The following is a 57,671-nucleotide window of genomic DNA, read 5'->3' on the forward strand; positions in this document are numbered from 1 at the left end:
CCGGTGCCGGGGGGGGGGGGGCCCCCGCCCCCCCCCCACCGCCGTTTCGCCGTATTGGGAGCGATTCGTGCCGGTCCCCGTGCCCCGGGCGGCCGCCCGGGGCCGCGCCGGCCGCCGCGGTCCCGGGAAAAGGGGCAGGGTCCTCCTCGTACGCGCGGGCGGGGTGCGGCAGGATGTCCGCCATGACGTCCAGCACTCGTGAGGAAGAGGTCCGGGCCGCGCCGGCGGCCGGTCCACAGGCCAACACCGTGGTGGTGCCGGCGGACGAGGACCCGGTCGCGGCCGCCGGCAGCGAGGTGATCGGCGGCCCGCCCGGGCGGCGCGCCCTGCTCGGCGTCTCCTGGTGGATCCCGGCCCGCTTCCTGGCGCTGGTGGTGATCGTGGTCTCGGTGCTGGGCATGGCGCAGAAACTGCCCTGCTACAACGCCGCCTGGTTCCAGCCCGGCTCGCCGCAGTACGTGCACGCCTGCTACAGCGACATCCCGCACCTGTTCTCCGGACGCGGCTTCGCGGCCGGACTGCACCCCTACGTGGACCGGATCCCGGGCACCTCCGGGGATCTGCAGTTCCTGGAGTACCCGGTGCTGACCGGCCTGTTCATGCAGGTCTCGGCCTGGCTGACGCCCGGCGGCGGCGCCCTCCAGGACCAGGAGCGCTGGTTCTGGACCATCAACGCGGGCCTGCTGATGGCCTGCGCCGTGGTCGCCGTGGTCGCGCTCTCCCGCACCCACCGGCGCCGCCCCTGGGACGCCCTGATGTTCGCCCTGGCGCCGGTGCTGCTACTCAACGCCACCGTCAACTGGGACCTGCTGGCGGTCGCGCTGGCCGCCGTCGCGCTCGCCTGGTGGTCCGGTTCGCGACCGCTCTGGGCCGGCGTGTTCATCGGACTCGCCACCGCGGCCAAGCTCTACCCGCTGCTGCTGCTCGGCCCCCTGGTGGTGCTCTGCTGGCGGGCCGGGCGCGGGCGCGACCTACGGGCACTGCTCGGCGGCGCGGCCGGCGCCTGGCTGCTGGTCAACCTGCCGATCATGATGGCGAACCGGCAGGGCTGGTCGACCTTCTACGTCTTCAGCAAGCACCGCACCGAGGACTACGGCTCGCTGTGGCTGATCCTGATGCAGAACCGCGGCGTCGGACTGGCGAACCTCGACACCTTCATCGCCGTCCTGATGGTGCTGAGCTGCGCGGGGATAGCGTGGCTCGGGTTCGCGGCGCCCCGCCGGCCGAGGGTGGTCCAGCTGGCCTTCCTGGTGGTGGCCGCGTTCGTGCTCCTCAACAAGGTGTACTCGCCGCAGTACGTGCTCTGGCTGCTGCCGCTGGCCGTGCTGGCCCGGCCGCGCTGGCGGGACATCCTGGTCTGGCAGGCCTGCGAGGTGCTCTACACCCTGGGCATCTGGTCCCACCTGGGCTTCGTCACCGGCGCCAAGCAGCACGGGATCGGCGAGTCCTGGTACCACTTCGCGATCGTGCTGCACCTGCTCGGCACGCTCTACCTGGTGGGCCTGGTGATCCGGGACATCCTGCTGCCGGACCGCGACCCGGTCCGCTGGGACGGCAGTGACGACCCGTCCGGCGGGGTGCTCGACGGGGCCCCGGACGTGTTCGTGCTCGGCAGCGCCCGCCGGCTGCGCGAGGAGGAGAGCTACGCCGGGTACGCGCCGGCCGGCCCCGAGGCGTGGCTGGAGGAGCCGCCCGCCGCGGAACCGGCCGAGAGGGTCTGACCGGAGCGGCCCCCGCGGGGGCCGCTCCCTATCGGTCGACCACGCGGTCGAAGTGCGTGGTGGTGTGCCGGACCTGGAGGCCCAGCTCGTCGCCGATCGCCGGCGGCCCGCTCTCGCCGTCCAGGAGGAGCAGCGACACCTGCATGTGCGGCGGCTCGGCGAACCAGAGCTGCTTGCCCGCCCAGTGGTACGGCGACTTGGTCTTGTTGACGGTGGCCAGACCGGCCCGGGCGATGCCCTTGGCCCGCGAGGACATGCCCTGGACGTACTTGGGCGCCTCCAGGCCGATGCCGTGCGCGGTGCCGCCGGCGACCACCAGCAGGTGGCCGTCGGCCGGTGCCGGGTGCTGGCGGTAGCCGTAGCGGTCGCCCTTCTTGACCGGGGTCACGTCCAGCACCGTGGCCCTGACCTCCAGCGCGCCGTGGTCGCCCAGCCAGAGCCGGGTGCCGATCCGGGCCCGGAAGACGGTGCCGGGGAAGCGCTGGGTCAGCTGCTCCATGCCCGCCGCGCCGAGGTGGCTGACGAAGACGGTGTGCACCGGGAGCCCGGCGGCCCGGGCGGTCTCCACCCAGTACGCGACCTCGTCGACGGGGCTGGAGCCGTCCGGCCGGTCCATCGGCAGGTGCAGCGCCAGGCCCTCGAAGGCGACCCCGTCCAGCTCGGCGGCGACCGCCGTGAGGTCGGCCGCCGAGACGCCGTGCCGGCGCATGGTGGTCATGCACTCCAGCACGACCCGGGCGCCGCGCAGCGCCCGCAGGGCGTCCAGGTTCGCCACCGTCCGGATCACCCGGGCGTGCGGCAGTGGGAGCGCCTCCTCGCCCACCCGGTAGGGGGTGAGCACCAGCAGCTCGCCGCCGTACCAGTCGGCCGCGTCGGCGGCCTCGTAGGCGGTGCCGACGGCCAGCACGCCGGTGCCGAGGAGGGTCGCCTCCTCGGCCAGGCGGTGGTTGCCCAGTCCGTAGCCGTTGCCCTTCGCCACCGGCACCAGGCCGGGGAACTCGGCCAGGACGGATCGCTGGTGGGTACGCCAGCGTTCGGTGTCGAGATAGAGCGACAGCGTCATCGGGTCATCTCCCAGGGGGTGTTGGGCACGGCGGCCCGGGGGCTCGGCGGGGTGCTGCTCAGCGGCGCGACATGTAGAGGTCGAGGGCCTTGTGCAGCAGCTTGTTGAGCGGGAAGTCCCACTCGCCGAGGTACTCGGCGGCCTGGCCGCCGGTGCCGACCTTGAACTGGATCAGGCCGAACAGGTGGTCGTTCTCGTCCAGGGTGTCGGAGATGCCGCGGAGGTCGTACACGCCGCCGCCCAGCGCGTAGGAGTCGCGCATCATCCGCCACTGGATCGCGTTGGACGGCTTGACCTCGCGCTTGTGGTTGGCCGAGGCGCCGTAGGAGTACCAGACGTGCTCGCCGACGACCAGCATCGTGGTCGCCGCCAGCGGCTCGCCCTCGTGGTAGGCGATGTACAGCCGCATCCGGTTCGGGTCCTCGGCGGTGAGGGCGTTCCACATGCGCTGGAAGTACGACAGCGGGCGCGGGGTGAACTTGTCGCGCTCGGCGGTCACCAGGTAGAGCTGGTGGAAGATCGGCAGCTCGTCGTAGCCGCCCTGGACCACCTCGACGCCGCTCTTCTCGGCCTTCTTGATGTTGCGGCGCCAGAGCTGGTTGAAGCCCTTCTGGATGTCGTCCAGCGAGCGGTTGGCCAGCGGCACCTGGAAGACGTAGCGCGGCTGGACGTCGCCGAAGCCGGCGCCGCCGTCCTCGCCCTGGAGCCAGCCGGCCTTGCGCAGCCGGTCGGCGACCTCGAAGGCGCGCGGCTCGTACCAGTCGGCCTCGATGTCGCGCAGGCGCTTCGCCGTCTTGCCGGCGATGGCCTCCTTGATGGTCGGGGCGTTCCAGCGGCGGATGACCACCGGCGGGCCCATCTTCACCGAGAAGGCGCCCTGGGACTTCAGGTGGGCGAGCATCGGCTGCAGCCAGCGGTCGAGGTCCCGGTCGAACCAGTCGATCACCGGGCCCTCGGGCAGGTAGGCGAGGTAGCGCTTGACCTTGGGCAGCTGGCGGTACAGCACCAGGCCGGCGCCGACGAGCTGGTTGTTCTGGTCGAACCAGCCGATCGACTCGGTGCGCCACTCGGCCTTCACATCGCCCCAGGACGGCACCTGCATGTGGCTGGCCGAGGCGCGGCTCCTGATGAAGGCGAGGTGCTCCTCGCGGGTGATCGTCCTCAGGCGCAGGCTCATGCTCGGTGCTCCTCGTCGGTCGGGCTGCGGTGGGCCCCGTGTTCTCGGGCTGACCCTATCGTCCGGGCTTCCGTCGGCTGTGGGTCCCGTCGGCCGCGGGTCCTGTCCGCGGTGGATCCCGGCTGCTGCGGGCACGGCGACGCCCCCGCGGCGTACCGGTCCGTCGAAGACAGATACGCCGCAGGGGCGCCGGGGGTTCCTCGCGGGGTGGGCCCTAGCCCCACAGGCCGCCGCGGGCGATACCGAGGTAGAAGCCGATGGCCGAGGCGCCGAGCGTGACCATCAGGACGAAGCGTTCGGCCGTGGTGACGGAGATGTACATCCCCACCAGGCCGGTGATGATCCCGAACAGGCCGGTCCACGAGGTCAGCAGATGGAGGTTGTGGAAGAACGAGGTGATGAAGGCGATCGCGCCCAGCACGGCGGTGAGGCCGACCAGGGAGTTCTCGCGCGGGTGCGGGTGGCCGTCGGTGTTCAGGGTGAGGGCCGGCATGCGGTGGACGGTCTGGGCCATGAGTCCCACCTCCTGGCGTGGAGACGAACGAGCAGGAAACCCGTTCCGTCCAGATTGCGGCGGTTGGGTCGGTCTCACAACCCCTATGCGTTTTGTTCGTCCGTCCGGGTGCGGGTAGGGTGGGCCGTCTGCACTGGTGTAGCTGTGCCCTCCGCTGCCCTCTTCCGGGTGAACGGGGACGGGCTGTCCGACCCGGCCGCTACGGTGGCCGAAGTCGTCACTGCACCGGTGTCGACGCTGCACAACCCTCCTGCCACGGAGAGACCGTGGCCGTTGAGTCCAAAGGAGGTGGGTTACTCATGCGTCACTACGAGGTGATGGTCATCCTCGACCCCTCGGTCGAGGAGCGCGCCGTTTCCCCCCTGATCGAGAGCTTCCTGGCTGTCGTCCGCAACGCGGGCGGCAAGGTCGAGAAGGTCGACACCTGGGGTCGCCGCCGTCTGGCCTACGAGATCAACAAGCAGTCCGAGGGCATCTACTCGGTCATCGACCTCCAGGCCACGCCTGAGGTCGTCAAGGAGCTCGACCGCCAGATGGGCCTGAGCGAGTCGGTTCTGCGGACCAAGGTCCTGCGCCCGGACACCCACTGAGCCACCTCTGAGGCCTTCGGGTCTCGGGTAGCTCGCGTCCGCTGTTTCACGTGAAACAGCGGTGAACGGACATCTTCCCGAGAGGTCATCACCACATGGCAGGCGAGACCGTCATCACCCTCGTCGGCAATCTCGTCGACGACCCCGAGCTGCGCTTCACCCCGTCGGGTGCGGCGGTCGCGAAGTTCCGCATCGCGTCCACCCCCCGCACCTTCGACCGTCAGACGAACGAGTGGAAGGACGGCGAGAGCCTCTTCCTCACGTGCAACGTCTGGCGGCAGCCGGCGGAGAACGTGGCCGAGTCGCTGCAGCGCGGCATGCGCGTCATCGTGCAGGGCCGACTGCGCCAGCGGTCTTACGAGACCAAGGAAGGCGAGAAGCGGACGGTCTTCGAGGTCGAGGTCGACGAGGTCGGTCCGAGCCTGCGCTCGGCGACCGCGAAGGTCACCCGGGCCAACCGGTCCGGTGGCCCCGGCGGCGCTCCCGGTGGCAGCGGCTTCGGCGGCGGCCCCCAGGGCGGCGGCCAGTCCGGCGGCAACTGGGGCGGCGGTGGCGGCCAGCAGGGTGGCAGCTGGGGTGGAAACTCCGGCGGCCAGTCCGGCCCCGCCGACGACCCGTGGGCGTCCGGCACTCCCTCTGGTGGAAACCAGAGCGGCGGCAGCTGGGGCGCTCCGTCCGGTGGCGGCTTCTCGGAAGAGCCCCCGTTCTAAGAGCTGACAGATTTCGTGCGGCCAGGGTGCCGGCGTCGTGAGACGCCGGCCCGGTCGTGAACCCAATGGAGCACACAATGGCGAAGCCGCCTGCTCGCAAGCCGAAGAAGAAGGTTTGCGTCTTCTGCAAGGACAAGGTCAACTACGTTGACTACAAGGACACGAACCTGCTGCGGAAGTTCATCTCCGACCGTGGCAAGATCCGTGCCCGCCGGGTCACCGGCAACTGCACCCAGCACCAGCGTGACGTCGCCACGGCCGTGAAGAACAGCCGTGAGATGGCGCTGCTGCCCTACACCAGCACCGCGCGCTAAGAGAGGGTGACCGAATAATGAAGATCATCCTCACTCACGAGGTGCCGGGTCTCGGCTCCGCCGGCGAGGTCGTCGAGGTCAAGGACGGCTACGCCCGCAACTACCTGGTCCCGCGTGGCTACGCCATCCGCTGGACCAAGGGTGGTCAGAAGGACGTCGACGCCATCCGTCGCGCCCGCAAGATCCACCAGATCCAGACCCTCGAGGCCGCCAACGAGGTCAAGGGCAAGCTCGAGGGCGTCCAGGTCAAGCTGGCCGTCCGCTCGGGCGAGGCCGGCCGTCTGTTCGGCTCGGTGACCCAGGCCGACGTCGTCGAGGCCATCAAGGCCGCCGGCGGCCCGGCGGTCGACAAGCGCGCCATCGCGATCGGCTCGCCGATCAAGACCGTGGGCACCCACAAGGTCTCGGTCAAGCTGCACTCGGACGTCCAGGCCAACCTGGACATCGCCGTCGTCGCCGCCTGATCAGCGACAACGCCGTAGCAGTGGCCGCAGGGCCGGTCTTCCCCTCGGGGGAGGCCGGCCCTCGGTCGTTCCCGGGGGCGGGCCCGGCCCGGTGCGGCGCCGGGCCCCCGGCCCTGCGGGGAGCCGGGGGCTCAGCTCCGGACGGCGCCGGTGACCAGCCACTTGCCGCCCCGGGCCCGCTTGGCCAGGAAGCCGGCGCGGACCAGCATGAAGAGGTTGAGCGCCCACCAGAGCCCGGCCAGCCCGGTGCCGCTGGCCGGCACCGCGAGCGCGGCCGGGGCGAACACGACGAGCGTGGCGAGCATCGCCCAGGCCAGGAACCTGCCGTCCCCCGCGCCCATCAGCACCCCGTCCAGGACGTAGACCAGCCCGGAGACCGGCTGGCAGAGCGCGAGCAGCAGCAGGACGGTGTTCAGCTCCTGCTGCACCGCGGGGTCCGGGGTGAACAGCGGGACGTAGAGCGGCCGGGCGACCACGATCAGCACACCCAGCACCGCCCCGGCGCCGATGCCCCACTCGATCATCCGCCGGGTGGCCGCCCGGGCGCCCGGGACGTCCGAGGCACCCAGGTAGCGGCCGATGATGGCCTGGCCGGCTATCGCGATGGAGTCCAGGGCGAAGGCGATGAACAGGAGCACCGTCATCGCGATCTGGTGGGCGGCGATCCGGTCGTCACCGAGCCCGGCGGCCACCGCGGTGGCGATCATCAGGATCGCGCGCAGGCTCAGGGTGCGGACCATCAGCGGCCCGCCGGCCCTGGCGCTCGCGCGTATCCCGGCGGCGTCCGGCCGGAGCGGGGCCCGCTCCCGGCGCGCCCCGCGCACCACCACGAACACATAGGCGGCGGCCATGCCGGTCTGGGCGACCACCGTGCCCCAGGCCGAGCCGGCCACCCCGAGCCCGGCGCCGTAGACCAGGCCGGCGTTCAGCCCGAGGTTGGCGGCGAACCCGGCGACGGCCACGTACAGCGGCGTCCGGGTGTCCTGGAGGCCGCGCAGTACGCCGGTGGCGGCCATCACCATGAGGACGGCCGGGACGCCGAGCGCGCTGATCCGCAGATAGGTCACCGCGTACGGGGCGGCGGTCGCCGAGGCGCCGAGGGCGTCGGCCACCCTGGGGGCGAGCAGCAGGATCAGCGCGACCACGGCGGCGGAGAGCCCCAGTGCCAGCCAGATGCCGTCGATGCCCTGCCGGATCGCGGCCCGGCGGTCCCCGGCGCCGATCCGGCGGGCGACCGAGGCGGTGGTGGCGTAGGCGAGGAAGACGAACACCCCGGTCGCGGTGGTGAGGGCGGCCGAGGCGACGCCGACACCGGCCAGCTGGGCCGTGCCGAGGTGGCCCACGATGGCGGAGTCGGCCATCAGGAAGAGCGGCTCGGCGACCAGGGCGCCGAAGGCGGGGACGGCGAGGGCGAGGATCTCCCGGTCCTGGCGGCGGCGGTCGGCGGTGAGGGTCATGGGGTCCAGGCTACCCATCCACAGGTAAGTGGCGCCAGGGGGATTGGCAACTTACTCGCACGCCTGGGCGACTGGGCCGTCCGCGTCTGTGTCCACCGCCACCCGACTGTGTGTGAAGAATTTCTCATGCACAGGCCCTGGAGGGGGGAATCGCAGGTCAGCGAGTTGACGGTGGATCGATGGTCTGGTTATCCACAGGGCTTTCCACAGGGGCGTCCACAGGTTTGCGGTACTTCTCCACAGCCATCGGGCACTCGTCCACACCCCCTGTGGATAACCGCCTTGGCCGAAAGGCTCCCGGCGCCTTAGCGTGGGCTCTCCGGCCGACACTCCTACCCGCCCCGGCGTCCGATTTGTCGGTGCGGTGGCGTAGAAATGCGATGGCGGGAGTCGGGTTCCGCTCCCTCCCGGCCGCCACCGGCAAGGCCCGCTCCAACTCGCACCACTCGCTGATCGGGGAACACGCGTGACCGGCCCCCAGTACGACGACCACGACGCCCCGCCCCCGCCGGAGGACGACTGGCAGGGTGCCGACGACCCCTTCCCGGTCGGCGCCTTCGCCGACGCCCCCTTCCCGGACGGTCCCGGCGACCGGCTGCCGGTCTCGCGCGCCCGCGCCAACGGCCAGGGCCAGGGCCAGGGACAGAGCCAGGGCGGCGGCTTCCAGAAGGGCGGCAAGGGCGGCTCCGGCGGATCGGGCGGCTTCCAGCGGGACGGCAAGCGGCGCCAGGGCGGCGACGACGAGCGCTCCGGGGACGGCGGCCTGGACGGCTTCGAGCGGGTCCCCCCGCAGGACCTCGCGGCCGAGCAGTCCGTCCTCGGCGGCATGCTGCTGTCCAAGGACGCCATCGCCGACGTGGTCGAGGTGCTCAAGCCCGCCGACTACTACCGCCCCGCGCACGAGCTGGTGCACGGCGCGATCCTCGACCTCTACGCGCGCGGCGAGCCGGCCGACCCCATCACCGTGGCCGGTGAGCTGACCAAGCGCGGCGAGCTCCAGCGGGTCGGCGGCCCCGGCTACCTGCACACCCTGGTCAACTCCGTCCCGACCGCCGCCAACGCCGAGTACTACGCCCAGATCGTGCACGAGCGGGCGGTGCTGCGCCGGCTGGTCGAGGCGGGCACCCGGATCGCGGGCATGGGCTACGCCGCCGAGGGCGACGTCGACGAGATCGTCAACGCGGCCCAGGCGGAGATCTACGCCGTCACCGAGCAGCGCACCAACGAGGACTACGCCCCGCTCGCCGACATCATGGAGGGCGCCCTCGACGAGATCGAGTCGATCGGCTCCCGGAACGGCCAGATGTCCGGCGTCCCGACCGGCTTCGCCGACTTCGACGCGCTCACCAACGGGCTCCACCCCGGCCAGATGATCGTCATCGCGGCCCGTCCCGCGATGGGCAAGTCCACCCTGGCGCTGGACTTCGCCCGGGCCTGCTCGATCCAGCACAAGCTGCCGAGCGTGATCTTCTCGCTCGAAATGGGTCGCAACGAGATCGCCATGCGCCTGCTCTCCGCCGAGGCGCGGGTCGCGCTGCACCACATGCGATCCGGCTCCATGACGGACGACGACTGGACCCGGGTCGCCCGCCGGATGCCGGACGTCAGTGAGGCACCGCTGTTCATCGACGACTCGCCGAACCTGTCGATGATGGAGATCCGCGCCAAGTGCCGCCGGCTCAAGCAGCGCAACGACATCAAGCTGGTCGTCATCGACTACCTCCAGCTGATGCAGTCCGGCGGTTCCCGCCGGGCCGAGAACCGCCAGCAGGAGGTCTCCGACATGTCGCGGAACCTGAAGCTGCTGGCCAAGGAGCTGGAGGTGCCGGTGATCGCGCTGTCCCAGCTGAACCGTGGTCCCGAACAGCGCACCGACAAGCGGCCGATGGTCTCCGACCTGCGTGAGTCCGGCTCGATCGAGCAGGACGCGGACATGGTCATCCTGCTGCACCGCGAGGACGCCTACGAGAAGGAGTCCCCCCGCGCGGGCGAGGCCGACCTCATCGTCGCCAAGCACCGTAACGGCCCGACCGCCACCATCACCGTGGCCTTCCAGGGCCACTACTCGCGCTTCGTCGACATGACCCGCGACTGACCCGCGACCGGCCCGCGGCCGACGCCGACGACCGGCCCGCGAGTGACTGTGAGTGACCGCGGGACCGTTTCGTGGGCGGTCCCGCGACCGGTCCGGACCGTTCTGTCCGGTACGCCCCCGCCCAGGGTTCAGGACCGTCGGAAAACCGTTGCTCCGTACGCGGTCCTTCAGTAGCCTGCGCGAGCACCTGTTCGGTGCTTCGTTCGACAACACCCTTGGGGGGTACGGTGCTCAGTCACCGTCACATCATCGTCGCCGCCGCCGTGGTGACGAGCCTGGCCGTCGGTCCCGGCCTGGCCGTCGCCGCCGGAACCGGTACCGAAGGGGCCCCGGCCCGCCCGGCCGCGGGCGCCGTGCCGGCCAAGCCGGCCAAGTCGCTCGACGACATCGCCTCCGCCGCCTTCGGCACTGTCCGTAGCCCCGCCGAGGCCTCGGTGCGGCAGCAGAGCAAGGCTGCCAAGGCCCAGGGCGCCGCCGCCGCGACGGCCAACGACAGCCTGGCCGTGGACGTGTCCGTCTTCGGCACCAGCGCCTACGGCGTTCAGGCGGTCACCTTGATCAACAGCGACACCGCGCCACTCGACCTGGTGGTCGACTGGGGCGACGGCACCTCGGACCGCTTCAACGGGGTCGGCACCGGTGTGAGCGCGCACGACCACGTCTACGCCAGCCTCGGCCAGTACACGGTCACGGTCACGGTCTCGGACGGCAACGGCGAGGCCACGACCAACGGCGTCACCATGGCCACCGCCGGCACGGAGTTCACCCCCTACGGTCCGACCCGGCTGCTCGACACCCGCGACGGCACCGGCGCCCCGGCGGGCCGGGTCCAGCCCTGGGCCGAGACCCGGGTGAGGGTCGCCGGCAACGCCGGGATCCCGGCGGGGGTGACCGCGGTGGCGCTCAACCTCACCGTCGTCGACCCGACCGGCGGCGCGGGCCACATCATCGCCTACCCCGGTGACGAGACCCGTCCGGAGACCTCGAACGTCAACTACACCCCGGGCCAGACCGTCCCCAACCTGGCGATCGTCCCGGTCGGCGCCGACGGCTACGTCAACCTCTACAACCGCGGCGGCGCGGCCGTCGACCTGCTCGCCGACATCGCGGGCTACTTCACCAGCTCGGAGGCCGCCGGCTACACCGCGGTCGGCCCCACCCGGCTGGTCGACACCCGCGAGGGGCTGGGCGCGAACCGCGGCCAGGTGCCCGGATGGACCTCGTTCCCGGTCCAGACGGCGGGCCGGGCGGACATTCCTTCCGGGGTCCGCGCGGTGGCGCTCAACGTCACGGTGACCGACCCGCAGAGCGACGGCCACCTGACCGTCTACCCCGGCGACCGCCAGGCGCCGAGCGTGTCCAACCTCAACTTCCGCCGCGGGCAGACCATCGCCAACTCGGTGATCGTGCCGGTGGACGCGTCCGGCCGAATCCAGGTGCTCAACGGCGCCCAGGGCGCCTCGGACGTGATCGTGGACGTCGTCGGGTACTACGGGGACGGCGGGAGCGCGTACGTCCCGAGCTCCCCGGCGCGCCTCGCGGACACCCGGAACGTGGCGGGCGGTTCGGTCTCCAGCCAGGGCTACCTCTACATGGGTCTGGGCTTGGAGGCCCCGGAGTTCACCGGTTTCGTGCTCAACAGCACGGTGACCAACACCCGGACCGACGGCCACCTGACGGTCTTCCCGGACCCGAACAGCATCGACCGGTACCGGGACGGCACCTATGTCTGGCCCACCAAGCCGAACGCCTCCACGCTGAACTGGAAGGCCGGCGACACGGTGCCGAACCTGGTCCAGGCGGACCCCGGCGCCAACGGGATCATCGACTTCTGGAACGCCAGCGGCGGCGACACCGATCTGGTCGTCGACCTGTTCGGCTTCTACATGAACCGCTGACCCCCGGCAGACGACCGCACCCCGGGAGCGGCCTCGCGAGGCCGCTCCCGGGCACTTCCCCGCGTATTCCCCCCCCGCCGGACCGGACCGGGTGGGCCCGGGGAGGACGGGTTCCGCGGATGGGCTACTGTCCTCGCCGTGACTCCGCTCCCGTTGTCGCCCACCACTCCGTAGGAATGCCCCCACATGTCCCGAATATCGCGTCTCCGATCCACTGCGTTCGGCAGCCGGCCACTGTCGGAAGCGCTGGGCCGGAAGAACGGGTTCGGTCTGCTGCGGCTCCTGCTCGCGCTCTCGGTGATCTTCGCCCACGCCATGCCGCTCGCGTGCGCCGGGGAAGCATCGGGGCGATCTGGTCGCGCGGGCAGGTGGAGCTGGGAGGTCTGGCGGTGGCCGGCTTCTTCGTGCTCTCCGGTTTCCTGATCACGGGCAGCGGCGTCCGGCTCAGCACGGCACGCTTCGTGTGGAACAGGGCCATCCGGATCCTGCCGGGCCTGTGGGTCTGCCTGCTGGTCACGGCCTTCGTCATCGCGCCGCTCGTGGCCCGTCGGGAACACCTGCTGGACGGCTTCTGGTCGCACCCCCAGGGCCCCTGGCAGTACGTCCTGGCGAACTGGTCGATAGGTACCGCTCAGCCGGGGATCTCCGGACTGCTGACGCACAACGCCGACCAGGGATTCAACGGTTCGCTCTGGTCGCTCGCCTACGAGGTCGTCTGCTACCTGGCGGTCGCGTCCCTCGCCGCCCTGGGCATCCTCCGCCGGGCGCGTTGGGCCGTGCCCGCACTGGTCGTCGCGCTGTACTGCTACATGGTCTACCAGGCGATCGACGGTCCCGGTCTGCGGGGGCCCATCTACATCCACACGTCGCTGCCGGAGTGGCGACTCCCCTTCCTCGGTTCGATCGGCATGGAGAAGCTCGTGCCGCTGGGCCTGCTGTTCGGTCTCGGCGCGGTCGCCGAGCTGTACAAGAAGAAGCTGCCGATGAACGGGGTCGCGGCGCTGCTGTCGTTCGCCCTCCTGGTGGGGAGCGCCCGGTACGGCGGGTTCTACCTGATCGGACTGCCGGCCCTCGCCTACCTGCTGATCTGGCTCGCCTGCTGCATGCCCGGCCCGCTGACGAGGGTCGGCGCCAAGGCCGACCTCTCCTACGGCGTCTACATCTACGCGTTCCCGATCCAGCAGGGCCTGGCCCTCTGGCAGGTGCAGAAGCACGGGTACGCCGTCTACACCGGCGCCTCCGTCGCCCTGGCCCTCGTCGCCGCGGCCCTGTCCTGGTACCTGGTGGAGAAGCCCGCGCTGAAACTCAAGAGCATCGGCCTGCCCCGGAAGGGCGTCGTCGGAGCGGCCGGGCCGCCGCAGCCGGCCCGGGAGCCCGCGACCGCCTTGTCGGCCTGACCCGCCGGTGTGTCGCTCCGTCCGGGCTCCGGAGCGGGGGTGCGGCCGCCCGGACCCCGGGCCGTTGACCGGTGTTCCGGGAACGATGATTTTTAAACGGATGGGCTACTGTCCTTGCCGTGAATCTCATACGACTGCGGGCCCCCGGGCGATCCGGGAAGGCCGAACGCGCTGCGGCGGCCGCCGGCGCCGGTTCCCGCCTCGGCTGGCTGGATGCCCTGCGCGGCATCGCGGCCCTGGTCGTGGCGCTGCACCACTTCGGGATCCTGGAACTGCTGCCCTTCGGCGGGGCGGTCTGGGACCACTTCGACCTGGGACTGTACGGCGTGATGCTGTTCTTCCTGGTGAGCGGCTACATCATCCCCGCCTCGCTGGAACGCCGGGGCGACGTACGGGCGTTCTGGGTGGGCCGGCTGTTCCGGATCTACCCGGCGCTGATCGCCGCCTTCGCGGTGGCGATCCTGATGCTGCCCGAGGGCGACGGGTCGGTGGCGCTCTTCCGCACCGGCCACAACCTCATCTCGCTGGCCGCGAACGCGACGATGCTGCAGGACATGCTGAACGTCGTCAACGGCATGGGCGTGACCTGGACCCTCACCTACGAGATGGTCTTCTACTTCCTGGTCACCGGCCTGTTCACGCTCGGCTGGCACCGGCGCAGCGGCACCATCGCGGTCACCTTCGCCGCGATCGCCCTGGTGTTCGGCGGATCGCTCGCCAGCGCCACGCTCGCCCAGTCCCTGGACGCCACCCGGCACCTGGTGCTGGCGGCGGTGCTGATCGTGGTGATGGGCTTCCTCTGCATGCTCAGCGGCAACCCGGCGCTGGCCCGGATCGGCGGCCTGCTGGTGGCCGGCCTCGCGCTGGTACTGCTGTTCCTCAACAGCCGCGCCCCCGTCTTCGAGACCCTGCTGATCTTCGCCACGATGTTCGCCGGCACCGTGCTGTACCGCGCCGAGCACGGCCAGATCGAACGCTCCCAGGCCTGGCTGTGCTGCGGGTTCGTGGTGGTCTCCGGAGTCGCGATCGGCTGGATGTACAACCGCAACGGTGTCGAGCTGAACACCTGGAACTCGGGCTGGGTCGCCTGGTCGCTGTCCTTCACCGGCGCCTGGGCCACCTTCCTGGCGGCGATGCTGCTGCGCAAGAAGCGGTTCCCGAAGCCGCTGACCTGGCTCGGCTCGGTCAGCTTCTCGCTGTACCTGCTGCACGTGCCGCTGCTGCACACCATCCGCCCGCACCTGGCGAACCCGATGCCAGAGACCGCCGGCGCCAAGACGCTCTGGGCGGTCGAGTACCTGGCGATCTCGCTGGCCGCCGCCTACCTGCTGTACCGGCTGGTGGAGCTGCCGTTCCAGAAGCTGGGGCGCAAGGCGCTGAAGGCGCTGGAGCGGAGGTTCCCCGGTGGCCCTGCGGACGGACCCGCGGATGGGCCGCCGGACGGATCCGCCCGCCCGGCCGCCGTGCCGGCACCGGCGGAGCCGGCGGCCGCCCGGGTGCCCGTCGAGGCGGGTGCCGCCGCGGGCTGACGCGCGTTCCGGACCGCCGTTCCCGCCTGCCGTCCCCGGTGCTTCGCCGGGGACGGGGCGGACCGACGGTTCAGAGCGTGACGGTGGCCCGGAACACGGTGGCACCGGTGCCGGTCAGCCGGATCGCGGTGCCGGTGGCCGGGAGGAAGGCGGACTCGCCGCGGGCCAGCTCCAGCGTGCCGCCGTCGGCCGAGGTCAGCCGGGCCGTGCCCGCCGTGCAGAGCAGGATCTGCGGCGCGTCGCCGAGCAGCGTCCGCTCCCGGCCGTCGAGGGCGAACCGGGAGAGCCGGAACTCGTCGATCGGTACGGGGTACAGCTCCTCGCCCGGCGTCGCGTCCACCGGGACCGGCAGCAGCGGCTCCGGCGTGGTGGCGGCGAACTCGACCACCTTGAGCAGCTCGGGCACGTCGATGTGCTTGGGGGTGAGGCCGGCCCGCAGCACGTTGTCCGAGTTGGCCTGGAGCTCGACGCAGACGCCGTGCAGATACGCGTGCGGGACGCCGGCGCCCAGGTAGAGCGCCTCTCCGGCGCGCAGCAGGACGTGGTTGAGCAGCAGCCCGGCGATCAGCCCCCGGTCGCCGGGGAAGTCCCGGGCGATCCGGACGTACGGCGCGTACGGGCCGGCCGGGTCCTCGGCGGCGGCCTTGCCGACCGCCTCGGCGGTGTCCCGGACCACGGCCCCGGCGGCCGGGCCGTCCAGGCCGAGGGCGGCGGCCAGGGCGCCGCTGAGCGCCTCGGACTCGTCGTCGGCCCGGAGCGCGGCGATCACCGGCTCCAGTGCGGGGACATGGAGACCGGCCAGCAGCGCGGCCGCGTCGGCGGGCCGGCGGAAGCCGCACAGTCCTTCGAAGTCGCCCAGGGCGCAGATGAGTTCGGGCTTGTGGTTGGCGTCCCGGTAGTTCCGGTGCGGGGCGTCCAGCGGAATCCCCAGGGCGTTCTCGGCGGCGAAACCGGCCCGGGCCTGGTCGAGCGAGGGGTGGGCCTGGATGGAGATCGGGATGCCCGGGGTGAGGACCTTGAGCAGGAACGGCAGGGTGGGCCCGAACCGGGCCACCGAGGCGGCCCCCAACTCGCCCTCGGGATCCGCGGCGATCAGCTCGTCCAGCCGGCGCGGCCCCTCGCCCCGGTCGGCCCGGGAGGGGTCGCCGGGGTGGGCGCCCATCCAGAGCTCGGCCTGCGGTTCGCCGGTCGGCTCCTGCCCGAGCAGCTCGGGGAGCGCGGTGACGGATCCCCAGGCGTACGGGCGGACGGTGTTGACGAGCTTGTCCATGGGCGCGGTCCTGCTCCTTTGCTGCGGTGGGCTGGCGGGCCTCGCCGCCGGGCGGCGCCCCGCGGGCGGTGCCGACGGTGGGCATCCGGGCAAAGGCCGGGCATCGACCCTAGCCGACCGGTGCCTCCGCAGGGGAAACGCCGGAGGCCGGTGGGGAGTGCCTCGGGCGGCGGGTCGGTTCGGGAACGCGGTAGTAGGATGCCAGGACCCAGTGTTTTCCACAGTGTCCCCCAGACGGCGGGTGCCGGCCGGGGCTGTGTGTCCTGATGAGTGCGGGCAACGGTGACTGGCACTTCCCGCCACCGGCCGAGAGGTTAGTACGTGACCGTCAACCAGCAGAGTTTTGCTGATCTCGGCCGGGTGCTGGTGATCATCCCCACCTACAACGAGGTGGAGAACGTCGAGCGCATCGTCGGCCGGGTCCGCGCCGCCGTCCCCGAGGTGCACATCCTCGTCGCCGACGACAACAGCCCGGACGGCACCGGTGAGCTCGCCGACAAGCTGGCGGCCGAGGACTCCCACGTGCGCGTGCTGCACCGCAAGGGCAAGGAGGGCCTGGGCGCCGCCTACCTGGCCGGCTTCCGCTGGGGCATCGACGAGGGCTACGACGTGCTCGTCGAGATGGACGCCGACGGGTCCCACCGGCCCGAGGAGCTGGAGCGGCTGCTGACCGCGCTGCGCGGCGCCGACCTGGTGCTCGGCTCGCGCTGGGTGCCCGGCGGCCGGGTGGTGAACTGGCCGAAGTCCCGGCTGCTGCTCTCGCGGGCCGGCTCGACCTACTCGCGGCTGATGCTCGGCGTGCCGATCCGGGACGTCACCGGCGGCTACCGGGCGTTCCGCAAGGAGACCCTGCTGGGCCTGGGCATGGACGAGGTCGCCTCGGCCGGCTACTGCTTCCAGGTCGACCTGGCCTGGCGCACCGTGAAGGCCGGCTTCAAGGTGGCCGAGGTGCCGATCACCTTCGTCGAGCGGGAGCTGGGCGCGTCCAAAATGAGCCGGAACATCGTGGTCGAGGCGCTCTGGCGGGTGACCTCCTGGGGTGTCGCCGACCGCTTCGCCCGGCTGACCGGCGGGAAGCGCTGACGCCGCCGGGCCACCCGGACACGTGAACGGGAAGGCGTGCCCCGCCGGGCGCGCCTTCCGCGTTTTCGGCGTGCGCTGCTCCCATGCTGTAGGGCGCGAGGCCCGGCCGTACCGGGGGCCGCCGTACCCGCCACCACCACGCACCACCACTACACGCCACCACCGCACACCACCGCCGAACACCACCGCCGAGCCGGACCGCGACCGGGGCAGCCGAAGCAGAGGGAGCAACCAGTGACGCCGTCCCCGTCCGATCAGAACACCGCCGAGGCGCCGGTCCGGCCGCTGGAGGTCGCCGTCTTCACCGGCCCCGAGTCGGCTTTCTTCGCCACCTCCACGCTGATCCTCGGCGAGCACACGGCGATCCTGGTCGACGCCCAGCTCACCCGCAGCGCCGGCCGCGAGCTGGCCGAGTGGGTCGCGGGCAAGGGCCGCCGGCTGCTCGCCATCGTGGTCACCCACCACCACCCGGACCACTACTTCGGCGCCGAGGAGGTACTGCGGCTCTTCCCGGACGCCCGGCTGCTGGCCGCGCCGCCGGTGGTGGACGGCATCCTGCGCACCGCCGCCGCGAAGGTCGCCCAGTGGAAGCCGGTGTTCGGGGACGACATCCCGGACCACCCGCTGGTCCCGGCCCCGCTGCTCCCGCAGCCGCTGATGCTGGACCGGCAGGTGATCCCGGTGCTGCTGCTCGGACAGGGTGACTGCGACGGCTCCACCGTGGTGCACGTGCCCAGCATCCGCACCGTGATCGCCGGCGACTTCGTCTACAACGGCACCCACGTCTGGACCGCCGACACCACGCCGGAACGCCGTGCCGAGTGGATCCGCAACCTCGGCCGGATCGCCGAACTCGGCGTGGAGCGGGTGATCGCCGGACACCGCGCGCCCGACCAGGGCGACGACGCGGCCCGGGTGCTCGCCTTCACCGCGGAGTACCTCCAGGACTTCGACCGGCTGCTGGCCGGGCACCCGGACGACGCGGAGGCGCTGGTCGCGGCCGTGAACGAGCGGTACGGGGAGCTGACCCTGCCGGCCGTGCTGGAGCTGAGCGCCGCCGCCAACACCGCCGCTGACACCACCACCGCTGCCAACACCGCCGCAGACACCGCCGCCGAGACGTCGGCAGCCGCTCCGGCCGCCGACGCGGAGGACGCGGAGGCGGACGAGGTGGGCGACGTGGAAGGCGCGGAAGGCACGGACGACGGGGAGGCGCCCGACCGGACCGCCGACTGAGACGGCGGCGGATACTGGCGGCATGACGCCGTACGACGTGATCGTCCCGGCCGGGGGAGCCGCCCGCCGCCTCGGCGGCGCGGACAAGCCGGCCCTGACCGTCGGCGAGACCACCCTGCTGGACCGGGTGCTCGCCGCCTGCGCGGGCGCCGGGACCACCGTGGTGGTCGGCCCGGCCCGCCCCACCACCCGCCCCGGGATCCGCCTGACCCGCGAGCACCCGCCCGGTGGCGGACCGGTGGCCGCCGTCGCGGCCGGGCTCACCGAGGTCACCGCCGAACTGGTGCTGCTGCTCGCCGCCGATCTGCCGTTCCTCGACGAGCGGACCGTCCACCGGCTGGTCGGCGCCCTCGACGGGGCCGGGCCGGACACCGAGGCGGCCGTCCTGGTCGACGCCGCCGGCCGCGACCAGCCGCTCGCCGCCGCCTACCGCACCGCCGCCCTGCGCACCGCGCTGGCCGCCGCCGGCGACCCCGCCGGCCTCCCGCTGCGCCGTCTGACCGGCTCCCTGCGCACCCTGCGGCTGGCCGACACCGATGACGTCACCTACGACTGCGACACCTGGGAGGACCTCGCCCGGGCCCGGGAGCGCGACGGCCGTTAGGAGCCCTCGCCCCGGCCCGCCCCCGGCCCGCACCCGGTCCTCGCTCCGCTCCGCAGCCCGTCCGCACCCGGTCCGCACCCCGGTGTGCGGGAAACGACGCGCGGCGCTCACCGGGCAAACATCCCGGGGAAACCGCCGATCAGGCAGCATGTCCGCATGGAGCGCACGCTGGATGACTGGATCGCCGAGGCCTGTACCGAGCTGGACATCGACCTGGACGTCGACGTCCGGGGTCTGCTCGACCTGGCCCGGGTGGTCGCCCACGGGGTGGACCGGCCCGCCGCCCCGCTGACCACCTTCCTGATCGGGTACGCCGCCGCGTCGCGCGGCGGCGGGCCGGAGGCGGTGGCCGAGGCGTCCCGGCGGGCCGCCGCGCTCGCCGAGCGCTGGGCCGCCGCGGCCACCGACCAGGGGCGGCCGTGAGCGCGGTGGAGGACCTCGCCGTGCTCGACCAGCCGCCGGCCCCGCCCGGCCCGACGGGCTGGGCGGCGGCCCGGGAGACCGCCCGCCGGGCCGGCCGGCCCGGGTCCGCGCCCCCGAGCGTCCCGCTGACCGAGGCGCTCGGCCGCACCCTCGCCGAGCCGCTGACCGCGCTCACCGACCTGCCCGCCTTCGACACCTCGGCGATGGACGGCTGGGCGGTGGCCGGGCCCGGTCCCTGGCGGGTGTCCGGCCGACTGCTGGCCGGGCGCGCCGCGGACGGCCCGCTGGCCGACGGCGCCGCCGTCGAGATCGCCACCGGTGCCCAGCTCCCCCCTGGCGCCACCGCCGTGCTCCGCCGTGAACACGGGGAGCCGGACGGCTCGTTGCTGCGCGAGCGCGTGCCCGGCGCGCTGACCACCGGCCAGGACGTCCGGCCGCGCGGCCAGGAGTGCCGGCGCGGCGAGGAACTGCTCCCGGCCGGGACCGGGATCGGTCCGGCCGTGCTCGGCCTGGCCGCGGCGGGCGGCCACGACCGGCTGGCCGTGCACCGCCGCCCGGTGGTGGACCTGCTGGTGCTCGGGGACGAACTGCTCGGCTCCGGCCTGCCCCGGCCCGGCCTGGTCCGGGACGCGCTCGGCCCGCTGCTGCCGCCGTGGCTGCGGGCGGCCGGCGCGCAGACCGGCGAACCACGCGCCGTCCGCGACGACTTCGGACTGCTCAGGGACGCGCTGCGGCACTCCACCGCCGACGTGGTGGTCACCACCGGAGGGACGGCGGCCGGTCCGGTGGACTTCCTGCACCGCGCACTCGCCGAGGCCGGCGCCCGACTGCTGGTGAACGGGGTCGCCGTCCGCCCCGGCCATCCGATGCTGCTGGCCGAACTGCCCGGTGGGCGCCACCTGGTGGGACTGCCGGGCAATCCACTGGCCGCGGTCGCGGGAGCTGTCACCCTCGCCCTGCCGCTGCTGCACGCGCTGGCCGGGCGCGGCCACGGCGAGCCGGTCCGGGCCGTCGCGGTCGGCGCCCTGCCCGGACATCCGGTGGACACCCGGCTGCTGCCGGTCCGGCGGACCGCCCACGGGGTGGTCCAACTCCCCTACGACGGACCGGCGATGCTGCGCGGGGTCGCGCTGGCGGAGGCGCTCGCCGTGGTGCCGCCGGGCGGTGCGGCGGCCGGCGCCGTGGTCGAACTGCTGGAGGCACCGTGAGCGCGGGCGGAGGACGGGGGTTCGGCCGCTTCTCCGGCCGCATCTCCGGCCGCATCTCCGGCCGGGCCTCGGCCGAGGCGGAGTCCTGGGCGGACGCCGGGATCGTCCTGCCCGCCCGGCGCAGCGCCCCGGCGCTCCGGCAGGTGGGCTTCCGGCTGCTGCTGGCCCTGGCCGTGCTGGTGGCCACCACGCTGATCGTCTGGCTGGACCACGAGGGCTACAACGACAACGCCGGGGGCGGGGTGAGCCTGCTGGACTCGGCCTACTACGCCACGGTGACGCTCTCCACCACGGGCTACGGTGACATCACCCCGTACAGCGACACCGCCCGGCTCACCAATATCTTCGTGATCACTCCGCTGCGGGTGCTGTTCCTGATCATCCTGGTCGGCACCACCCTGGAGGTGCTCACCGAACGCACCCGTCAGCAGTGGCGGTTGAACCGCTGGAGGTCCACCGTGCGCGAGCACACCGTCGTGATCGGCTACGGCACCAAGGGCCGCAGCGCGGTCGACACCCTGCTCCTGCAAGGGGTGCGCAAGGAGGAGATCGTGGTGGTCGACCCGCAGCGCAAGGCGGTCGACCAGGCCGCCCAGCACGGACTGGTGGGCGTGCTCGGTGACGCCACCCGGACCGACACCCTGCTGCGGGCCGGACTCCCCCACGCCGCCCGGGTGGTGGTGGCGCCGGAGCGGGACGACACCGCCGCCCTGATCACCCTGACCGCCCGGCAGCTCACCCGTACGGCGACCGTCGTGGCGGCGGTGCGCGAGGACGAGAACGCCCCGCTGCTGCGGCAGAGCGGCGCCGACGTGGTGGTGACCAGCTCCAGTTCGGCGGGCCGGCTGCTCGGCATGTCGATGCTCAGCCCGCACGCCGGCGCGGTGATGGAGGACCTGCTCACCTACGGCGACGGCCTGGACGTGGTCGAGCGCCCGGTCACCCGGGCCGAGGCCGGGCACAGCCCGCGCGAGTGCGAGGACCTGGTCGTCGCGGTGGTCCGGGGCCGACGCGTGATCAACTACACCGAGCCGGAGGCGCAGACCCTCCAGCTCACGGACCGGGTGATCGTCATCAAGTCGGCCGCCCCGGCGTAGGGTTGCCCGTCCGGCGCGGCCCGGCCGCGGCTCCCGTCCGGCGCGCCCGGCCGCCCGGCGGGCGGGTTGGACGACCCTCCGGCCGCCGGGTCGCAGTAGCGTCGGGCCCATGCATGCGATGACGATTCCTGAACCCGGCGGGCCCGAGGCGCTGCGCTGGGCGGAGGTGCCGGACCCGGTGCCCGGGGAGGGCGAGGTCCTGGTCGAGGTGGCGGCCACCGCCGTCAACCGCGCCGACCTGCTCCAGCGGCAGGGCTTCTACGACCCGCCGCCGGGCAGTTCGCGCTACCCGGGCCTGGAGTGCGCGGGCCGGATCGCCGCGCTGGGCCCCGGGGTGGCCGGCTGGGCGGTCGGCGACGAGGTGTGCGCGCTGCTGGTCGGCGGCGGCTACGCGGAGCGGGTCGCGGTGCCGGTCGGCCAGCTGCTGCCCGTGCCGAAGGGGCTGACCCCGGAGCAGGCCGCCGCGCTGCCGGAGGTCGTCTGCACGGTGTGGTCCAACGTCTTCCTCACCGCGCGGCTGCGGCCGGGCGAGACGGTGCTGGTGCACGGCGGCGCGAGCGGCATCGGGACGATGGCGATCCAGCTGGCCAAGGCGGTCGGCGCCCGGGTCGCCGTGACGGCGGGCGGTCCCGAGAAGCTGGCCCGCTGCGCCGAACTGGGCGCCGACGTGCTGATCGACTACCGCGAGCAGGACTTCGTCGAGGTGCTCGGGGAGGCCACCGGCGGCGCCGGGGCGGACGTGATCCTGGACATCATGGGCGCCAAGTACCTGTCGCGGAACGTGGACGCGCTGGCGGTGAACGGGCGGCTGGTGATCATCGGGCTGCAGGGCGGGGTGAAGGGCGAGCTGGACCTCAACACCCTGCTGCGCAAGCGCGCCGCGGTGATCGCGACCAATCTGCGCGGGCGGCCGCTGGCCGAGAAGGCGGCGATCGTGGCGGCGGTGCGCGAGCACGTCTGGCCGCTGGTCGAGTCGGGCGTGGTGCGGCCGGTGGTCGACCGGGTGCTGCCGCTGGCGGAGGCCGCCGAGGCACACCGGGTGCTGGAGGCCGGGACGCAGGTCGGCAAGGTGGTGCTGCGGGCCTGAGGTCGCGGGTCCGGCGGCCCTTCGGTCGGCCGGGCCCGCCGTACGACATGCCCGGAATGTCGGACTGTGTGAGTCTGGACGAGAGCTGTCCCGCCGCCGACCGTGCCCTGCGCGGTCGGCCGTCGCGGAAGGACCTCGACCGTGCCCGCACCCTCGTCCGCGTTCCTCGGGCCGCTGCCTGCGGCACCGCCGCCGCACCCTTCCCACCGCCGCACCGGCCGACGGCTGCTCGCGGTGGCGGTGCTCGGGCTCGCCGTGCCGCTGGTGCTCGGGCCGGCCGCGATCGCTCTGCCGAGCGCGCCGGCCGGTGCCGTCGGTGCCGTCCCCGCCCCCGTCCCGGTCGCCGCCCCCGAAGGCTCCGAGCCGTCGGGGGCCCCGGCGCCGTCCGGGTCGGCGGTGCCTTCGGACGGGCTCTCCCCGGTGGCTGCTCCGGAGCCTGAGGCTGAGCCTCAGCCGGAGCCGGAGCTGGAGCCGGCGCATCCGTCGGCCGGCACCGAACCGGGGCCGGGAGCCGTCACGGAGACCCCCGCCGGGCCGTCCGCCTCCGTACCGACCCTGCCCGCACCGTCCTTCCCCGAGTCGGCCTCCCCCGCACCGGCCGCTCCGGTGTCGCCGTCCTCGGTCGTCCCGGCCGCCACGGCGGTGGCGTGGCAGGCGGTCGGCCGGGTCCGCCCCGGCCCCTCCTGGTCCGACCGGGAGCAGCGCCACGGCCGCCACCGCCCCGCCTCGGCGCCCGAGCGCGCCGGGTCGGCCCCCGAGGGGGCGCCGGACCTGGGCCGGACGCGGACGGCCGAGCAGGCGCCGGAGCAGCCGGTCGGCGCCGGGGCGGACGCTGCCCCGGGCCCGGCGGCCGGGGGTAGCGACGGCGTGACGGAGCCGGCCGCGCCGGACGGCGGGCCCGGCGGCGAGACCCTGGCGCTCGGCCGGACCGGACCGGAGGCGGTGCTGGTCGGCCCGGCCCTGCTGCCCACCCGCTGGGACGACGCGGCCACCCGCCAGCTGCCGCTGGGTGCCGGTCTGGGCCTGATCGGCTGCGGTCTGGGCCTGATCGGGCTGCGGCTGCGCCGGCACTGACCGCGTCCCGGCGGCCGAACAACGGCCGGGCCGGCGCTCGGACGGGGTCGCCCCGGTGCTCCGGATCCGGGGGCGGACTGAGTATCCGTACGGATATCGCGGCCCCGCTCCCGGGCGTAGCGTCGTTCCCGGGTGCGGGCGCGGGGCCGGTCGCGGCACCGGCAGTGGCACCGGCGGCGGGCGGGGCGGGGCGGGTCGGTCGGGGGCCTGCTCCCCGGCAACCCCAGTGAGGGAGAATGTGGTTCATGACGAATCCGATGAACGAGTATCCGATGAACGAGTACTCGTCGCAGGAGTTCCACCAGGCCATGGGCGGGCAGTCGCAGGACGGCCAGAAGGTGCTGATCGTCGGACCGGACGGGCTGCCGGTGGGTTCGGCGGCGGTCGGCTCGATGGGGGACGGCGGCGACGGTCCGCGTGAACTGCCGGTGACCGAGATGGTCGAACAGCCCGCCAAGGTCATGCGGATCGGCAGCATGATCAAGCAGTTGCTGGAGGAGGTCCGGGCGGCTCCTCTCGACGAGGCCAGCCGGGCGCGGTTGAAGGACATCCACGCCAGCTCGATCAAGGAGCTGGAACTCGGCCTGGCTCCCGAGCTGGTGGCCGAGCTGGAGCGGCTGTCGCTCCCGTTCACCGAGGACTCGATCCCGACCGAGGCCGAGCTGCGGATCGCCCAGGCGCAGCTGGTGGGCTGGCTGGAGGGCCTGTTCCACGGCATCCAGACCGCGCTGTTCGCGCAGCAGATGGCGGCCCGGGCGCAGCTGGAGCAGATGCGGCGGGCGCTGCCGCCCGGTCTGCAGGGCGCGGAGCAGGAGGGGGACGAGCCGGGCGAGGGCCGCGGCATCCGCTCCGGTCCCTACCTGTAGGCGTCCCCCGCCCGGAGGCGTCCCCACCTGTAGCGGTCCCCCGTCCGGAGGCGGCTGCCCACCTGTGGACGTCGGCCGTACCCGTACCCCCACGGCCCCGCCGGGGCGGCACGGCACGGGGCGCGGCCGGCCGGCCCGGCGGCGCCGGCACTACCGATCGGTACCGGGTCGCGACCTGGACACAGTGTCGGCCCTGGGCCGGTCGGTGTCCGCGCGAGCCGATACCCTGACCCCCTGTCGCAGTCCGGGCGAGCGTCGCGACAGGGGTCGGGCAGGCCAGCGGGCCGGGCCCGGAGACACGCACGGACGAGACCGAATGTCACGGTCGCGGCGGTACGGCCGCGCCGAGGGGGAGCAGAGGACCATGAGCGAGCACGGCAACGCGGCGGCCGAGGGCTACTCCCTGGGCAACGGGCGGTACGTGCTGCAGCGGGTGCTGGGCGAGGGCGGTATGGCCTCGGTCCACCTCGCGTACGACAGCGTGCTGGACCGGCAGGTCGCGCTGAAGAGCATGCACGCCGAGCTGGGCCGGGACGACTCGTTCAAGGAGCGGTTCCGCCGCGAGGCCCAGGCGGTGGCCCGGCTGGAGCACCCGAACATCGTCACCGTGTACGACAGCGGCGAGGACATCGCCCAGGACGGCTCCAGCACGCCGTACATCGTGATGCAGCTGATCGACGGCAAGGGCCTGCGGGACGCCATCAACGAGGCGGTCGGCCAGCACGGCGCGATGCCGGTCGAGGAGGCGCTGCGGGTCACCATCGGTGTGCTGAACGCGCTGGAGGCCTCGCACGACATGGGCCTGGTGCACCGCGACATCAAGCCCGGCAACGTCATGTTCGACCGCAAGGGCAACGTCAAGGTCATGGACTTCGGCATCGCCCGCGCGCTGGAGAGCGGGGTCACCTCGATGACCCAGACCGGCATGGTGGTCGGCACTCCGCAGTACCTCTCGCCCGAGCAGGCGCTGGGCAAGCCGGTGGACGCCCGCTCCGACCTCTACTCGGTCGGCGTGATGCTCTTCGAGATGATCACCGGCCAGCTGGTCTTCGACGGCGACTCGGCCTTCTCGATCGCGTACAAGCACGTCCAGGAAGAGCCGCCGGCGCCGTCCGCGCTCAACCCGCGGCTCGCTCCGGCGGTCGACGCGTTCGTCGCGACGGCGCTGCGCAAGGACCCGGCGCACCGCTTCCCGAGTGCGGCGGCGATGCGGGACGAGGCCGAGCGGCTGATCGCGGCCGGCAAGGGCGGCGGCAGCCCGCTGGCGGCCAGCAACCCGCTGGTGATCACCGACGGTCCGCGGTCGGTGCACGCCGCGCCGCAGACCCCGCAGCCGCAGCCCTTCCCGCAGCCGCAGCCGTTCGCGCAGCCGCAGCCGTTCCAGACGCCGCCGCCGGTCTTCCAGGCGCCGCACACGCCGCAGCCGTTCGCGCAGCCGCAGCCGTTCCAGACGCCGCCGCCGGTCTTCCAGGCGCCGCACACGCCGCAGCCCTTCCCGCAGCAGGCGCACACCCCGCCGCCGCACCCGATGCCGGCGCCGCCGTTCCAGCCGCAGCCGGCGCCCGCGTCGAACAGCGGTGGCTGCTCGACCGCCCTGGTGATCATCGGCATCATCGTCGGTGTGATCGTGCTGGCGGTCATCATCATCGCGATCGTGGTCAACCGGGCCGGGGACAAGTCGACGAGCGGGTCGACCAGGGGCGTCTCGGGCGCGTCGGCCCCGGTGGTGCGCCTGGACGGCCAGGCCGACCGGAATGGCCTGCTCTGACGGATTCCGCCCGGAACACGCGTGCTCCGGGGGTCGGCCGGAGGCGGTAGCGTTCGGGGACACGAGCGACAGGGCACCGCGATCCGAGCGAAGGCCCGGGGCGAGGAGCGATGGCACAGACGCAGCATCCGGACGACGACGGGGCCCGGGCGGCCGGTCCGGGCGGCGGGGCCCCCAGGACGCCCGAGCCCGGGGGCGACGCCGCCACGACCGCGCTCCCGCCGTACGGCGCCCCGCACACGCCCGGCCGGGGCACCGCCGCACCGCTGGGCACGGTCGGTGACGGCCGCTACCGGCTGACCCACCGGCTCGGCCGGGGCGGTATGGCCGAGGTGCTCGCCGCCCAGGACGTCCGGCTCGGGCGGACCGTCGCGGTGAAGCTGCTCCGCGGTGAACTGGCCCAGGACGAGATCGCCCGGCTCCGCTTCACCAGGGAGGCGCACGCCGTCGCGGCGCTCAACCACCACGCGATCGTCGCGGTGTACGACACCGGCGAGGAGTACGTCGGCGAGGAGTCGACGCCGTACATCGTGATGGAGCTGGTCGAGGGCCGGACCGTCCGCGAGCTGCTGGTGGACGAGGAGGAGCCGCCGGTCGACCAGGCGCTGATCATCATCGCCGGGGTACTGGAGGCGCTCGCCTACAGCCACCGGCACGGCATCGTGCACCGTGACATCAAGCCGGCCAACGTGATCATCACGACCACCGGCGCGGTCAAGGTGATGGACTTCGGCATCGCCCGGGCGCTCACCGGCACGGCCTCGACCATGACCCAGACCGGCATGGTCATGGGCACCCCGCAGTACCTGTCGCCGGAGCAGGCGCTGGGCAAGCCGGTCGACCACCGCTCCGACCTGTACGCGGCCGGCTGCATGCTCTACGAACTGCTGGCGCTGCGACCGCCGTTCACCGGCGACACCCCGCTGTCGGTGGTCTACCAGCACGTGCAGGACATGCCGGTGCCGCCCTCGCAGGCCAATCCGCGGGTCCCGGCCGGCCTGGACCACCTGGTGCTGCGCTCGCTCGCGAAGAACCCGGACGACCGCTTCCAGGACGCGGACGAGTTCCGCGCGCACATCGAGCACGCGCTGCGCGAGCTCACCGGCGGCACCGGCGGCTGGCCGCTCGGCGCGACGGCCGGGCTGGCCGCGGCCGGCCAGGGCCACGGCGGGATGCCCCCGCTGGGCGTGGACGAGACGGCGGTGCTCGGGGCGGGTGTCCCGGGCGACCCGACGGCGATGCTGCCGTACCAGGTGCCGGGCGGCCCGCACACGCCGTCCTCCGCCTACCCGCCCTACGGCGGCGACGGCTCGGACGACGGGCACAGCGGCGGGCACGGGCGCGGTGGCGGCGGCGGACGCGGTCCGTGGCGCTGGGTGGCCGGCATCGTGGCGGTGGCCGTCGCGGCCAGTGTGGGCATCGCCATGGCGCTGAGCGGCAACGACACCGGCGGTGGTGGCGGCGGGAAGCCGAGCGACCTCGGCCCGGGCACCGGGGTGGTGTCGACGGCGCCGGAGGCGACCACGCCCAGCTCCGGTTCCACCACGACGACGCCCCCGGCCGGGCAGACCTCGCGCCGTCCGCAGCAGCAGCCGACCGACACCAACAGCAACGGCGGCAACCAGACCCAGCCGCCGAGCCAGCCGACCGGCAAGCACACGACCAGCCCGGCGGCGACGCCGAGCCCGACCGGCAGCAAGGCACCGAGCCCGACCGCGTCGCCGACCGGGTCGGCCACCGCCCCGCCGACCACCACCCCGACCACCGGGACGGCCACCGGCGCGACGACGCCCCCGGCCACGACCCCGCCGGCGACCAATCCGCCGCCGACCGGCGGTGCCGGCAGCCAGACACCGACGGCCGGGGGCGCTGCCGGCGGCACCGTCCCGAAGCCGCCGGGCGGGCCAGCCATCCCGCCCGCTCCCTGACCGGTCCGGCCGGCCGCCGGGTCAGTTGGCGAAGGCGTCCAGGACCTGCTCGTACTCCTGGCACCACCACGCCAGCTGGCCCGCCGACGCGGCGTAGAGCGGGTCGGCCCGGTGGTCGCCCCGCTGGTAGCGCCACTGGAGCATCCAGAAGTCGTTCAGCCGCTCCCACCAGACCCGGTGGGCCGCGGCGGCCAGGTGCTCGGCGGTGGCGGCCCCGGTGGCCCGGTAGGCCTGCGACCAGTGCCGGACCCGGACGAGGTCCAGCACCCCGGTGGCGCGGTCGTTGAGGACCAGGGTGGCCGCGCGGACGGCCTCCTCGGCGCGCGGCTGCCGTCCCAGCTTGTCCCAGTCCAGGACGGCCGCGATCCGTCCGTCCCGGTGCAGCAGGTTGAGCCCGTGGAAGTCGCCGTGGGTCCAGCCGGTGGGCGGGGCGGCCCCCGGGGCGGGACGCCGGTGGGCGTGCTCGGCGAGCAGCTCCAGCCGTTCGCTCAGCCGGCGTTCGACCAGCGCGTCCAGCTCGTCGCGGGGGTGGTGCTCGCGGGCCCGTTCACGCAGGTCGTGGGCGAGAGCGGAGCTGTCGAGCGGATCGGCGCTGCGGTAGCCGGAGGGTTGTGCGACGGGCGCGCAGACCTCGTCGAGGGCGCCGTGCAGCCGGCCGAGCAGCGCGCCCAGTTCGGCACACTGCGACAGGGACAGCTCGGTTCCGTGGCGGTGCCCGCCGTCCACCCAGGGGAACAGGGCGAACAGCCGGCCGCCGAACGGGGCGACGGTGCCGGTCCGCTCGGCGAGGGCGAGCGGGGGCTCGACGGGCAGGCCCAGGGCGGCGAGGGCGGCCATCGCCCGGTGGTGGCCGGTGACCGCCTCGCGGCCGGCGGTCGCGGCGTCGACGTAGCACTTCAGGAAGTAGCCGCCGGCCTCGGTGGTGACCCGGTAGCCGCGGTTCAGCAGGCCTTCGGCGACGGGTTCGGCGGTGAGCAGGCGGCCCACCCGGTAGTGGCGCAGGACCTCGGCGAGTGCCGCGTGGGGGACGGGAGGGCTGAGCGTTCCTATCGGGGGAGCGGTGAGGTCGGGACGGGCTGGTGCACAGGCAAGGGTCTGGCTGAAAGTCACAGCCAGAGGTTAGGACCTCTCGGCGGGGGCCCTTGACAGGCCGTCAGTTGTGTGCTGCAGCCGTATCAGTGCTGTTGGTCCGCCTGGTGCCGTGCCACGAACGCCGCCGCCTGGGTCCGTCGCTCCATCCCCATCTTGGCGAGCAGACTGGAGACGTAGTTCTTCACCGTCTTTTCGGCGAGGTGCAGTTCATTGCCGATCTGACGGTTGGTCATCCCTTCGCCGATCAGGTCCAGAATGCGGCGCTCCTGCTTGGTGAGCTGGGCGAGCCGTTCGTCCTCCTTCTCGCCGCCGTCCCGCAGCCGGGCCAGCACCCGGCTGGTGGCGACCGGGTCGAGCAGCGACTTGCCGGCCGCGACGTCCCGGACCGCGGTGATCAGGTCGGTGCCGCGGATCGCCTTCAGCACATAGCCGGAGGCGCCCGCCATGATCGAGTCGAACAGGGCCTCGTCGTCCGAGAACGAGGTCAGCATCAGACACTTGATCTCCGGCATCCGGGAACGGATCTCCCGGCAGACCTCGACGCCGTTGCCGTCCGGCAGCCGGACGTCGAGCACCGCGACATCGGGGCGGACGGCGGGGATCCTGGTCAGCGCCTCGGCCGCGGTCCCGGCCTCGCCGACCACCTCGATGTCCTCCTCGACGGAGAGGAGTTCATGGACGCCCCGGCGGACCACCTCGTGGTCGTCGAGAAGGAATACCGTGATTTGTCCGTTATCAGTCACGCGCAAAGCCTCCCATATCACCCTATGAAAGACCTCTCACCCGTACCACGACGGCGTCACGATCCGGCCAGAGCGGTCGAAACCGATGCCGGTAACCCCCTTACGCCGGAGCCTCCGCCCGGATAACGTGCGCTGGTGTCCTGAACGCGACCGAATTGAGAGCTGCGCCACACGCGCGGTTTGTAGACCCCGAACAAGTAGGACGTCCTAGCGCAGACGCGTCGAGGACGGACGCTGGGTAACGTTCTCGTGAGGGACGCCGTCGGAAAAGGATCACCACCTGCCCCGCTGCGGGTGCGCACACCCACGCGCGCCCCGCGAGGCGGTGACCGGACCGGTCACCGGCGACCCCGGGCGGCCGGACAGACCGAGGAGTGAACGTGACCGTCAAAAGCACGGCGAGGGCCCGCAAGAAGGCTGCCCCCGGCGTCCGCGCCACGGCCGAGGCCGCCCAGCCGGAGCTCGTACAGCTGCTCACCCCGGAAGGCGAGCGGGTCGAACACCCGGACTTCCCGCTCACCGTGGAGGCGGACGAGCTCCGTGCCCTCTACCGTGACCTGGTGCTGGTGCGTCGCTTCGACGCCGAGGCGACCTCGCTGCAGCGCCAGGGCGAGCTGGGCCTGTGGGCCTCGCTGCTCGGCCAGGAGGCGGCCCAGGTCGGTTCCGGCCGCGCGATGCGACCGGGCGACTACGCCTTCCCCACCTACCGCGAGCACGGCGTGGCCTGGTGCCGCGACGTCGACCCGCTGAACCTGCTCGGCATGTTCCGCGGTGTGAACCACGGCGGCTGGGACCCGAACGAGAAGAACTTCCACCTGTACACCATCGTGATCGGCGCGCAGACCCTGCACGCCACCGGATACGCGATGGGCATCACCAAGGACGGCGCCGACGACGCGGTGATCGCGTACTTCGGTGACGGCGCCTCCAGCCAGGGCGACGTCAACGAGGCCTTCACCTTCGCCTCGGTCTACAACTCGCCGGTGGTCTTCTTCTGCCAGAACAACCAGTGGGCGATCTCCGAGCCCACCACCACCCAGACCAAGATCCCGCTGTACCGCCGGGCCTCCGGCTTCGGCTTCCCGGGCATCCGGGTCGACGGCAACGACGTGCTGGCCTGCCTCGCGGTGACCCGCTGGGCCCTGGAGCACGCCCGCACCGGCAACGGACCGGTGCTGATCGAGGCCTTCACCTACCGGATGGGCGCGCACACCACCTCCGACGACCCGACCCGCTACCGGGCGGCCGACGAGACCGAGGCCTGGAAGGCCAAGGACCCGATCACCCGGCTCCGCGCCCTCCTGGACAAGGAGGGCCTGGCCGACGAGGAGTTCTTCGCCTCGATCGAGGCGGAGAGCGAGCAGCTCGGGCTGCGGGTGCGCGAGGGCGTGCGCAGTATGCCGGACCCCGACCCCACCCTGATCTTCGACCACGTCTACGCGGAGCCGCACGCGCTGGTCGATGAGGAACGGGCCGAGTACATCGAGTACGCGGCCTCCTTCGAGGCGGGGGAGAACCACTGATGGCCGGCCAGCTCAGCATCGCCAAGGCGCTCAACGGGGCGCTGCGCAAGTCGCTGGAGAGTGATCCGAAGACCCTCCTGATGGGCGAGGACATCGGCAAGCTCGGCGGCGTCTTCCGGATCACCGACGGCCTGCAGAAGGACTTCGGCGAGGACCGGGTGATCGACACCCCGCTCGCCGAGTCCGGCATCGTCGGCACCGCGATCGGCCTCGCGCTGCGCGGCTACCGCCCGGTCGTGGAGATCCAGTTCGACGGCTTCGTCTACCCGGCCTTCGACCAGATCGTCTCCCAGCTGGCCAAGATGCACGCCCGCGCGCTCGGGCACGTCAAGATGCCGGTCACCATCCGTATCCCCTACGCGGGTGGTATCGGCGCGGTCGAGCACCACAGCGAGTCGCACGAGGCGTACTTCGCCCACACCGCCGGTCTGCGGGTGGTCACCCCGTCCAACGCGCACGACGCGCACTGGATGCTGCGCCAGGCCATCGAGTCGGACGACCCGGTGATCTTCCTGGAGCCCAAGCGCCGCTACTGGGACAAGGGAGAGGTCGGCGACTCCGCCGACCTGGGCCTGCACGACGCGCGGATCGTCCGCCCCGGTGCCGACGCCACGCTGATCGCCTACGGGCCGATGGTCAAGGTCTGCCTGGAGGCCGCCGCCGCCGCCGAGGAGGACGGCCGGCGGCTGGAGGTCGTCGACCTCCGCTCGCTCACCCCGGTCGACTTCGCCGCCCTGGAGGAGTCCGTCAAGCGGACCGGACGCGGCATCGTGGTGCACGAGGCACCGGTGTTCCTGGGCATGGGTGCCGAACTGGCCGCCCGGCTCACCGAGCGCTGCTTCTACCACCTGGAGGCGCCGGTCCTGCGGGTCGGCGGCTACTACGCGCCGTACCCGCCGTCCCGGGTCGAGGAGTCCTTCCTCCCCGACCTGGACCGCGTGCTCGACGCCGTCGACCGCGCGTTCGCGTACTGATACCGGGGAGCGCTGATGACCACCGAAGTTCGCTCGCTCCGCGAGTTCAAGATGCCCGATGTGGGCGAGGGCCTGACCGAGGCCGAGATCCTCAGCTGGTACGTCAAGCCCGGTGACACCGTCACCGACGGGCAGGTCGTCTGCGAGGTGGAGACCGCCAAGGCCGCCGTGGAGCTGCCGATCCCGTTCACCGGGGTCGTCGAGCAGCTGTTCTTCCCGGAGGGCGCGACGGTCGACGTCGGCACCGCGATCATCTCGGTCGCGGTGGCCGGAGCGGCGGGGGCGCCCGTCGCCGCCGCCACCCCGGCCCCGGCCCCCGTCGCCGAGGCACCCGAGGCGCCCGAGCCCGAGCGGCGCGAGGTGCTGGTCGGCTACGGTCCGCGGACCGGCGGCAGCCAGCGCCGGGCGCGGCGCACCACGGTCACGGCCACCGCCACGGCCGCCGTGCCGGCTCCCGCGCCCGCCCCGGCGCCCGTCGTCGCCCCGGCCCCGGTGCCGGTGGCGCCCGTCGAGGCGTCCGGTGACCGGCCGCTGGCCAAGCCGCCGGTGCGCAAGCTCGCCAAGGACCTCGGGATCGACCTCCGGGCCGTCACCCCGACCGGTCCGGACGGCGTGATCACCCGGGAGGACCTGCACGCCCACGCGGCGGCCGCCGCCGCCCCGGCGCCGGCCCCCGTCGAGGCCGCGGCCTCCGAGCAGGCCGTCGCCGCCCCGGTGTCCACCGCCGTGGTGCTGCCCGGCGCGGGCGACGTCCGGGTGCCGATCAAGGGCGTCCGCAAGGCGACCGCGCAGGCGATGGTGGCCTCGGCCTTCACCGCCCCGCACGTCACCGAGTTCGTCCAGGTCGACGTGACCCGGACGATGAAGTTCGTCCGCCGGCTCAAGGAGAGCGGCGAGCTGGGCCGGGACGTCCGGGTCAGCCCGCTGCTGCTGGTCGCCAAGGCGCTGCTCACCGCGGTCAAGCGCCACCCCGGGGTCAACGCCCAGTGGGACGAGGCGGCCCAGGAGATCGTCATCAAGGGCCAGGTGAACCTCGGCATCGCCGCGGCCACCCCGCGCGGCCTGATCGTCCCCAACATCAAGGACGCCGGCGCCCGGACCCTCTCCGGCCTGGCGGTCTCGCTCGGCGAGCTGATCGACACGGCCCGGCAGGGGAAGACGGCGCCCGGCGACATGCAGGGCGGCACGATCACGATCACCAATGTCGGCGTCTTCGGCGTCGACAGCGGCACCCCGATCCTCAACCCCGGCGAGGCGGCCATCCTCGCCTTCGGGGCGGTCCGGGAACTGCCGTGGGTGCACAAGGGCAAGGTCGTCCCGCGTCAGGTCACCACGCTGGCCCTCTCCTTCGACCACCGGCTGGTGGACGGTGAGCTGGGCTCCAAGGTGCTGGCCGACATCGCGGGCATCCTGGAGCACCCGAAGCGCCTGATCACCTGGGGCTGACCCGCCCGGGAGACCTGAACGGGGAGACCTGAACGGGAGACATGAAGGGGCCCGGCTCCGCACCGTCGTGCGGAGCCGGGCCCCTTCGTTCTGCGGTCCCGGCGGTGCTCAGGACCACGCGGCGTCGTCGGCGAGGCCGGCGGCGTCCGCGTCCGGGTCAGCGCTGGGCGCGCAGCCGGCGGACGGTGAGCACCATGCCCGCGCCGAGCGCGGCGAGGCCGGCGGCGATGCCCGCGAGCAGGCCGTTCGGGGTGTCGGCACCGGTCTGGGCGAGCTCCGGGGTGCCGGCCGGCGCGGTGGTGGCCGGGGCGGTGGTGGGGGTGCTCTTCGGCGCGGCGGGGGCGGGCGCTGCGGCGGGTGCGGCGGCAGGTGCGGCCGGCTTCGCGGTGGCGGCGGGGGTGCTGTCGGAGACCGGCACGGGCTGGGCGGCGGGCTTCGCGGTCCCGGCGGGCTGGGCGGCGGGCTTCGCGGGCGCGGTCGGCTTGGCGGCGGGCTTCGAGGGGGTGGTGGTCGGAGCGGGCTTGGCGGCCTTGGGGACCTTGACCGTCATCTCCTTCTGCGCCCACTCGCTGCGCGACCCGTCCTCGCCGGTGGCGCCGAGGCCGACGTAGAGGAGGTCGAGATCGGCCGGAGCGTCCGCGGTGAGGCCGACGCGGAACGTGACGTGGTTGGCGTGGCCGTCGGCGACCGGCACACCCTTGGCCGGGGTCGCGAACAGCGTCGGGTCGCAGCCGCGCCGCAGCGAGAGCTTCTGCCAGCTGCCGTTGGCGTTGTACTCGACGGCCAGGTACTTGGAGGGCAGGTAGGAGACGCCCCCTTCGCCGTTGCCGGCCAGGTGGGCGGCGAGCGAGAGCGTGGGCACCACGTTGCGGTAGGGGGCCCCGGTGAAGTTGCCCACCTCGACCGGGATGTCGACCTTCGGCCCGCCCGCGGTGACGGCCAGCGAGGGGGTCATGAAGAAGCTGATCCCGGGGGCTCCGTCGTGGCCGGCCGCCTCGGTCTTCGGGGACTCGGCCTTCGGGGCCCCGGCCTTCGGTGCGGCCGCCTTCGCGGCCGTCTTCGGTGCGGCCGCGACCGGCTCGTCCGACGAGCCGCAGGCCCAGGAGGACTCGGCGGTCAGCAGCTGGACGGAGCCGGCGAGCAGGACGGTGGCGGCGACGGCCGCGACGCGGCGGTGGACGACGGTGTTCTTCGCGGAAGCGGGCATGACGGACGTGCGCATGACAGGACCCCCCAAGGTCTGGTGTCGTGGTGGTGGTGTGTGGTTTCGAAGGTGGCCGGATCGCTCCATCGCGTCGGAAGCGCCCCCCGGTCTGGCCGGTCATGCTCTCTCCCGCGTCCTTCGCTGGTACAGACAGCGATCCGGGAGCGGCAGTTGCAGGACGAACCAAAGATTCCGATGACTATTTTCGGTGCATCCAAGGTCACGGTCGGTGATCGAGAACCGCCCACTTGGACTCATAGGTATGACTGGTCAGATTCTTGTGGTTCGTCCAGTTCGGTGACTTTTTCGCCGTTCCGTGAGGACGACACGCCGGGGCGGGTACGTCTTCGCGTCCACCACCCGGGCGACGCGGGTGACCGGAACGTCGAGGACGCACCCGTATGCCGCCTGGCAACCCTGGCCGGATCGTCCGGAGTCTGGCCGCGCTCGTGCTGGTGTCCACCGCCGTGCTCCCGGCCGCGCTCGAACTGGCCGGGCCCTCCCCGTTCGGGGTGATCGGAGCCGGCGCCCCGGCCGACCGCGCGGTCCCGCCGCACACCGCGGTCCAGCACGCCGAGCTGCGCACCGCCGGGGACGCGCCGACCGTCGACATACGGCGGACCGGCGACCCGGCCAACCGGATCACCCTCGTCCTGCTCGGCGACGGCTACACCGCCGAGGAGCAGGACGAGTTCCGCGAACAGGCCGACCGGGCCTGGCGCGCGCTGATGGAGATCGAGCCGTTCCGCAGCTACCAGGGGTTCTTCAACATAAGGCGGGTCGAGGTGGTGTCCCCGGTCTCCGGCATCGCCGAGACCGAGAGCCGTGGCCGCAGCCCCGCCACCCCGCTCGGCATGCACTTCTGGTGCGAGGGCACCGCCCGGCTGCTCTGCGCCGACGAGGAGGCGACGGCCCGGTTCGCCGGCCGCGGCGAGGGCCCGCAGTACCTGATCGCGCTGGCCAACTCCACCGAGTACGGCGGAGCCGGCGGCACCGGGGTGACCACCCTGGCCGGCGGCAGCCCCGACGCCGGCCGGATCATCCAGCACGAGATCGGGCACACCGTCGGCGACCTCGGCGACGAGTACGACAGCGCGCCCGACGACGCCGACTACCCCAACCTCTCCACCGAGAACGCCGACGACATGCGCCGCAGGCAGTCCAAGTGGTGGCGCTGGCTCGGCGCGGAGTCCCCGGACGGCGCCGGGACCATCGGTGCCTACCGCAGCGCCAACGGCATCTACCGGCCCACCCCGGACTCGGTGATGCGCACCCTCGGCGGGTCCTACAACCTGCCCTCACGGGAAGCGATCATCGAGGAGATCTACCGCCGGATCCGGCCCACCGATGCCGCCGTGCCGGCTCCCGGCGACGTCACCGGCCGGCCCCGGCTGGAGGTCCGTCCGGTCCCGCTGACCGGCGCCCGGCAGCTGCGGGTGGACTGGGCGGTGGACGGTGTCCCGGTCGAGCCGCAGGCGGCGGACCGCAGCTGGCTGGACACCGCGTCGCTGCCGCTGGAGCCCGGCCGCGCGGCGACCGTCACGGCGACCGTCCGGGACACCACGGACTGGGTGCGCGACGAGGCTTTCCGGGAGCGCTACATGACGCGCTCGGTCTCCTGGACGGTGGCCGGCTGAGCCTGGACGGGAGGAGGACGGGGGCGGCCCGGCCCTGGGCATCCAATGATGGGATGACTAATCTGGGGCCACTATGACCGTGGAGCCAGCCCGTCCAGCCCGCCCCCTGTCCGCCTCCGCTCCTCGCGCCACAGCCGACCGCATCCGTGGGACGACCGCCGGGACCACCACCGGGACCACCGGCGGTCCCACCGCCGGCCCCCGGCAGCCGCCCGGGGGCCGGGCCGCCTGGACCGCCTGGTCCATCGGAGCCGCCGTCTACGTCCTGGCCGTCATCCACCGCACCAGCCTCGGGGTCGCCGGCCTGGACGCCGCCGACCGCTTCGGTATCGGCGCCTCGGCGCTCTCCACCTTCTCGATCCTCCAGGTCCTCGTCTACGCGGCCATGCAGATACCCGTCGGCGTGCTGGTCGACCGGTTCGGCCCGCGCAAGGTCCTGCTGCTCGGCGTCCTGCTGCTCAGCACCGGCCAGCTCGCCTTCGCCTTCTCCGACGCCTTCGGCCCCGCGCTCGCCTCCCGGGCCGTGCTCGGCTGCGGCGACGCGATGACGTTCATCAGCGTGCTGCGGATCGCCGCCCGCTGGTTCCCCGCCGCGAAGAACCCGCTCGTCGCCCAGCTGACCGGCCTCGCCGGGATGAGCGGCAACCTGGTGACGACCGTGGTCCTCGCCCAGGCCCTGCACAGCGAGGGCTGGACGCCCACCTTCACCGCCATCGCCCTGCTCGGCATCGCCGTCTTCGCGCTCGTCGCGCTCTTCCTCCGCGAGGCGCCGGAGACGCGGGAAGGGCCGGAGGAGCCCTCGCCGGTCGTCGAGCCGGCCGTCGCGGCGACCGGACGGCCCCGGCCCGCCGTCGGCCGGCAGGTCCGGGACGCCTGGCAGGAGCCGGGCACCCGGCTCGGGCTCTGGATCCACTTCACCACGCAGTTCCCCGGCAACGCCTTCGGCCTGCTGTGGGGCCTGCCCTACCTGGTCCAGGCCCAGGGCATGACCCGCGCCGAGGCCGGCGGGCTGCTCACCCTGCTGGTGCTCGCCAACATGAGCTTCGGCTTCCTCTTCGGCCGACTGCTCTCCCGGACCTCCCGGGCCCGGATGCCGATCGTGTTCACCACCATCGGCGTCACCGCGCTGCTGTGGGCGGTGACCCTCGCCTGGCCCGAGGGCCGTCCGCCGCTCTGGCTGCTGGTCGCGATCATCCTGGTGATGGGCAGCAACGGCCCCGCCTCGCTGGTCGGCCTCGACTTCGCCCGCGCCCGCAACCCCGTCGAACGCTTCGGCACCGCCTCCGGCATCGTCAACATGGGCGGCTTCATCGGCACGATGATCACCCTGTTCGGCATCGGCGTCCTGCTCGACGCCCTCACCCCGGCCGGGGCGGGCGGGTACTCGGCGAGCGCCTTCCGGTGGGCCTTCTGCTGGCAGTACGTGCCGATGGCGGTGGGCACCGTGATGATCCTGCGGCTTCGGCGGAGGCTCGCGGCGGAGGCGGTGTAGCGTTTCTGACCTGCGGAAATTGGGGCAACCCTCAGTGAGACCGAGGGTTGCCCCCGTTTCCGTCAGCCCCGGTACTCGCGCATGAACTCGGCGATCTGCGGCGGTGTGCCGAAGATCCGGGCGCCGTGCATCTCCACGAGCACGTTCTCGTGGCCGCCGGCGGGCGTTGTTCCGGGTTCCGGTCCGGACCGGGCCTCGTCCCGCATCCGGACCAGGTCCACGATCCGCAGCTTCGGGCAGCCCGGGACGGGTCGGCTGCCCCGGATCCCGACGTGTTCCCCGCCCGGGCACTCGAAGTACGGGCCGAACGGCGGCCCGCTGTCGTCCGGGCCCGGCAGCCGGAGGCTCATCTCCCCGTGCCGGCAGTGGACCGTGCCGTCGGAGCGGACGGTCAGGCCCGGCCAGTCCTCGTGCTCGATCCGCGCGACGACGTACACCTGCTGCCCGATCGCCTCGGTGAGGGTCTCCGCCATCCGCCGCTGCTGGGTGGGGATGTCGGTGTCCCCCCGCCGGATGGAGGGGAGAAGCTCCCGGGTGACCCACTCCTTGAACGGCTCGGCGTTGGGCTTCGTCGACCTCATCACCATGGTGTAGAGGCCGCCTTCGCTGATCACCCCGATCGCGGGATTTCCTCGGACATAGGCTTTCTCACCTGCGGAAACACCGTTGTACTCAGAATTTCTGAGGTTTACCGAGCGCAGATCGACCGTACGCGCGTCCTCGGGTTTCACGATCTTGATCGCCTCGCTCGGGTTGGTTCGCCCCAAGATCCGGCACACGTCCGCCGTGACGAACCACGGCTCGCCGTCGATCATCACGACCCTGATCGGCTGGCCCGTGACCGGGAAGCTCGACCGGACCAGCTCCATCCGCCCCTGCATCGTCTGTTCGTCGTCCATCTGGACGCCCCTCCTTCTTCCGGGTGACGCTGCCCGGAACAACGACGGCGAACAGGGGGGGGTACTGGTTCCAACATGCCGTACGGGAGCACGAGGCGCACTCGCCCGGCGCGCACGGTCCGTGTACGCCGGGCGAGTGAATGGAGGGGCTACGGGGTGACGGAGAAGCCGGCCAGGACGCGGTCGCCGAGCTCCCGGTCACCCTCGACGATCACCGGGCCGGGGCGGCCGCGGCCGCAGGCGAGGCGGACGTAGGTCTCCCAGTCGAGGGTGAGCTGGACGTCGGGGGCGAGGCTGACGGACTCGTCCACGCTGCCGCGACCGGAGGAGTCGACCCGGACGGTGCGCAGGAACTCGACCGGGCCGGTGACGTCGACGACCAGGGTGCTGCCGGCCGGGGCGCCGGCCCGGTTGGCGACGACCTTCGGCAGGCCCTGGAGCAGGACGTCACGGGCGACCAGCGCGGCCGGGGAGTCGAGGTTGCCCGGCGTGCCGAGGGCGCGGCGGAGGTCCTGCTCGTGCACCCAGACGTCGAAGGCGCGCAGCCGGAGCAGCTCGTGGTACGGGATGTCGCGGCTCTGCGGGCCGGCCGGCCAGCGGACCGGCTCGTTCGGCAGCTGCTTGGCGTTCCGCAGCGCCCGGGAGCGGCGGATGATCGTGTAGTCCAGCTCGCCGGTCATCTCCAGCGCGGTGTGGCAGCGCCGTTTGTCGACGGGCAGTTCGAGGTAGCGGGCGGCGTCGGTGGTGACGTGCAGCAGGTCGCGGGGCAGCGAGTGGATCGGGCGCGGGTCGCCGAGGAGTTCGGACTCGACCGCGATCACGTGCGAGACGATGTCCCGGACCGACCAGCCGGGGCATTCGGTGGCCCGGTTCCAGGAGCCCTCCGGCAGCGGCGCCACCAGTTCGGATATCGCCTCGATGGACTGCGTCCACGCGTCGGTGTACGCCTGCACGGTCTGGTTGTCCGTCACGGGAATCTCCGGCCCTCCGTCAGCTGCCTTGCCACGCGTGTGCGCGCGTTCCGGGACCGGTCGGGAAGGTCCGGGTCCCGGGCGCACACGCTAACCGCACGTTACGCTGCCGGATGAGAGCAGGGCAGCGCTTTCGGGTGACGATCGTAGGACTCTTGCCGTGGACGGTGGTACTGTGCGCGCTTCATTGATCCAACTCGCGGTTTCCGACACGGAGCCCCCGGCCGAACGGCGGGCCCGCGCGGCCGCCCTGGTACGGGCCCAGCGGGGATCCGACCTGGTGGTCCTGCCCGAGCTGTGGGCGCTCGGCGGCTTCGCCCACGACCTCTGGTCGGACGGCGCCGAGGCGCTGGACGGGCCGACCTCGGACGCGATGGCGGCGGCGGCGAAGGCGGCGAGCGTCTGGCTGCACGCCGGTTCGATCGTCGAGCGCGATCCGGACGGCCCGATCTACAACACCTCACTGCTGTTCGCCCCGGACGGCGAGCTGGTGCACACCTACCGCAAGATCCACCGCTTCGGTTTCGACAGCGGCGAGGCGGTGGTGATGGGCGCCGGGCAGGAGATCGTCACCGCGGTCACCGACGTCGGCACGCTGGGCCTGGCGACCTGCTACGACCTGCGCTTCCCGGAGCTGTTCCGGGCGCTGCTGGACGCCGGTGCGCAGGTGCTGGTGGTCCCGGCGGCCTGGCCGGCGCGGCGGCGGGAGCACTGGACGCTGCTGAACCGGGCGCGGGCCGTGGAGGAGCAGGCGTACGTCCTGGCCTGCAACACGGCGGGCACCCACGGCGGGGTCGAGCAGGCCGGCCACAGCATCGCGGTGGACCCGTGGGGCCGGGTGCTGGCCGAGGCGGGGCCCGGCGAGGAGGTGCTGACCGTGGAGTTCGATCCGACCGAGGTGGCCAGGGCGCGGGCGGAGTTCCCGGTGCACCGGGACCGGCTGCTCGGCATCCCGGCGCCGGTCCAGCGCTGACGGACCCCCCCCCGGGGACGGGCCGTGGGACCGGACGGGACGGGCCCGGGGCCCGGACACACGGTCGGGGGCGCGGGCGGGCGCATGTGGGGGGCTTGTACACAGCGGTGTCCTTTTTGAGAAGATGAGCCCTCGTCGTGTTACCAGCCGTTCTTCCGCCGGTCTGTCCCGTCAGGCCGTCGGCCCGCCCGAGGAGGTCGCGCGCATGTTCGGCACCGGCGCGGGCGGCACCCGTCCCGTGATCCAGCGCAACAGCCTGCGCGAGCAGATCGCGGGCGCGCTGCGCGAGGAGATGATGGCCGGCCGGCTCGCGGCCGGGCGGAACTTCACCGTCAAGGAGATCGCCGAGCTCTACGGGGTCTCGGCGACCCCGGCCCGCGAGGCGCTGGTCGACCTCGCCGCGCAGGGGTTGCTCCGGGCCGAGCACCACCGGGGCTTCACCGTTCCCGAGTTCGGCTGGGACGACTTCCTCGAGATCTTCGAGTCCCGCGTGCTGATCACCGACAGCTACTTCCGCCGGCTGGCCGCGCACCCCGGTGCACCGGACGACAGCCGGCTGCCCTCGCTGCGCCGCCGGGCGGACGCCGCGGTGCGGGCGGCCCGGGCGGGCAACCTGGACGTGATGGTGGGCTGCGACCGCCGGTTCTGGCAGGAGGTCGCCGGCCTGCTGGGCAACCGCCGGATCGCCGACTACCTGGACTGGCTGCGGGTGCAGTCGTGGATGTTCGCCGCGCGGTACCTGCGGTCGATGCCGGAGCTGGGCGGGGTCTGCTGGGACAGCCACCTCGACCTGGTGGACGCGATCGAGGCGCGCGACGTGCCGCGCGTGCACCGGATCGTCTGCGAGTACAACCTCTTCACCGTCGGACTGCTGGCCGAGCTGGCCGGGCAGCAGGTGGAGACGGTGGGGGTACTGCCGCTGCTGACCGGACGGCCGGTCGCCGCGCCGGGCGGCCCCGGGGCCCAGGACGGTCCGGTGGCGGCCCGGGCTCCCCGGACCGCTGAGGAGCCGGCTGAGGAGGCGGAGGCCGGGAGCGCCCTGCGGCCGGACAGCGCCGCGCGGCTCCCGTGGACCGAGGGAGGCGCCGGGCCGGAGCAGTCGGCGCCGGGCACCGCGCCCCACCCTGAGGAGCCGGGCCGGGAGGCCGGTGGCGCCCGGGGCCACGAGCGCGAGTCGGGCCACGAGCTGGGCCGTGAACTGGGCCGTGAACTGGGCCTGGGCCTCGGCCTGGTGCCGCAGCCGAGGTCGGTCCCCTACGGACGGTTCGGCCGCCGACTGCCCGAACCGCCCTCCGGCCGACTGCCCGAGGGACGGCCCGGTCCGCATCGCGCGCCGGGCCGGTAGGGTGGGCGGTCGTTCGTCCCGGCCGCTCCTCGTACCGACCGTCCGGGTACCGATCCCCGCCCATCCGCCGTCCGCCGCCGCGCGGCCGGTTCCCGCCGCCCGGAGAGGAAGAGCCGGCCCATGGCCTGCGACCTCTGGCTCGTCCCGCTGGTGGACGTACTGAGCCACAGCCCCGACAACCCGTTCCGGGACGACCTCGCGCTCTACAACCGGGTGCTGGCCGACAACGGCCTGCCCGAGATGCCGGTCTACCGGTACGTGCCGGGACTCAGCGGGGCGGTTGAGCCGATAGCCGCCTTCGACTACGACTCGCTGCACTTCCTGCGCCGGGCCTACCTGCTGGGCCTCACCGGCCTGGACATCACACCGGTGGACGCGCTGGGCGGGGACTACGAGCAGCTGCTGGAGATGTTCGAGAGCAGCGCCGAGCAGTCGCACCTGGTCTGGCACTTCGACCACGCCGGCGCCTATGTGCCGATCGAGTTCGCCGCCCCGCTGGTGGAGGAGTCGCTGCTGGCCTCGGGCGGGCCGCTCGGCTCCAGCCACGGGCTGCTGCGCGAGCTCCAGGCCGTGGCCCCGGCGCTGGGCATCGACCCGCTCGACCCGCCGGCGCCGACCAGGCCGCTCGGTCCGACCGGCCTGGAGCAGCCGTTCGGGCCGCCGCTGGACGACCTGCACCCGTTCGCCCGGGAGCGGCACGCCTGGGCGGGCCTGTACTCGGCGGCGACCCGGAGCCTGCACCAGGGCTCGATGGTCGTCTTCGCCTGAGCCGGCTACCGCCCCGCCGCCTACCGCGGGCCCCTGGCCGCCGCCCCCGCCGCTCGGACGCTCGCCGCCGCTCGGACGCCCGCCACTGCTCGGACGCCCGCCACTGCTCGGACGCCCCCCACCGCTCGGACGCCCGCCCGCGCTACCGCAGCGGCCCCTCCGGCGGCCGCTGGCGCGGCATGGTGGGCCTGGCCCCCGGCGGCGGCAGCACCCGGACCTGGGCCCCGACGCCCGGCTCCGTGCGCCCGCCCCAGCTGCCGGAGCCCTGGGTGGGCAGCCGGGTCATACCGGCCCGGAACTCCAGCATCCACTCCGAGGTCTCCGTGCGGACCATGTCCGAGACGTCCTCGCAGAACCGCCGCAGCACGCCGAGGCACCGCTCGGCGGCCTCGCCCGCGGTCCCCTCGGTGGGGCCGAGCACCTCCCGGACGCACTCCGACGCCCAGTCGAACTGGAAGGCCTCCAGCCGGCGCTGCAGCGCCTGCGCGGTGGAGACGTCGCGCATCCAGCCGGAGGTCAGTCCGAATGCCCGGTCCGCGCCGTAGCAGGCACCGGCCAGCGCCAGCCCGACGTAGCCCCAGCCGGAGGCGTGGGAGACCGTCCCGGTGAGGTCGACCAGCGGGGCGGTGACCCCGCCGACCGCGAAGCCGGTCGTGCCGAAGCGCAGCAGCCGGGCCCAGCGGCGCTTCCAGATCCGGTCCCGGCGGTACCAGTCGATCGCCTCGACCGCCCGCTCCTCGGACCAGCGGTACAGCTCCTCCAGCCGCTCGGCGGGCTCGCCCCAGTCCCCGAGCGGGAACTGGCGGGCGCTCAGGTCGGACCGGTGGCGGGGCGACGCGCGGTGCGCGAGGGCCGCGGCGGGCGGATCCTCCCCGCCGATCTCCTTGCCCCAGGCACTCTCCTCGGGCTGCATTTCCGGCTGGCTCACCTGTGGGGCTCCCTGTGGCGGGCGGACGGCTGGTCTGACTGGTCCCGACTGCGCGCGGACTGACGTGTCGTCGGCCTGACGGCCGGTGAAACGCCGGACAACGCGCCGTACACGCCGCCGTTCCGGGGCGGGTACGGGTGTCCCGGGGCGGCACCGCCGACGGCAGCCGGCGGTGGTCCAACAGCACTTCTTACCGCCAAATGGCTGACCATGGGGCCGCTTCACCAATGATCGTTATCGGATTCGGCCGCAGGATCCCGAGGTGGGAGGGTTGCGGCGGTCGGCGGGATTTCACCCGTCCGAGGGAGTCTCCGGCGACCCGCTGTCCTGACCCGGGCACCGCGGGGGGCTCCGGCACCTCCCGGACCGGACGATCCTCCGAGGCCGTGCGTGTACCCGAGACCCTCGGTTGTCTCTTCCTACGGGACCGGGGAGCAGCCGGAACCGGCCACCGACTACCCTTTCCCAGCGTGAAGGTCCTCGTCATCGGCGGCGGCGCCCGCGAACACGCCCTGTGCCGCTCTCTGTCCCAAGATCCCGCCGTGACCGAGCTGCACTGTGCCCCGGGCAACGCCGGGATCGCGCAGGTGGCGACGGTCCACCCGGTCGACCAGCTCGACGGCGCGCAGGTCACCGCGCTGGCCGGGCGGCTCGGCGCCGAACTGGTCGTGGTCGGCCCGGAGGCCCCGCTGGTCGCGGGCGTCGCCGACGCCGTGCGCGCGGCCGGCATCCCGGTGTTCGGCCCGTCCGCCGAGGCCGCCCTGCTGGAGGGCTCCAAGGCCTTCGCCAAGGACGTGATGGCCGGCGCCGGCGTACCCACCGCCCGCTCCTACGTCTGCACCACGGCCGCCGAGGCGGCCGAGGCCCTGGACGCCTTCGGCCCGCCCTACGTGGTGAAGGACGACGGCCTGGCCGCCGGCAAGGGCGTCGTGGTCACCTCCGACCGCGCGGAGGCGCTGGCCCACGCCGGGGCCTGCGAGAGGGTGGTGATCGAGGAGTACCTGGACGGCCCGGAGGTCTCGCTGTTCGCGATCACCGACGGCACCACCGTCCTCCCGCTCCAGCCCGCCCAGGACTTCAAGCGCGCCCTCGACGGCGACCAGGGTCCCAACACCGGCGGCATGGGCGCCTACTCGCCGCTGCCCTGGGCCCCCGAGGGCCTGGTCGAGGACGTCCTGGCGACCGTGCTGCAGCCGACCGTGGACGAGCTGCGCCGCCGCGGTACCCCGTTCTCCGGCCTGCTCTACGCCGGTCTGGCGCTGACCTCGCGCGGCACCCGGGTGATCGAGTTCAACGCCCGCTTCGGCGACCCGGAGACCCAGGTCGTGCTGGCCCGGCTGCGTACCCCGCTGGCGGGCGTGCTGCACGCCTCGGCCACCGGCACCCTGGACCAGCTGGAGCCGCTGCGCTGGGACGAGGGCGCCGCGGTCACCGTGGTGATCGCCGCCGAGGGCTACCCGGCCGCGCCGCGCACCGGCGACCCGATCGAGGGCCTGGCCGAGGCCGAGTCCGCCGACGGCACCGCGTACGTGCTGCACGCCGGGACGAAGGCGGACGGCGAAGGCCGGGTGCTGAGCGCCGGGGGCCGGGTGCTGTCCGTCACCGCGACCGGCGGCGACCTCGCCGAGGCGCGCGAGCGGGCGTACCGGTCGGTCGGGCGGATCTCGCTGGCCGGTGCCCAGCACCGCGGGGACATCGCCCTGAAGGCCGCGCAGTAGCGGCCGCCCGCCCCCGTTCTCTCCCCGGGCCCCCGGCACGCCTCCGCGCGCCGGGGGCCCGGGCGTTCCGGGCCGCGCCCTCCCGCCCCGCCGGCAGCCGTCGCCCCGGCCCCGCGGATCCGCCCGGCGCGAGCCCCGGCGCGGGCGCCCGCCCCGCACTCTCCGCCGCGCCCTCGTGGACAACCCCCATGGACGCAGCGCGCCCCGGTGTTTCCGGGCCGGGTGGGACGGGAGCGACACCCGGTGCCGCCACACCGTTCGGTCCCCGGAATCCAGCCCATCGAGTGACAGCGCCCGCATCCGGCTGACGTAACCGGCTGCCCGGCCTTATGGTGCGCTGGACCACGGCGCCACAGGTCGGGCCGCTTGCGGCCGCCGCCGGGTAAGGGTGGTCGTGCGGGGGGATGCTGGACGGCGTCCGGCCGGACCGGACCCGCCGGGCGCTTCCCGGGGGCGGCCGTCCGGTTTTCGGGCGGTGTCACCGGGACGAGTGGAAACCGGGGCGATCCGGAACACCCACCCGGACCCGGGCGTCGAAAATGTCGTAAGCGCCACGCAGCATGTACTACCGGGGCTCGGACACCACCGTTTCCCGGTCGGAACTGATCGTTTCGAATCGGCTCAGGGCCCCGCCACGGGTGTCCCGGGGCTCCGAAGGGGGTGCCGCACCGTATGGCAGCTGTCGACATCGCGCGCGCTCACGCCCAGGCCGTCCTGCGGATCAGAGGTCTCGCCCTGGCCGCCGCCGCGCTGCCCGCCGCCACCGCGGTGGTGCTGCTCGCCGGCCGGTTCACCGGGCGGATCGGTGCCCCCGGCTCCCCCGACGGGGCGGGCTGGGACATCGCCCGCTGGACGGTCTGCGCGGTGGCCGCGCTGACCCTCCTGGTGGCCGGGCTGGCCGCCCGCGCCTACCGCCGGGCCGTCCCGCCGCAGACCCCGGCCGTGCCGCTGGACCGCGCCCAGGCCCCCGAGCTGTACCGGCTGATCGACGAACTCGCGGACCGGCTGGAGGTCCCCGCGCCGTCCGCCGTGGCGCTCACCCCGGACTGCGACAGCTGGCTGGAGGAGGTGCCCGCGCCGAGGCCCCGCCGCTCCCGGGCGGCCGGCCACGAACCGACCGCCCCGGTACTGGTCATCGGCTCGCCGTTCCTCTGGTGGATGCGGGCCGGTGAGCTGCGGGCCCTGCTCGCCCCGGTGGTGGCCGGCACCGCCGCCGCCGCGGACCCGGAGATCGCCGCCGCCCGGCACTTCCTGCGCGGGCTGGACGCCAGTCTGGACGCCGGCCCCGCCGACGGACCGGCCGGCCTCCCCGGGGACTGCGCACCGCGCCCGCCCCGCCGGGGCCCGGTCGCCCTGACCGACCGCCTCACCGACCGGATCGCCCGCCGGCTGCTGGGCGCCTGCCGCGAGCACGCCGCCGAGCTGGAGCGCTCCGTCGCCGGCTGGGCCTCCGAGCAGGCCCGCGGCGTCGACTACGGCCTGCGGATCGCCGCCCAGGAGCAGGTCGGCCTCGCCTACGCGTGCTGGGACCGGCTGCTCACCCGGGTCGCGCTGCCCGCCTGGCGGCTCGGCCGGCACCCCGCGCACCTGAACGCCGGAGTGGTGGCCGCGCTCACCGAGCTGTCCCGGCGCGACCGGCTGGCCGACGGCTACAGCAGCCGGCTCGGCGACCGTCCGGCCTGCGACCTGCTGGAGGAGCCGGGCGAGGTGGACGCCGCGGTCTCCCGGCTCGCCGCCGAGCTGTTCTTCGGGGCGCCCGCCTCCGGCGCCTGGCGCGAGCTGGAGTGGGTCGACTACCCGGCCGAGGTGGTGGACGCCGGCTGGCGGGCCCGCACCGCCGCCCTGCAGTCGGCGCTGGACCTGCTCGCCCCGCAGGCCCGCCCCGGCGCCCCGACCCTGACCCGGCTGCTGGGCCGACTGGCCGACGGCGATGGCGAGCGGCTGGCCGCCGCGCTCGCCGCCCAGCTGGCGCGCACCACCGCGCCCGCGCCGCTGCTCGAGCCGGTCCGGTCCGGGCGGGACGTCCTGGTCGACCACGTCACCGCGATGGTCTGCTGCGCCGCCGTGGACACCGCGGGCGCCGTCCCCGGTCTCGACTGGCTGGACGGCCCGGTGCTGCTGCTCGGCGGGGTCCGCCGCACCGACCTGGCCGAGCCGGTCGCCCAGGCCGTCGAACAGGGCCAGGACGGGCCGCTGCGGGCCTGGCTGGACGCCGCGGACGTCCGGCTGGAGAAGCCGGTCCGGCTCTGACCCCGGCTCCGACCGGCCCCTCGGGGGCGCGAGCCCCGAGGGTGAGCGCCCCCGGCCGGACCGGTCGCCCCGGGTCTTCGCAGGCCGGAGGCCGTCCGTCCGGCGGCCCGGAAGATTCCCGCCACTAGTTGCTACCGTGGGGTGACGCAGCGCCAGCACGGTGTGGTGTATTAGACCGCACGCACATCCGGGAGGCACGTGCCAACCGGCCGAGGTGCACCTGGGAGGGGCGCGCGTGGGGACCGAACTCAACCGCCGCTGGGAGTCCGGGACGCACGCGCACAGCGTCTCCGACCCCTTCGGCCAGGGCCCGCTGCCCTGGCTGCGCAGCCCGGACCAGTACGTCGCCGGCGCCGAGAGCGCCGAGGTGCCCTGGTACGTCTCGGTGGACGCGCCCGGGCAGCGCCCGGTGCCGGGAGGCGTCGACCAGACCGGGGCGCGGGGCAGACCGGCGGTCGGCAGCCCGCTCGGCGCCAACGACGAGGAACAGCAGATCAAGGGCTTCGCCTCGGCCGGGGTGGTCCGCCCCGGCGGCTCGGTGGACCTGCGGGTCACCGTCAACCCGCTCCGCGAGTTCACCGTCGACGTCTTCCGGATCGGCCACTACGCGGGCGACGGCGCCCACCACATGACGTGCAGTCCGCTGATCGCCGGGATGTCCCAGCCGGCCCCGATGGTGGTCGGCCGGACCGTCTCCTGCCACCACTGGTGGCACACCTGGCGGCTGCAGATCCCGCAGCACTGGCGGCCCGGCGCCTACGTCGCCGTACTCACCACCGCCGACATGCTGCACCGCAGCCACATCCCGTTCACGGTGCGGGACTTCGAGGACGGGAACCGCTCCGCCGAGCTGCTGCTGGTGCTCCCCGACGTGACCTGGCAGGCGTACAACCTCTTCCCCGAGGACGGCCGCAGCGGCGCGAGCCTCTACCACGCCTGGGACGGCGGCCGGCTGGTCGGCGAACCCGAGGCGGCCGTCACCGTCTCCTTCGACCGGCCGCACGCCACCGCCGGGCTGCCGCTGCACGTGGGCCACGCCTACGACTTCATCCGCTGGGCCGAGCGCTACGGCTACGACCTCTCCTACGCGACCGCCACCGACCTGCACGCCGGTCTGGTCGACGCCTCCCGGCACCGGGCGCTGGTCTTCCCCGGCCACGACGAGTACTGGTCCGAGCCGATGCGCCGCGCCGCCGAACGGGCCCGGGACGGCGGCACCTCGCTGGTCTTCCTCTCCGCCAACACCATGTACTGGCGGGTCGAGCTGAGCCCCGGCCCCTCCGGCGAGCCCAACCGGATGCTCAACTGCCGCAAGCGCCAGAAGGTCGCCCCGGGCAGTCCGGCGGCCGGGGTGCCCGGCGCCGCCAGCGCGCTGTGGCGCGACGCCGGCGAGCCCGAGCAGCACCTGCTCGGGCTGCAGTACTCCGGCCGGGTCGCCGCACCGGTCCCGCTGGTCGCCCGGCACACCGCGCACTGGCTGTGGGACGGCACCGGCGTCCAGGAGGGCGAGGAACTGCCCGGGCTGGTCGCCGGCGAGGCGGACCGCTACTACCCGAAGGTCGCCCTGCCCGAGCACAGCGAGCGGGTGCTGCTCGCGCACTCCCCGTACCGGGACCTGGCCGGCCGCACCCGGCACCAGGAGACCTCGCTCTACCGGGCGCCCAGCGGCGCGTACGTCTTCGCCTCCGGCACCTTCGCCTGGTCGCCCGCGCTGGACCGCCCGGGGCTCACGGACGAGCGGATCCAGCGGGCCACCGCGAACCTGCTGGACCGGCTCTGCAAGAACGGCTGACCGCCGCGGCCCGGGGTCCGGCCCCCGGGCCGGGCCGGTGACCATGACAGACTCGGTCCCAGTGACCTCCCCTTTCGCGCCCCACGCCCGCGAACGACCCCTGAGGACTGAGACGATCTTGAGCGGATTTGTCACCAAGCCCGAGCCGGTCCAGGTGCCCGGCCTGGTCCACCTGCACACCGGCAAGGTGCGCGACCTGTACCGCGCCGAGTCGGGTGAGCTGGTGATGGTCGCCAGCGACCGCACCTCGGCCTACGACTGGGTGCTGCCCAACGAGATCCCGGACAAGGGCCGCATCCTCACCCAGCTCTCGCTGTGGTGGTTCGAGCGGATCGCCGACATCGTGCCCAACCACGTGCTCTCCACCGAGGTCCCGGCCGGCGCCCCCGCCGACTGGAAGGGCCGCACCCTGGTCTGCCGCAGCCTGGACATGGTGCCGGTCGAGTGCGTCGCCCGCGGCTACCTGGCCGGCTCCGGCCTGGAGGAGTACCGGGCGTCCCGCACCGTCTGCGGCATCGCGCTGCCCGAGGGCCTGGACGACGGCTCCGAGCTGCCCGCCCCGATCTACACCCCGGCCCTCAAGGCCGAGGTCGGCGAGCACGACGAGAACGTCGCCTACGAGGAGACCGCCCGCCGGGTCGGCGCCGAGCTGGCCAACCAGCTCCGCCGGACCACCCTGGACGTCTACTCCCGGGCCCGGGACATCGCCCGCGACCGGGGCATCCTGCTGGCCGACACCAAGTTCGAGTTCGGCCTGCTGGACGGCGAGCTGGTGATCGGTGACGAGGTGCTCACCCCGGACTCCTCGCGCTTCTGGCCGGCCGACCAGTGGGAGCCGGGCCACCCCCAGCCCTCCTTCGACAAGCAGATCGTCCGTGACTGGCTGACCTCCCCGGCCTCCGGCTGGGACCGGAAGAGCGAGCAGCCGCCGCCGGAGCTGCCGGCCGAGGTCGTCGACCGGGTCCGCGCCAAGTACGTCGAGGCCTACGAGCGGATCACCGGCCTCACCTGGGTGTGAGACCGGGCGGGGCGCCCGCGGGCCGGCGGTCAGATCCAGCCGTGCTCGCGGGCGATCCGCACCGCCGAGTGGCGGTTCTCCGCGCCCAGCTTGGCGACGGCCGAGGACAGGTAGTTGCGCACGGTGCCCTGGGAGAGCGAGGCGCGTTCCGCGATCCCGGCGACCGAGGTGCCGTCGGCGGCCAGCTCCAGCACATCGGTCTCGCGCGGCGTCAGCGGCGTGTCCCCGGCGGAGATCGCGTCCGCCGCGAGCTCCGGGTCCACGTACCGGCCGCCGGCCCGGACGGTCCGGATGATCCCGGCCAGGTCCGCCGCGGAGACGGTCTTCGGCAGGAAGCCCCGGACACCGACCTCCAGCGCCCGCTTCAGATAGCCGGGGCGGCCGTGACCGGTGACGATCATGCAGCGGCAGTCCGGCAGCAGCGCACGCAGCCGGGTGGCCACCTCGATGCCGTCCAGACCGGGCATCTGGAGGTCCAGCACCGCGATGTCCGGCCGGTGCGCCTCGGCCATCGCCAGCGCCTCCGGGCCGGAGGCGGCCTGCGCGACCACGGCGAGGTCCTCCTCCAGGGCGAGCAGCGCGGCGAGCGCGCCGCGGATCAGGTGCTCGTCGTCGGCGAGCAGGACGCGGACGGGCGCGGGGTCGGTCATCGGCGGGCCTTCCGTACGGCGGGGGTCAGAGCGGGACGCTGGCGAGCAGCCGGAAGAGCCCCGGCCCGGCGGCCGGGACGGTCAGCTCGCCGTTGTGGGCGGCGAGCCGTTCCCGCAGGCCGCTCAGGCCGGTCCCGCCGCCCTGGGAGGGCAGCGGCACGGCCGGCACCCCGTCATTCTCCAGTTCCAGCAGGGCCCGGCCGCCCTCGCGGCGGAGCCTGATCGAGCAGTGGCCCGCCTCGCTGTGCCGCAGCACATTGGTGGTGGCCTCGCGGATCACCCAGCCGAGCACCGACTGGACCGCCACCGGCAGCTCCTCGGTGTGCTCGCCGAGGTCGATCTCGCAGACCACGTCGGCGGAGCGGAGCACCGCCCGGGCGCCGACCGCCTCGGCGTGCAGGGCCGCCGTGCGGTAGCCGCGGACCACGTCGCGGACCTCGCGCTGGGACTCCTGGGCGATCTGCTGCACCTCGGCCATCTGCTCGGCGGCCTCCGGGCGGCCGCGCCGGGCCAGCTGGACGGCCAGCTCGCTCTTGAGCGCGATGGTGGTGAGGTTGCGGCCCATCACGTCGTGCAGGTCGCGGGAGAACCGCAGCCGCTCCTCGGCCACCGCCAGCCGGGCCTGGGCCTCGCGGGCGGTGTCCAGCTCCTGGACCACGGACTGCAGCCAGGCGAAGCTGCGGCAGCTGCAGCCGATGAGGAGCATGACCAGCCCGCTGCCGGTCAGGACCCCGAGCGAGGTCCCGAGGGTGGCGCCGGTCAGCAGCAGCGGGGGGAGGACGGAGACCAGGGCGACGGCCCCGGCGAGAGCCGCCCGGAGCGGGGGCAGCCCGACCGAGGCCGGGCCGAAGGCGGAGAAGAGCATGGTGCTGGCGACCGGGGCGGTGAAGGCCACCAGCTCCCCGCCGGAGGCCGTGTCGACCCGGGGGCCGAGCAGCAGTACCGCCCAGGAGCCGGCCACCGCGACGCCGCCGTTGAGGGCGAGCCAGCGCAGGTGGTCGGTGGGCCGGTTCAGGTAGTGGTCCAGCGAGGTGCGGTAGGCCCGCAGGGTGAGCAGGGTCTGGGCGAGGCCGAGCACCAGGGCGACCCGGGAGGCCGGGTCGGTCCGGGAGTCCGGGTCGGCCGAATTGATCAGCAGGGTGAGCGGCAGCGGAGCCAGCGCCATCAGGTAGAGCGACCAGCGGAGGTAGAGCTCGGAGCGCTGGGGCTTGGAGCGGTCCCGCCACCTGCGCACCGGATTCACGACGCCCACCTGTTCCGCCCCCTGCTCCCTCAAGATCGTGTCCGGCCTTCCTACCAGAGGCCGGGGCACGGGTGGACCCCCGGTCCGGATCCGGACCGGGGGGCGGTGCCGGAGCTCAGCGGCGCGGCTCCCAGCGGAACCAGCGGACGGCGCCCCAGACCGCGAGGGCGAGCCAGACGCTCCCGGTGACCAGGTGCGGTGCGGCGGTGGCCCAGGTGCCGGCGAAACCGGTCGGGGCGGCCGAGCCGTCGGTGCCGAACCAGCCGACCCGGACCAGCTGGAAGGCCGGGGTGGTGGGCAGCAGCCGGCAGATGTCGGCGAGGCGCTCCGGCATGACCTCCAGCGGGAAGAGCAGCCCGGAGCCGAACTGCGTGAGCAGCAGGACCGGCATGGTGGTGATGCCGGCGCTCTCCACGGTCCGGGTGAAGGCGCTGGAGACGGCGGCCAGGGCCATCAGCGTCGCGACCACCAGGGCCAGGCCGACCACCAGCAGCAGCGGATTGACCGGTGCGGTGAGGTCCAGGGCGGTGGCGCCGACGACACCGATCACCCCGCACATCAGCAGGGCCAGGCCGACCGAGGGCACGGCGGTGCCGACCAGGATCTCGGTGTCCCGGGCCTCTCCGGTGCGCAGCCGCTTGAGCACCAGCTCGCCGCGGCGGGCCACGTAGGCGGCGGTCAGGTTGTAGTAGACGACGAAGGCCAGCACCATGCCGACCGCGCCGTTGACCAGCAGCGAGTCGACGTCCAGGCCGGGGCTGCTCCCGGCCTGCTGGTCGAGGATGTTCTTGAGCCCGCCGATCAGCAGGACCGGCAGCAGCACGGCGGTGAACAGGGCGGTCCGGTTGCGGAGCAGCAGGACCCCCTCGGCCCGGCCGAGGGCGAGCAGCCGGCGGACGACGGTGCTCCGCGGCCCGATGCCGGAGGGCCGGGTGCTCCGCGGACCGGCGGTGGTGGTGGCGGTGGTCATCGGGCGAGTCCGATCAGCTTGCGGCGGGCGGGGGGAGCGGCGGGGGTGTCGGCCGGGGGCCGGTGGCCGGCCTCGGAGGCGATGGCCAGGAAGGCCTCCTCCAGCGAGGCGCTGCGGGCGTCGAGGGCGCCGAGCGCGATCCCGTGCCGGTCGGCCCAGCCGAGCAGTTCGGTCAGGGTGGCCTGGAGGCCGGGCGTCTTGACGGTGACCCTGCGGCCGTCGACGGTGACCGTGGCGCCGGTCAGCGGCGGGAGGGAGGTGCCGGCGAACGCGGGCAGTTCGAAGCCGATCCGGGACGGGCGACCGGCGATCACCTCGGCCACCGTGCCGGCCGCGACGATCTGCCCGCCGTGCATGATCGCCAGCCGGTCGGCGAGCTCCTCGGCCTCCTCCAGGTAGTGGGTGGTGAGCAGCACCGTGGTGCCCTCGGCCCGCAGCTCGCGGACCAGTTGCCAGACGGCGGCGCGGGCCTCCGGGTCGAGGCCGGTGCTCGGCTCGTCCAGGAACAGCACCTCGGGCCGTCCGAGCAGGGCCATCGCCAGGTCGAGGCGGCGGCGCTCGCCGCCGGAGAGCTGCTTGACCCGGACGTCGCGGCGGTGGCCGAGGCCGACCAGCTCCAGGGCCTCGTCCAGCGGGCGGGCGTGGCTGGTGAGGCCGGTCCAGGCCCGGCCGGTCTCGCCGACGGTGAGGTCGCCGGGGAAGCCGCCCTCCTGGAGCATGATGCCGATCCGGGAGCGGACCGAGGCCCGCTCCTGGTGCGGGTCGTGCCCGAGCACCCGGACCCGGCCCCCGGTCGGGGCGGCCAGGCCCTCGATGAGTTCCATGGTGGAGGTCTTGCCGGCCCCGTTGGTGCCCAGTAGGGCGAACAGCTCGCCGCGGCCGACGGTCAGGTCGACGCCGCGGACCGCGTGGTAGCGGTCACTGCCGGCGCCGTAGTGGCGGTGCAGGTCGGTGACCTCGATCACGTGGTCGCCGGCGGCGTGGGGCTGGCTCGTTTCCATGCCCCAAGCCTTCCGCCGGCCGGGCCGCGCGGGCAGTGCGCGGTCTCACCGGAACCCGGTGCGGATCCACGGGTGGGCGATGACAAATGTCATGGGTGCCGCCCGGAATGGGCGGGCCCGGCGGAATCCCGAGCGATCCGGAAGCGGATCCGGAAGCGGATCCGGGGGCCGGCCGTCCCGGCGGATCCGGAGCGGGAAACGCCGAAGGGCCCTCTCTTCCGAGAGGGCCCTTCGAACTGCGAGCGGACGACGAGATTCGAACTCGCGACCCTCACCTTGGCAAGGTGATGCTCTACCAACTGAGCCACGTCCGCAGGATGGAACTATTGAATTGTACTGTGCTCGCTTACTGCGAGCGGACGACGAGATTCGAACTCGCGACCCTCACCTTGGCAAGGTGATGCTCTACCAACTGAGCCACGTCCGCCTGGTGCCTGGGGCACCCGCCGCCTCTCCGGATCTCTCCGTTGCGGCGACGAGGAATACTCTACAGCATCTTCCGGGGTGGTCGCCCCACCCTTCCGCGAGGGCGGGACGACCGGGGCCGGGGCGGTCAGTTCGCCTCGGCGAAGGCCTCGTAGACGTGCTTCGGGATGCGGCCGCGGGCGGGCAGCTCCATCCCGCGGGACTGCGCCCAGGCGCGCACGGCGGCCGGGTCGGGGGTGAGGGCGGTGCGGCGGAAGGACTTTCCGGTACGGCTCTGGCGGCGGCCGGCCGCGACGAACGGGGCGAGGGCCTCCCGCAGCTTTTCCGCGTTGTCCACGGACAAATCGATCTCGTACGACTTCCCGTCGACGCCGAAGTGGACGGTTTCCGCGGCTGCGCCGCCGTCCAGGTCGTCGGAGAGCGTGACAACTACACGCTGAGCCATGGGCGTCAATCCTCTCGGCAATTCGGCCGACAAGGGCGCGGGCGCGCCCCGGGGCCTGATGTGCACCCTTCGCGCAAGCACATACGGGCAGGCCGGATGGCCATGCCGGATACGCAGCACTCGCCACGGCAGGTGGCCCTATTCTGCACCCGAAGCGGGGAGAAATCGAAGAGTCCGGCTTTCTTTTCCGGATATTCACGTGTCTTCGCCGGGTGCCGGATACCGGTGCACTCGGCTGGCCGATCTGTCCGGAGTGCCGGTATTCGGGTGCTCTTCGGTGGTTCTCGCGGGGGTTCCGGAATCCGCCGAAAAGGGGCACCGGGCGGGGGGTGGCGGGCGGACCGAGCCCTTGTGACGTAAGGGTCGTCGGTCTACGCGCGTCACCGTCCCCGGCCAGCAAACACGCTCGAAACCCCCGGTAGTCTGGAGTTCCCCCGCCTCACGAAGACACCACCGGGAGTGCCAGTGGCACGCGTCGTAGTCGACGTCATGCTCAAGCCGGAGATCCTCGACCCCCAGGGACAGGCGGTGCAGCGCGCACTGCCCCGTCTCGGATTCACCGGGATCTCCGACGTCCGCCAGGGCAAGCGTTTCGAGCTGGAGCTGGAGGGCCCGGTCGACGACGCCGCGCTCGCCCGTATCCGCGAAGCCGCCGAGACCTTTCTCGCCAACACCGTGATCGAGGACTTCACCGTCCGCGTCGAGGAGACCGTGACTTCGGTCCTCTCCTCCTCCGTCACCGGAGACGCCAAGTGACCACCCGCGTCGGCGTCGTCACTTTCCCCGGTTCCCTCGACGACCGCGACGCCCGGCGTGCGGTCCGCCTGGCCGGCGCCGAGCCGGTCGCCCTCTGGCACCGTGACAAGGACCTCCACCAGGTCGACGCCGTCGTCCTGCCGGGCGGATTCAGTTACGGCGACTATCTGCGCTGCGGTGCGATCTCCCGGTTCTCGCCGGTGATGGAGACCGTCATCGAGCAGGCCCGGCAGGGAATGCCCGTTCTCGGTATCTGCAACGGCTTCCAGGTGCTGTGCGAATCCCACCTGCTGCCCGGCGCCCTCACCCGCAACGACTCGCTGCACTTCGTCTGCCGAGACCAGAAGCTGCGGATCGAGAACAACGGCACGGCCTGGACCCGGGATTACACCCCCGGCCAGGAAATCGTCGTGCCGCTGAAGAACGGCGAGGGCCGCTTCGTCGCCGACGCGCGGGTCCTGGACGAGCTGGAGGCCGAGGGCCGGGTGGTCGCCCGTTACCTCGACGTCAACCCCAACGGTTCGTACCGTGACATCGCCGGCATCACCAACGCCGCTGGCAATGTCGTCGGTCTGATGCCGCACCCCGAGCACGCCGTGGAGCCGCTCACCGGTCCCACCACCGAGGGCCTGGGCTTCTTCACCTCCGTACTGAAGCAGCTGGTGAACGCCTGATGAGCCTCGACACCGTCAAGAACGCCCAGCAGACCCCGGACGCCGCCCAGCCCTGGGCCGAGCTCGGCCTCAAGCAGGACGAGTACACCCGGATCCGGGAGATTCTCGGCCGCCGCCCGACCGGCGCGGAACTCGCCATGTACTCGGTCATGTGGTCGGA

49 protein-coding genes, 2 tRNA genes and 2 pseudogenes (1 of these 53 running past the window's edge) are annotated in these 57,671 nt (G+C 73.5%); 35 read left to right on the forward strand and 18 right to left on the reverse strand.

Annotated features, from left to right (window positions below; all coding sequences use genetic code 11):
• Positions 1-182 precede the first annotated feature (182 nt).
• Positions 183-1,721, forward strand: a complete 1,539-nt coding sequence (locus SM793_RS24505; protein WP_320440450.1) for a glycosyltransferase family 87 protein — start codon at positions 183-185, stop codon at positions 1,719-1,721.
• A gap of 28 nt (positions 1,722-1,749) precedes the next feature.
• On the opposite strand, the gene SM793_RS24510 is transcribed toward SM793_RS24505, so the two are convergent.
• The 3 genes from SM793_RS24510 to SM793_RS24520 form a co-directional block, all read right to left on the reverse strand.
• A complete protein-coding gene (locus tag SM793_RS24510) occupies positions 1,750-2,784 on the reverse strand; it encodes an alanine racemase (RefSeq protein ID WP_320440451.1) in 1,035 nt (344 codons plus the stop codon).
• 58 nt (positions 2,785-2,842) lie between these two features.
• Positions 2,843-3,961, reverse strand: coding sequence for a lipid II:glycine glycyltransferase FemX (locus SM793_RS24515; RefSeq protein ID WP_320440452.1), 1,119 nt, complete (start codon positions 3,959-3,961; stop codon positions 2,843-2,845).
• A 214-nt stretch (positions 3,962-4,175) separates the two neighbouring features.
• The gene (locus SM793_RS24520; RefSeq protein WP_320440453.1) at positions 4,176-4,475 is read right to left on the reverse strand and encodes a hypothetical protein; all 300 of its coding nucleotides are present in this window, start codon (positions 4,473-4,475) and stop codon (positions 4,176-4,178) included.
• A gap of 299 nt (positions 4,476-4,774) precedes the next feature.
• On the opposite strand from SM793_RS24520, the gene rpsF reads away from it, so the two are divergent.
• The 4 genes from rpsF to rplI all read left to right on the forward strand — a co-directional run bounded on the left by rpsF (position 4,775) and on the right by rplI (position 6,553).
• Entirely contained in the window at positions 4,775-5,065 is a 291-nt protein-coding gene (gene rpsF, locus SM793_RS24525) for a 30S ribosomal protein S6 (protein ID WP_030304539.1), read from the forward strand.
• A 95-nt stretch (positions 5,066-5,160) separates the two neighbouring features.
• Positions 5,161-5,775: a single-stranded DNA-binding protein gene (locus SM793_RS24530; RefSeq protein ID WP_320440454.1), complete on the forward strand. Its 615-nt coding sequence runs from the start codon at positions 5,161-5,163 to the stop codon at positions 5,773-5,775.
• A 77-nt stretch (positions 5,776-5,852) separates the two neighbouring features.
• Entirely contained in the window at positions 5,853-6,089 is a 237-nt protein-coding gene (gene rpsR, locus SM793_RS24535) for a 30S ribosomal protein S18 (protein ID WP_030304537.1), read from the forward strand.
• Positions 6,090-6,106: 17 nt separating this feature from the next.
• Complete coding sequence (gene rplI, locus SM793_RS24540) at positions 6,107-6,553, forward strand: 50S ribosomal protein L9 (protein ID WP_320440455.1); 447 nt, start codon at positions 6,107-6,109, stop codon at positions 6,551-6,553.
• A gap of 131 nt (positions 6,554-6,684) precedes the next feature.
• On the opposite strand, the gene SM793_RS24545 is transcribed toward rplI, so the two are convergent.
• Entirely contained in the window at positions 6,685-8,010 is a 1,326-nt protein-coding gene (locus SM793_RS24545; RefSeq protein ID WP_320440456.1) for an MATE family efflux transporter, read from the reverse strand.
• A 595-nt stretch (positions 8,011-8,605) separates the two neighbouring features.
• On the opposite strand from SM793_RS24545, the gene dnaB reads away from it, so the two are divergent.
• The 4 genes from dnaB (at position 8,606) to SM793_RS24565 (ending at position 14,929) form a co-directional block, all read left to right on the forward strand.
• On the forward strand, positions 8,606-10,105 hold the full coding sequence (dnaB, locus tag SM793_RS24550; RefSeq protein WP_320440494.1) for a replicative DNA helicase: 1,500 nt from the start codon (positions 8,606-8,608) through the stop codon (positions 10,103-10,105).
• A 227-nt stretch (positions 10,106-10,332) separates the two neighbouring features.
• A complete protein-coding gene (locus SM793_RS24555) occupies positions 10,333-12,003 on the forward strand; it encodes a PKD domain-containing protein (RefSeq protein ID WP_320440457.1) in 1,671 nt (556 codons plus the stop codon).
• A 326-nt stretch (positions 12,004-12,329) separates the two neighbouring features.
• Positions 12,330-13,400 (forward strand): acyltransferase, encoded by a 1,071-nt coding sequence (locus SM793_RS24560; RefSeq protein WP_320440458.1) that lies wholly within the window; start codon positions 12,330-12,332, stop codon positions 13,398-13,400.
• A gap of 119 nt (positions 13,401-13,519) precedes the next feature.
• A complete protein-coding gene (locus SM793_RS24565) occupies positions 13,520-14,929 on the forward strand; it encodes an acyltransferase (RefSeq protein ID WP_320440459.1) in 1,410 nt (469 codons plus the stop codon).
• A 70-nt stretch (positions 14,930-14,999) separates the two neighbouring features.
• On the opposite strand, the gene manA is transcribed toward SM793_RS24565, so the two are convergent.
• A complete protein-coding gene (gene manA / locus SM793_RS24570) occupies positions 15,000-16,199 on the reverse strand; it encodes a mannose-6-phosphate isomerase, class I (protein ID WP_320440460.1) in 1,200 nt (399 codons plus the stop codon).
• A gap of 321 nt (positions 16,200-16,520) precedes the next feature.
• Here manA and SM793_RS24575 point away from each other — a divergent pair, with 321 nt between their 5' ends.
• From SM793_RS24575 to SM793_RS24625, 11 genes and pseudogenes are all read left to right on the forward strand, one after another.
• Positions 16,521-17,282, forward strand: coding sequence for a polyprenol monophosphomannose synthase (locus tag SM793_RS24575; RefSeq protein WP_030392455.1), 762 nt, complete (start codon positions 16,521-16,523; stop codon positions 17,280-17,282).
• 234 nt (positions 17,283-17,516) lie between these two features.
• On the forward strand, positions 17,517-18,518 hold the full coding sequence (locus SM793_RS24580; protein ID WP_320440461.1) for an MBL fold metallo-hydrolase: 1,002 nt from the start codon (positions 17,517-17,519) through the stop codon (positions 18,516-18,518).
• A gap of 22 nt (positions 18,519-18,540) precedes the next feature.
• A pseudogene (locus tag SM793_RS24585) lies at positions 18,541-19,110 on the forward strand (molybdenum cofactor guanylyltransferase); the annotation flags it as partial.
• 180 nt (positions 19,111-19,290) lie between these two features.
• Positions 19,291-19,545 (forward strand): annotated as a pseudogene (locus SM793_RS24590) (DUF6457 domain-containing protein); the annotation flags it as partial.
• Between the two features lie 5 nt (positions 19,546-19,550).
• On the forward strand, positions 19,551-20,753 hold the full coding sequence (locus SM793_RS24595; RefSeq protein WP_320440495.1) for a molybdopterin molybdotransferase MoeA: 1,203 nt from the start codon (positions 19,551-19,553) through the stop codon (positions 20,751-20,753).
• 101 nt (positions 20,754-20,854) lie between these two features.
• The gene (locus SM793_RS24600) at positions 20,855-21,850 is read left to right on the forward strand and encodes an NAD-binding protein (protein ID WP_320440496.1); all 996 of its coding nucleotides are present in this window, start codon (positions 20,855-20,857) and stop codon (positions 21,848-21,850) included.
• Between the two features lie 109 nt (positions 21,851-21,959).
• The gene (locus SM793_RS24605) at positions 21,960-22,937 is read left to right on the forward strand and encodes an NAD(P)H-quinone oxidoreductase (RefSeq protein WP_320440462.1); all 978 of its coding nucleotides are present in this window, start codon (positions 21,960-21,962) and stop codon (positions 22,935-22,937) included.
• Positions 22,938-23,078: 141 nt separating this feature from the next.
• Entirely contained in the window at positions 23,079-24,011 is a 933-nt protein-coding gene (locus SM793_RS24610; protein WP_320440463.1) for a hypothetical protein, read from the forward strand.
• A 308-nt stretch (positions 24,012-24,319) separates the two neighbouring features.
• A complete protein-coding gene (locus tag SM793_RS24615) occupies positions 24,320-24,877 on the forward strand; it encodes a bacterial proteasome activator family protein (protein ID WP_320440497.1) in 558 nt (185 codons plus the stop codon).
• Between the two features lie 364 nt (positions 24,878-25,241).
• On the forward strand, positions 25,242-26,645 hold the full coding sequence (locus tag SM793_RS24620) for a protein kinase domain-containing protein (protein ID WP_320440464.1): 1,404 nt from the start codon (positions 25,242-25,244) through the stop codon (positions 26,643-26,645).
• A 110-nt stretch (positions 26,646-26,755) separates the two neighbouring features.
• Positions 26,756-28,573, forward strand: a complete 1,818-nt coding sequence (locus tag SM793_RS24625; RefSeq protein ID WP_320440465.1) for a protein kinase domain-containing protein — start codon at positions 26,756-26,758, stop codon at positions 28,571-28,573.
• 21 nt (positions 28,574-28,594) lie between these two features.
• Here SM793_RS24625 and SM793_RS24630 read toward each other — a convergent pair whose 3' ends face one another.
• Complete coding sequence (locus tag SM793_RS24630) at positions 28,595-29,683, reverse strand: phosphotransferase (protein ID WP_320440466.1); 1,089 nt, start codon at positions 29,681-29,683, stop codon at positions 28,595-28,597.
• A gap of 65 nt (positions 29,684-29,748) precedes the next feature.
• A complete protein-coding gene (locus tag SM793_RS24635) occupies positions 29,749-30,408 on the reverse strand; it encodes a response regulator transcription factor (protein WP_320440467.1) in 660 nt (219 codons plus the stop codon).
• 380 nt (positions 30,409-30,788) lie between these two features.
• Here SM793_RS24635 and pdhA point away from each other — a divergent pair, with 380 nt between their 5' ends.
• Genes pdhA through SM793_RS24650 form a run of 3 tightly spaced genes read left to right on the forward strand, consistent with a single transcriptional unit; the run spans position 30,789 to position 34,351 of the window.
• Entirely contained in the window at positions 30,789-31,931 is a 1,143-nt protein-coding gene (pdhA, locus tag SM793_RS24640; protein WP_320440468.1) for a pyruvate dehydrogenase (acetyl-transferring) E1 component subunit alpha, read from the forward strand.
• Complete coding sequence (locus SM793_RS24645; protein ID WP_413816027.1) at positions 31,931-32,905, forward strand: alpha-ketoacid dehydrogenase subunit beta; 975 nt, start codon at positions 31,931-31,933, stop codon at positions 32,903-32,905. Before pdhA ends, SM793_RS24645 begins: the two co-directional genes overlap by 1 nt.
• Positions 32,906-32,920: 15 nt before the next feature.
• Positions 32,921-34,351 carry a dihydrolipoamide acetyltransferase family protein gene (locus SM793_RS24650; RefSeq protein WP_320440469.1) on the forward strand — a complete coding sequence of 477 codons (1,431 nt, stop codon included), beginning with the start codon at positions 32,921-32,923 and terminating at the stop codon, positions 34,349-34,351.
• Between the two features lie 157 nt (positions 34,352-34,508).
• Here SM793_RS24650 and SM793_RS24655 read toward each other — a convergent pair whose 3' ends face one another.
• Positions 34,509-35,573 (reverse strand): hypothetical protein, encoded by a 1,065-nt coding sequence (locus tag SM793_RS24655; RefSeq protein WP_320440470.1) that lies wholly within the window; start codon positions 35,571-35,573, stop codon positions 34,509-34,511.
• A 383-nt stretch (positions 35,574-35,956) separates the two neighbouring features.
• Between SM793_RS24655 and SM793_RS24660 the strand changes: the two genes are divergently transcribed.
• Both SM793_RS24660 and SM793_RS24665 read left to right on the forward strand, forming a co-directional pair.
• Complete coding sequence (locus tag SM793_RS24660; protein ID WP_320440471.1) at positions 35,957-37,192, forward strand: M64 family metallopeptidase; 1,236 nt, start codon at positions 35,957-35,959, stop codon at positions 37,190-37,192.
• 73 nt (positions 37,193-37,265) lie between these two features.
• Entirely contained in the window at positions 37,266-38,684 is a 1,419-nt protein-coding gene (locus SM793_RS24665) for an MFS transporter (protein ID WP_320440472.1), read from the forward strand.
• Positions 38,685-38,746: 62 nt separating this feature from the next.
• Here SM793_RS24665 and SM793_RS24670 read toward each other — a convergent pair whose 3' ends face one another.
• Positions 38,747-39,583 carry a Bro-N domain-containing protein gene (locus SM793_RS24670; protein WP_320440473.1) on the reverse strand — a complete coding sequence of 279 codons (837 nt, stop codon included), beginning with the start codon at positions 39,581-39,583 and terminating at the stop codon, positions 38,747-38,749.
• Between the two features lie 149 nt (positions 39,584-39,732).
• Positions 39,733-40,554, reverse strand: coding sequence for a maleylpyruvate isomerase family mycothiol-dependent enzyme (locus tag SM793_RS24675; RefSeq protein WP_320440474.1), 822 nt, complete (start codon positions 40,552-40,554; stop codon positions 39,733-39,735).
• Positions 40,555-40,729: 175 nt separating this feature from the next.
• Between SM793_RS24675 and SM793_RS24680 the strand changes: the two genes are divergently transcribed.
• From SM793_RS24680 to SM793_RS24690, 3 genes are all read left to right on the forward strand, one after another.
• Positions 40,730-41,527 (forward strand): carbon-nitrogen family hydrolase, encoded by a 798-nt coding sequence (locus SM793_RS24680; protein WP_320440475.1) that lies wholly within the window; start codon positions 40,730-40,732, stop codon positions 41,525-41,527.
• 205 nt (positions 41,528-41,732) lie between these two features.
• Complete coding sequence (locus SM793_RS24685; RefSeq protein ID WP_320440476.1) at positions 41,733-42,872, forward strand: GntR family transcriptional regulator; 1,140 nt, start codon at positions 41,733-41,735, stop codon at positions 42,870-42,872.
• Between the two features lie 120 nt (positions 42,873-42,992).
• Positions 42,993-43,640, forward strand: a complete 648-nt coding sequence (locus SM793_RS24690; protein ID WP_320440477.1) for a hypothetical protein — start codon at positions 42,993-42,995, stop codon at positions 43,638-43,640.
• A 142-nt stretch (positions 43,641-43,782) separates the two neighbouring features.
• On the opposite strand, the gene SM793_RS24695 is transcribed toward SM793_RS24690, so the two are convergent.
• On the reverse strand, positions 43,783-44,568 hold the full coding sequence (locus SM793_RS24695) for an SLATT domain-containing protein (RefSeq protein WP_413816028.1): 786 nt from the start codon (positions 44,566-44,568) through the stop codon (positions 43,783-43,785).
• Between the two features lie 470 nt (positions 44,569-45,038).
• Between SM793_RS24695 and purD the strand changes: the two genes are divergently transcribed.
• The 4 genes from purD to SM793_RS24715 all read left to right on the forward strand — a co-directional run bounded on the left by purD (position 45,039) and on the right by SM793_RS24715 (position 51,346).
• A complete protein-coding gene (purD, locus tag SM793_RS24700) occupies positions 45,039-46,286 on the forward strand; it encodes a phosphoribosylamine--glycine ligase (protein ID WP_320440478.1) in 1,248 nt (415 codons plus the stop codon).
• 672 nt (positions 46,287-46,958) lie between these two features.
• The gene (locus SM793_RS24705; RefSeq protein WP_320440479.1) at positions 46,959-48,536 is read left to right on the forward strand and encodes a hypothetical protein; all 1,578 of its coding nucleotides are present in this window, start codon (positions 46,959-46,961) and stop codon (positions 48,534-48,536) included.
• A 235-nt stretch (positions 48,537-48,771) separates the two neighbouring features.
• Positions 48,772-50,328, forward strand: a complete 1,557-nt coding sequence (locus SM793_RS24710) for a N,N-dimethylformamidase beta subunit family domain-containing protein (protein ID WP_320440480.1) — start codon at positions 48,772-48,774, stop codon at positions 50,326-50,328.
• Between the two features lie 118 nt (positions 50,329-50,446).
• Complete coding sequence (locus SM793_RS24715) at positions 50,447-51,346, forward strand: phosphoribosylaminoimidazolesuccinocarboxamide synthase (protein ID WP_320440481.1); 900 nt, start codon at positions 50,447-50,449, stop codon at positions 51,344-51,346.
• A 29-nt stretch (positions 51,347-51,375) separates the two neighbouring features.
• Here the strand turns inward: SM793_RS24715 and SM793_RS24720 are convergent, their stop codons facing one another.
• From SM793_RS24720 to SM793_RS24750, 7 genes are all read right to left on the reverse strand, one after another.
• Positions 51,376-51,996, reverse strand: coding sequence for a response regulator transcription factor (locus SM793_RS24720; protein WP_320440482.1), 621 nt, complete (start codon positions 51,994-51,996; stop codon positions 51,376-51,378).
• Positions 51,997-52,021: 25 nt separating this feature from the next.
• Positions 52,022-53,239: a sensor histidine kinase gene (locus SM793_RS24725; RefSeq protein WP_320440483.1), complete on the reverse strand. Its 1,218-nt coding sequence runs from the start codon at positions 53,237-53,239 to the stop codon at positions 52,022-52,024.
• 115 nt (positions 53,240-53,354) lie between these two features.
• Positions 53,355-54,209 (reverse strand): ABC transporter permease, encoded by an 855-nt coding sequence (locus SM793_RS24730; protein WP_320440484.1) that lies wholly within the window; start codon positions 54,207-54,209, stop codon positions 53,355-53,357.
• Positions 54,206-55,210: an ABC transporter ATP-binding protein gene (locus SM793_RS24735; RefSeq protein WP_320440485.1), complete on the reverse strand. Its 1,005-nt coding sequence runs from the start codon at positions 55,208-55,210 to the stop codon at positions 54,206-54,208. The genes SM793_RS24730 and SM793_RS24735 overlap by 4 nt, the downstream gene beginning before the upstream one ends.
• A gap of 241 nt (positions 55,211-55,451) precedes the next feature.
• Positions 55,452-55,524 (reverse strand) — tRNA-Gly (locus SM793_RS24740).
• Between the two features lie 40 nt (positions 55,525-55,564).
• Positions 55,565-55,637: transfer RNA gene (locus SM793_RS24745), tRNA-Gly, on the reverse strand.
• A gap of 126 nt (positions 55,638-55,763) precedes the next feature.
• Positions 55,764-56,081 (reverse strand): histone-like nucleoid-structuring protein Lsr2, encoded by a 318-nt coding sequence (locus tag SM793_RS24750; RefSeq protein ID WP_030304494.1) that lies wholly within the window; start codon positions 56,079-56,081, stop codon positions 55,764-55,766.
• 459 nt (positions 56,082-56,540) lie between these two features.
• On the opposite strand from SM793_RS24750, the gene purS reads away from it, so the two are divergent.
• The 3 genes in view from purS to purL are tightly spaced (each overlapping or abutting the next) and all read left to right on the forward strand, a layout consistent with a single transcriptional unit that may run on beyond the window.
• A complete protein-coding gene (purS, locus tag SM793_RS24755) occupies positions 56,541-56,837 on the forward strand; it encodes a phosphoribosylformylglycinamidine synthase subunit PurS (protein WP_320440486.1) in 297 nt (98 codons plus the stop codon).
• The gene (purQ, locus tag SM793_RS24760) at positions 56,834-57,511 is read left to right on the forward strand and encodes a phosphoribosylformylglycinamidine synthase subunit PurQ (RefSeq protein ID WP_320440487.1); all 678 of its coding nucleotides are present in this window, start codon (positions 56,834-56,836) and stop codon (positions 57,509-57,511) included. The genes purS and purQ overlap by 4 nt, the downstream gene beginning before the upstream one ends.
• Positions 57,511-57,671, forward strand: partial view of a phosphoribosylformylglycinamidine synthase subunit PurL gene (purL, locus tag SM793_RS24765; RefSeq protein WP_320440488.1) — the beginning only. The gene runs 2,095 nt beyond the window's last position; 161 of the gene's 2,256 nt are visible here — the first part of the coding sequence; the start codon lies at positions 57,511-57,513; its stop codon lies off the right edge, out of view. Before purQ ends, purL begins: the two co-directional genes overlap by 1 nt.

It is taken from the genome of Kitasatospora purpeofusca, from assembly GCF_034043715.1.
GTDB classification, from domain to species: domain Bacteria; phylum Actinomycetota; class Actinomycetes; order Streptomycetales; family Streptomycetaceae; genus Kitasatospora; species Kitasatospora purpeofusca_A.

Bases quoted from the DNA above. Each gene is read 5' to 3' on its own strand.
- SM793_RS24690 (WP_320440477.1), top strand. From the start codon at position 42,993: ATGGCCTGCGACCTCTGGCTCGTCCCGCTGGTGGACGTACTGAGCCAC.
- SM793_RS24650 (WP_320440469.1), top strand. From the start codon at position 32,921: ATGACCACCGAAGTTCGCTCGCTCCGCGAGTTCAAGATGCCCGATGTG.
- SM793_RS24520 (WP_320440453.1), bottom strand. From the start codon at position 4,475: ATGGCCCAGACCGTCCACCGCATGCCGGCCCTCACCCTGAACACCGAC.
- SM793_RS24515 (WP_320440452.1), bottom strand. From the start codon at position 3,961: ATGAGCCTGCGCCTGAGGACGATCACCCGCGAGGAGCACCTCGCCTTC.
- SM793_RS24655 (WP_320440470.1), bottom strand. From the start codon at position 35,573: ATGCGCACGTCCGTCATGCCCGCTTCCGCGAAGAACACCGTCGTCCAC.
- SM793_RS24730 (WP_320440484.1), bottom strand. From the start codon at position 54,209: ATGACCACCGCCACCACCACCGCCGGTCCGCGGAGCACCCGGCCCTCC.
- SM793_RS24705 (WP_320440479.1), top strand. From the start codon at position 46,959: ATGGCAGCTGTCGACATCGCGCGCGCTCACGCCCAGGCCGTCCTGCGG.
- SM793_RS24545 (WP_320440456.1), bottom strand. From the start codon at position 8,010: ATGACCCTCACCGCCGACCGCCGCCGCCAGGACCGGGAGATCCTCGCC.
- SM793_RS24670 (WP_320440473.1), bottom strand. From the start codon at position 39,583: ATGGACGACGAACAGACGATGCAGGGGCGGATGGAGCTGGTCCGGTCG.
- SM793_RS24665 (WP_320440472.1), top strand. From the start codon at position 37,266: ATGACCGTGGAGCCAGCCCGTCCAGCCCGCCCCCTGTCCGCCTCCGCT.
- manA (WP_320440460.1), bottom strand. From the start codon at position 16,199: ATGGACAAGCTCGTCAACACCGTCCGCCCGTACGCCTGGGGATCCGTC.
- SM793_RS24530 (WP_320440454.1), top strand. From the start codon at position 5,161: ATGGCAGGCGAGACCGTCATCACCCTCGTCGGCAATCTCGTCGACGAC.
- SM793_RS24645 (WP_413816027.1), top strand. From the start codon at position 31,931: ATGGCCGGCCAGCTCAGCATCGCCAAGGCGCTCAACGGGGCGCTGCGC.
- rpsF (WP_030304539.1), top strand. From the start codon at position 4,775: ATGCGTCACTACGAGGTGATGGTCATCCTCGACCCCTCGGTCGAGGAG.
- rplI (WP_320440455.1), top strand. From the start codon at position 6,107: ATGAAGATCATCCTCACTCACGAGGTGCCGGGTCTCGGCTCCGCCGGC.
- SM793_RS24605 (WP_320440462.1), top strand. From the start codon at position 21,960: ATGCATGCGATGACGATTCCTGAACCCGGCGGGCCCGAGGCGCTGCGC.
- SM793_RS24660 (WP_320440471.1), top strand. From the start codon at position 35,957: ATGCCGCCTGGCAACCCTGGCCGGATCGTCCGGAGTCTGGCCGCGCTC.
- SM793_RS24750 (WP_030304494.1), bottom strand. From the start codon at position 56,081: ATGGCTCAGCGTGTAGTTGTCACGCTCTCCGACGACCTGGACGGCGGC.
- SM793_RS24510 (WP_320440451.1), bottom strand. From the start codon at position 2,784: ATGACGCTGTCGCTCTATCTCGACACCGAACGCTGGCGTACCCACCAG.
- SM793_RS24505 (WP_320440450.1), top strand. From the start codon at position 183: ATGACGTCCAGCACTCGTGAGGAAGAGGTCCGGGCCGCGCCGGCGGCC.
- SM793_RS24615 (WP_320440497.1), top strand. From the start codon at position 24,320: ATGGGCGGGCAGTCGCAGGACGGCCAGAAGGTGCTGATCGTCGGACCG.
- rpsR (WP_030304537.1), top strand. From the start codon at position 5,853: ATGGCGAAGCCGCCTGCTCGCAAGCCGAAGAAGAAGGTTTGCGTCTTC.
- SM793_RS24620 (WP_320440464.1), top strand. From the start codon at position 25,242: ATGAGCGAGCACGGCAACGCGGCGGCCGAGGGCTACTCCCTGGGCAAC.
- SM793_RS24720 (WP_320440482.1), bottom strand. From the start codon at position 51,996: ATGACCGACCCCGCGCCCGTCCGCGTCCTGCTCGCCGACGACGAGCAC.
- SM793_RS24685 (WP_320440476.1), top strand. From the start codon at position 41,733: ATGTTCGGCACCGGCGCGGGCGGCACCCGTCCCGTGATCCAGCGCAAC.
- SM793_RS24735 (WP_320440485.1), bottom strand. From the start codon at position 55,210: ATGGAAACGAGCCAGCCCCACGCCGCCGGCGACCACGTGATCGAGGTC.
- SM793_RS24625 (WP_320440465.1), top strand. From the start codon at position 26,756: ATGGCACAGACGCAGCATCCGGACGACGACGGGGCCCGGGCGGCCGGT.